Source organism: Reyranella sp., from assembly GCF_004297265.1.
Lineage (GTDB): Bacteria > Pseudomonadota > Alphaproteobacteria > Reyranellales > Reyranellaceae > Reyranella.
The window spans coordinates 1-57671 of sequence record NZ_SCUT01000039.1 but is presented as its reverse complement, the minus strand read 5'-3'; the positions used below and the strand labels follow the sequence as shown (position 1 = coordinate 57671).

Genomic DNA, 57671 nt, shown 5'->3' with positions numbered 1-57671 from the left:
TGGCCATAGGCGTAGCAGGTATCCATCGGCGAGCCGACCGGGAAGCCCGCGATCAGCCGCCCGCCCGAGATGCAGTCGATCATTGCGAACTCTTCGGCGACCCTCGTCGGCGGATTGTAGAGGGCGAGCGAATTGCCCATGACGCAGAGCGCGGTGTCGGTCGTGCGGCGCGCCAGCGAGGAGGCGATCAGGTTGGGCGAGGGCATCAGCCCATAGCCGTTGGAATGATGCTCGTTGACGCAGATCGCGTCGTAGCCGAGCTCGGCCGCGTATTCGAGCTCGTCCATGAAGTCGTTGTACATGTGGTGCGCGCGCCGGGGATCGAACAACGATGAGTGGATGTCGACCCAGACCGAGGGGTGCTTCCGGTTGAAGTCCTCCGGAAGCTCCGTGTAGGGCATCAGGTGAAACCACATGAGTTTCATGGTGCGCTCTCCCTAAACTCGAGCTGCTTGGTAAACGACCGTTTACTTCACAAGCCTGCCGCGACTTGTGGTTGCCGGCAATGCGGAATTTCCGCAGGGCGTGGGTAATTTTGTTGTTTTTCCCCTGTGCCAACCGTTCCGAATCGTATTTGTGCGTTGCACTCTCGCGAATGCAGCAATAGTTTCGCCGCAACGCAGGAGGATTTGCCATGTCCGTCGTCGCTTTCGCGGCTCGCCCCCATCCCACGGCCAACCAGCCGAAGAAGGATCTTTACGAGGTCGGTGAAATTCCGCCGCTCGGACATGTGCCGAAGAACATGTACGCCTGGGTCATCCGGCGTGACCGCCACGGGCCGCCCGAACAGTCCATGCAGCTCGAGGTCGTGCCGACCCACACGATCGGCGAGGATGAGGTGCTGGTCCTCGTGATGGCCGCCGGCGTGAACTACAACGGCGTGTGGGCGGGGCTCGGCCTGCCGATCTCGCCGTTCGACGTGCACAAGCAGCCCTTCCATATTGCCGGTTCCGATGCCTCGGGCATCGTCTGGGCTGTCGGCGCCAAGGTGAAGCGCTGGAAGGTCGGTGACGAGGTCGTCATCCACTGCAACCAGGACGATGGCGACGACGAGGAGTGCAACGGCGGCGACCCGATGTTCTCCACCAGCCAGCGCATCTGGGGCTACGAGACGCCGGACGGCTCGTTCGCCCAGTTCTGCAAGGTGCAGGCGCGCCAGCTCATGAAGCGCCCGCAGCATCTTACCTGGGAAGAGAGCGCGTCCTATACGCTGACGCTCGCCACCGCCTATCGCATGCTGTTCGGCCACCGCCCGCACATCCTGCGCCCCGGCCACAACGTGCTGGTGTGGGGCGCGGCGGGCGGCCTCGGCTCGATGGCGATCCAGCTCATCGCCACGGCGGGCGCCAACGCGATCGGCGTGATCTCCGACCCGTCGAAGAAGGATTTCGTGATGTCGCTCGGCGCGCGCGGCGTCATCAACCGCAACGACTTCGACTGCTGGGGCCAGCTGCCCGACGTCGACGATCAGGCAGGATACGCGGAATACATGAAGAAGTGCCGCAAGTTCGGCGCTGCGATCTGGGAACATACCGGCAAGGGCAATGACGTCGACTTCGTGTTCGAGCATCCCGGCGAGCAGACCTTCCCGGTTTCCTGCTTCATCGTGAAGCGTGGTGGCATGGTGGTCTTCTGCGCCGGCACCACCGGCTACAATCTCACCATGGACGCGCGTTTCGTCTGGATGCGCCAGAAGCGCATCCAGGGCAGCCACTTCGCCAACCTGCTGCAGGCCAGCCAGGCCAACCAGCTGGTGATCGAGCGCCGCATCGACCCGTGCATGAGCGAAGTCTTCGAATGGGCCGACATTCCCAAGGCCCACACCAAGATGTGGAAGAACCAGCACAAGCCCGGAAACATGGCCGTGCTGGTCTCCGCCAAGCGCCCCGGCCTGCGCACCCTCGAGGACGCGCTGGACGACTGAGGACTCCCACCTCCCCCGTCACACGGGGGAGGTGGCCGAAGGCCGGAGGGGGTAAAGCCCCAATCCGGCATGTTGCTTTCCCCCTCCGCCCCTCCGGGGCACCTCTCCCGTCTGCGGTGGAGGAGATGACGAGTCTGCCATGTCCCTGATCCTTCCCGACCTTCTCACGCTTTGCGCCGAGGCCGAGGGCGCGGCCGAGCGCCACGAGACGGCCGCCCGCGAAGCCGTGCGCGCACTCGTCGCGCCGCAGGGCAAGGTCGATCCAAAGCTGCTGGAGCGTGAGCAGTTCGCCGCGCACGGCTATGCCTGGATCGCGACCTATGTCGCGGCGCTACGCCAGATGCGGCGCTGGGCCGAAGCGGGGGCCGGGGGCGAACTCGAAAGTCTGATCCTCCAGTCGGCCTACGGCGAGTATCTCGCGCAGCTCAGGGGCGGCATCGCCATCAGCCAAGTCGAGATCGTGCGCCCGGGCGACTTCGGCCTCGACGCCGCCGCGCTCGACACGTCTTCCGTCGTGAAGCTGATCGCCGGCAACACGCCGGCCGTGCGCGGCCGCATTGCCGAACTGATTTCAGATGGTCTCGACACCGGTGGCTTCGGCGCACTCGGCCTGGACGACGAGGCGCTCGAAGAGGTGCGCCGCCAGTTCCGCCGCTTCGTCGATACCGAAGTGGCGCCGCATGCCCATGGCTGGCACCTGCGCGATGAACTCATTCCGCTGCAGGTGGTGCAGCAGATGGCCGACCTCGGCGTGTTCGGCCTGACCGTCCCCGAAGAGTGGGGCGGGCTCGGCATGGGCAAGCTCGCCATGTGTGTCGTCACCGAGGAGCTGTCGCGCGGCTATATCGGCGTCGGCTCACTGGGCACGCGCTCCGAGATCGCGGCCGAGCTGATCCGTTCCGGTGGTACCGAGGCACAGAAGAAGAAATACCTCTCGCGCATCGCTTCGGGCGAACTCCTGCCGACGGCGGTCTTTACCGAGCCAAACACGGGTTCCGATCTCGCGAGCCTGCGCACGCGCGCCGTGCTGGAGGGCGACACCTACAGGATCAACGGCAACAAGACCTGGATCACCCACGCCGCGCGCGCCGACATCATGACGCTGCTGGCACGCAGCGATACCTCGAAGCCCGGCTACCAGGGCCTGTCGATGTTCCTCGCCGAGAAGCCGCGCGGCACCGACGCCGATCCGTTTCCCGCTAAGGGCATGAGCGGCGGCGAGATCAGGGTGCTGGGCTATCGCGGCATGAAGGAATTCGAGATCGGTTTCGACGGCTTCGAGGTGCCGGCCGCGAACCTGCTGGGTGAGAAGGAGGGGCAGGGCTTCAAGCAGCTCATGGCGACCTTCGAGAGCGCCCGCATCCAGACCGCGGCGCGCGCCGTCGGCGTGGCACAGAACGCGCTCGAACTCGGCCTGCGCTATGCGAAGGAACGCATCCAGTTCGCCAAGCCGCTTTATGCGTTCCCGCGCGTTGCCGGTAAGATCGCCTGGATGGCCGTCGAGACGATGATCGCCCGCCAGCTCACCTACTTCGCCGCGCGCGAGAAGGACTCCGATCGCCGTTGCGACATCGAGGCCGGCATGGCCAAGCTGTTGGCTGCGCGCGTCGCCTGGAGCAACGCCGACAATGCGCTCCAGATCCACGGCGGCAATGGCTATGCGATGGAGTATCCCGCCAGTCGCGTGCTATGCGATGCGCGCATCCTCAACATCTTCGAGGGTGCGGCCGAGATCCAGGCCCAAGTCGTCTGTCGCGGCCTGATCGAGGGACGCAACTAGTTCTCAAAAGCGGACAGGAAGGCGGCGAGACTCTTCGCCACGACGCCAGGAGAGCCTCTTACATTGAATAGATTTTAGTTTTCTCACTGAGTCTGTTGATACATTGTGGCGCGGGGAACTGTGCAGGAAGGCTCCTCTCGAGCCATCCTGAGCGCGGGGCACGCATGCCGGATGTAAAGATCGTTCTTACGAGCGCCATGCAGGCGCAACTCTCGTCAGGAGGCGTTACCGGCTGGGCCGTTTATTTCGATGCGGGCGGTGCCAACCCGACATGGGCAAAGCTCACCGGCTCCAGCGTCACCGTAAGCCCCACGGGGGCGGGTCAGAAGATCTATTTCATCCTGCAGAGCACGGATTCGGACCCCGGCACCGGGAACTCCGTCGATACGAAGATCAGCAACGAGGCCGATATCGTTCCGACGGGGCCGTCGACCAGTGCCGAGGCGCTGAACTATCGCTACGACAGCTTCGAGGTGAGCTTTACGCCGGCCGCCGCCGATGCGGGCAATCTCACGAGCATCGAGGGCTTCGGCATCCCGATGGGCATCGAGGTCGTCTATTCGGGCGTCTCGCCGGCAACCAGCGCCTCGCGCGGCTACCACATAAGCGGAGGCACCGTCAGCGATAGTGGTGGCATCTGGTACGCGCTCGCCAGCGCCGGTGGCTCCGGCAGTATCCAGTATTTCTCCGCCATCAATAACGGAGGATATGCGACCCCGCAGCCTCGGATGGCGATCTCGCCGGCCACGGCGATCGCCAACAATGTCGCCGGCACCACCTATTCAACCGGGCAATGGGACAGCTACGTTTCCTCGCTCCACAGCGGGACCACTTCGTCGGCCACGACGTCAGGCGACCCTGGCCAGATCCAGATCGCCGGCTATTTCAATGGTGCAAAAGACGCCAGTAGCGTCTGGCACAACGCCGGTTTCTACGCCTACGATGTCACCTTCGACGGCGTCAATTTCAAGCTGACTCCCGACGATACCAGCCAGATCCGGGGCACCATCACGATCAGCCCGGACGACCTGGCCAACAGCATCTACATGACGCTGGGCAATGCGACTGTCAGCGGCCTCTCCGCCGGCAACGGTACCGGCAGTACGACGACGCTGAGCATGAACACCGGAGCCAACAACCAGTGGGGCGCGGTGCTGCGCGACTTCATTGCAGGCTTCACGGCCGGATACTGGAATGCCACCGCCACGTCGCAGAACTCACACGTCTCAGGGTCCATCATCCTGAACAAGGAATGGAACCAGGATCCAACCTACGCCTTCGGAGGAGCGATCTCTTCCGGGGACGGGGCGGTGACATCGGCCAGCGGCAGCTTCCACGATCCCTATGCCAAGGTCTTCTTCGAGCACACCAATTCCTACGGCAACGGGTATTCGGACTTCCTGACGCGAGCCTTCGACGTCGGCCCTCTCATCAATGTGTCCGATGGTTCCGGGCACGCCATAGACTCCAACGATATCACCGTCACGCTGTTCGCCGACAACGAACAGCCGGCAGGCTACACCTCGCAAACCATCAACAATTTCATAAGTGCCGGCACCTATCAGGCCCCTAACCAGATCGTCACTGGCGGGCCCATGCACCAGTTCGATTTTGGCATCGGCGCGATGTCTCTCGATCCCGGTACGCCCGTTACGATCGTGCTCAAGAGCGTAGTGTCCAACATCGTCCAGGAAGACGTGCGTGTGCCACTGGTGCACAGCGGAGGCTCCTTCGCCAGCGCCGAGCACTACGGAGCCAACTATACGATCACAGGCAGCGGCAGTAGTTTCTCTGCTGCGTGGACGGGCGACAACAACCCCGGCATCATCCAGATCACTGGCTTGCCAGTGGGTTCGGCCGGCGTGTCGTGGTACCAGCTCGAGGTCGGTTCGTCCGGCACCGCCGCGCACAAGGTCTTCAACCTCTATGAAACGGTCAACTCCGGCGGTCTGATCCTCAATCCAGCCTATACCGGACAGGCCGGCGCCTTGGCGATCGACGGTCTTGCCACCGTCAGCGGTGTGTTCTCGGCAGGCACTGACGTCAGCGGCCAGCAGTACATTTCCGGCAACGGCGCACTGGTACAGGTCAACTTCCAGAACGGTGGAAACAACAGCCTCGATCCGTCCCTGATGACGGTTGTCCCCCTGTCTGCAGCTGCGCCGGATGTCTATTTGCAGCCTTTCGCTCCTCTCGTCGGAATGCGTCCCGGCTACACCGAGGGGACTGGAGCCCCCTTTCTGGAAGCATATCAGGTCTGGAACGTTCAGACGTCCCAAACGGTCGTGAGCAGCAACACCACGCGCACCATTCCCGTTACAAATCCCGTGACGGTCTATAATGGCGGGCTCGTCTTCGGCTGGAACGGTGCCGACAGCGCCGCCGTGCAGCAACGGGCTGCCCTAAGCAGCAGTTTCGTCAGCGCCTATACGAACAAGACCAACGGCGACAACATCGCCCGACTGGTCTTTACCGCGACCACAGGCTCGTTGCCGACCGAGGGGCTGTCGAGCAGCGGCACGGGCGAGAGTACGATCTACTATACGACGGCGACGGCTGACAGCGACGGCGTCTGGGCGACGGATGCGCCGATCCAGTTCGCCAACGGCACCTACACTGTACAGATGCAGGAGTTCCTGCCGACCGACAGTGGATTCGCCAACCCGCTGAACAGCGCCAGCGTCGTGCAGAGCTTTACCGTCCAGCAGGGTGCGGTCGTCAGCAACACCACACTCTACGTCAATGCGCCTCAAACGAGCACCGGCCTCATCATCTCAAACGGTGGTCATGTGGCCGTCAACTCGGGCGGTACGGCGAGCGCCACGATGATCAGCGCGGGTGGCGTCATGTACCTGGCCGGAGGAACCGGCGACATCGGATCGATCGTCATCGGAGAACATCAGGTATGGTCTGGCACGACGGCTAGCGATACGACGATTGCCAATGGTGGACACGACTACGTCTACGGCACCATCTCCGGCGGCTCGGTCAACGGCGGCGGCACACAGGTCGTGGGCGGCGGTGGTTACGCCACCAGCGCTACGGCGCTCGGCATGACGCTCAACGCGGGCGCCTATCAGCACATAAAGAGCGCCGGCTGGGCTTTGAGCACGACCGTGCTGAGCGGCGGCAACCAAGTCGTGGAAAGCGGCGGATACGCGTTGAATACCACAATATACGCCGGTGGCACCGTCCATGTGTCGTCCGGCGGCTCCGTGGGTTCTGGTTTGACCCTCGACAGCCCTGGCACCGGTGGGCCGACCGTATCTGGCGGCAATATCCTCGTTCACTCAGGCGGGGTGGTCGGCGGTGGGACGTTTCAACCCGGCAGCGGCATCGCAACAATCTACTCTGGCGGCAGCGCAGGCTATTTGACGCTATTGGTCGGGACCGAATTGCAAGTCGATGCAGGGGGCTATTCGTTCCACAATACGATGAATGCTGGCTCCGAGGAGAAGGTCTGGGGAGCCGGCGCTTCCGCTTTCTTGACGACGCTGAATGGTGGCGCTCAGCATGTGTATTCAGGGGCAAGTACCAATCTTGTTCAAGTGCATGCCGGTGGCCAGCAAAATGTCTGGGGCACGGGGACGACGGCGACCTCGACGTCGATCCAGGCGTCTGACGCACTTCAATACGTTTACTCTGGTGCCAGCGCCACCGGCACCCAGGTCTCATCTGGCGGCGCGCTCTGGGCCTGGGATGCGGGCACGATCGTGAACGATGCCACCATCAGCGCGGGCGGCGAGATGTTCATCCATACGAGCGCCGTGGCAAGCGGCGTCCAACTGGACGGTGGCCTTGTGAGATTTGATAGTGGCGGTCAGGGTAACGTCAATATCAATGCCACGAGCAGCATTGTCGAAGTGGGCAACTCCTCCGCCGGCGACGTTGTCGTTTCCGGCTTCGCGGTGTCGACTGGAATTATCGACTTCTTCAGCATCGCCTACGATGCCTCCGTGACCAAGAACTGGAATTCGTCGACGAATCAGCTGACGCTGACCAGCGGCGGTCTCAATGCGGTGGTCACGCTGTTCGGGATCCACCTGTCAGACGCCAGCGACCTGACTTACACGTACCACTCAGGCGGGACCCGCGTCACGGATACGATGGCCGGGGCCGACGTCCAGAACCTGCTCACCCAGCCAAACGGCTGAGCGTTCGCACACAGTCTTGGTCTTGCGCCGAGCGAGGGAGGAGACGGCCACGATCGAGCCTCTGGAGTGGTCTCACCCTTTCCGGCTGCTCGAGGTGATCGACCGTCTGCCGCTCGGCAGCAACGGCGGCTTCTTCGATCACCGCGGCGATCCGGTGCCGTGGTGAGGTGCCAACATCATCTGTGTGCAGCAATTGATAGTAATTCGCAATTGATGTAGCTTGCGCCCCGACGCCGGGGGCAGGGGCGTAGGCAGATGCAGAAATCGGCGCTGTTGCAGGCATATCGCGAGCATGAGTGGGAGTTGCAGCGCTTTCTCGCGAAAAGGCTCGGCTCGGTGCAGCTTGCCTCCGACATTGCCCACGATCTCTACTTGAAGCTGATGGGCGTCACCGATCATTCGGAGATTCGTGACCGCAAGGCCTATGTATTCGGCGTGGCCTCCAACCTCGCGACCGACCATCTGCGCGTCGAGGGCCGACGGGGCGTCATCCTGGCCGAATCCGGCGGCACGGTCTGGCAACAGAGAGACGAACTCACGCCCGAGCGCCACGCTCTGGCGCGAGACGAGCTGCGACATCTCGAGGCCGCGATTGCCGATCTTCCCGAGCGCTGCCGCCAAGTCTTCCATCTGCATCGGTATGAGGCCAGGTCCCAGGCCGAGATCGCGGCCATTCTCGGGCTCGGGGCTACGACGGTTTACCGGGATCTGAAGCTCGCCATGGACACGCTAATGCGGGCGCGCCGTCGCTTCCGCGCCGCCGAACCGAACTCCGGCAGCGGGACGCACAGGAAGTAGCGGGCTCACTCGTCTATAGGATGGGGGACCAGGCGAAAGAGCGTGCAGCCAGAAGTGACCGAGCAAGGCAACCGACACAGAAACGCCGACGAAATCGACGCCGCGGCGCAGGACTGGTTTCTGCGTCATGGGGCCGGGAATCTGTCGTCGGAAGAGGATGCCCGCTTCAAGGCGTGGCGCGATGCCGATCCGCGTCATCGTGCTGCCTACGAAGAACTCGGCAGCCTTTGGTCCGATATCGGCCCGCTCGAACCCGCTTTCGCGCCGAGGGGCCGCGAGCGACGGCTCGAGACGTCGCCTCAGCCCCGGCCTCGGCGGCCCTGGCGGCAGACCGGTTCGATCGTCTCCGGGCTGGCGGCGGCCTGCCTTTTGCTCTTCGTCTTCGGTCCCGAGACCTCGCGCCTGCCTGCGAGATTGCTGGCCGACCACAGCACGGCGACCGGCGAACAGCGGATGGTGTCTCTGCCCGACGGATCGATCGCCTGGCTCAACACCGATACGGCCATCGACATCGCCTACACCGGAGAGCGCCGCCGCGTGAAGCTGCTGCAGGGCGAGGCCTTGTTCGAAGTCCAGAAGGATGCAGCACGCCCCTTCGACGTCGTGGCGGCGGATGGCCGGACAACCGCCATTGGCACCGCGTTCGCGGTCAGGGAGGTGGACGGTGGGGCAACGGTGACGGTTACCGAAGGCATCGTGCGGGTTAAGTCTCCCGACGGGGCCTCCGCTTCGATGCCATCGGAACGCGACGCGATGGTCGAGGCGGGACAGCAGGTGAGCTACCGCCGCGGTGAGGCTCCGGGCCCCGTCCGTACGCTCGATGCTGGTGCGGCGACGGCCTGGCGTCATGGCTCCATCGTCATCCGCGGTCGTCCGCTGGCGGAGGCCCTGGCGGAAATCGGTCGCTACCACAGGGGCAGGATCGTCCTGATGGGAGCCAGATCCAGCGACAGCGCGGTGACGGCGCGGGTTGCACTGGCCGACCTCGACGGCGGCATCGATGCGATCGCCGCCACTCATGGCCTCTCGGTCACGCGCGTCACCAACTACTTGACGATCGTGCGCTGACGCTGGCGCAGGCGTCAAAAAAAATACCAAACCCGCACCGGTTGCGCCGGCCTCGCTCGATCTAGAGATGGGGAGCGCGCGCATTCGATTTGTTCGCGTCGAGGCCCCGGCGTGAAGCGTTGAGGGCACGAATAATGCGTGAGAGCGAAATCGGGTCTGCGAAGAAGATGCACCGGGGCGTGGCTGGCGCGGTGGCGGCGGCCGCCGTGCTTCTTCTGCAGGCACCCGCACGGGCGGACAACCACGTGGTACCTCCTGTGGCGGGCGAGCAGCTCGCGCAGTCGAGCCAGCCGCGCAGTTTCGCCATTCCCGCCCAGCCTCTCGCTTCGGCGCTCGACCGGTTCGCGGATCAGACCGGCATTTCCTTCGCCTACAGGACAGGCGATATCTCGACGATCCGTTCGCCCGGCGTCAGCGGCATGCTCGCGCCGCGCGAGGCGTTGCAGCAGCTGCTGGCCGGCACCGGCGTGTCATTTGCCTTCACCGGCGCGAACACGGTGACGATCACCAAAGCACCGGATGCCGGCTCCGGCGCCATGCAGCTCGATGCGGTCCAGGTGCAGGGGCTGAACCAACAGTCGACGATCGACAACCTGCCGCCGCCTTACGCCGGCGGTCAGGTCGCGACCGGGGGACGCGAGGGCTTCCTGGGCAATCGCGACACCATGGACACGCCGTTCACCAGCACCAGCTACACGTCGACGCTCGTTCAGAACCAGCAGGCCCGGACGATCGCCGACGTGGTCGCCAACGACGCAGCGGCCACCAAGTACGGCCTGTCGATGTTCGACCAGTTCCGCATTCGCGGGTTCCTGCTTGGGGCCGGGGGCGTTTCGTTCGACGGCCTCTACGGCCTCGTGCAGGAAGACCGCGTACCCGTCGAGGCGTTCGAGCGCGTGGAGGTCTTTCGCGGCCCGAGTGCCTTCCTGAACGGTTATGTCGGTGCCGTCGGCGGCACGATCAACCTGTCGCCGAAGAAGGCCGGTGCCCAACCGCTCACTTCCGCCGGCGCGAGTTACAACACCAGCGGTCAGGTCGGTGCGGTGGCCGATGTCGGCCGGCGGTTCGGCAAGGATGGCGCGTTCGGCATTCGCTTCAACGGGCTGTATCGAGACGGCTATACGCCGCTCCAGAACAACAAGGAGCGGGTCGGCAACGCGGCTCTCGCGCTCGACTATGCCGGGTCCAACGTGCGACTTGCCACGTACTTCGGCTACACGAAGCAGGATACGATGGCGGGCAACCAGCTCTTCATCATGTCGGCCAACCAGCAGGTGCCTGCCGCACCAAATGCCATGTCCGCCGTACAGCAGCCTTGGGAGACCATCGACACCGAATTCGTCTACGGGATGGCGCGGGGCGAGGTCGATCTCGCCAACGACTGGATCGCGTTCGCCGCCTATGGCCAGTCCTACTTCCGCGAAAACTGGCTGCGCACTATTGGCCGGAACATGACCGCGCAGGGCAGATTCCTCGCTTCCGGGCAGCAATATTCCCGCACTTTCTGGAAGCAGACCGGCGAGGTGGGCGTCCGTGGCAAGATGAAGACCGGGCCGATCAGCCATTCGATGGCCATGGTGGCCACGGGCTACTGGGAAGTCGTCGGCAGCACGTTCCTGCCCTTCGCCTTCTCCCAGTCGACCAACCTCTACAATCCCGTCATGACCAGTGCGCCGGCCAGCGGTGCTTTCAACTACAACCCGCCGAAAGCCTCGGCGACCTCGCTCGGCTCGTTCGCCCTGACGGACACGCTGTCGGCCTTCGACGAGCGCGTGCAGGTCATGCTCGGCGCGCGCAACCAGTCGATCCAGAACGATAACTTCACGACGACCGGCGCCCTCTCGAGCAGCTACTTTGCGAGCGCGCTCTCGCCCGCCGTCGGCGCGATCGTCAAGCCCTGGCAGAATGTCTCGCTCTATGGAAACTACATCCAGGCGCTGCAGCAGGGCCCGACGGCACCCACCACGGCCGTCAATGCGGGGCAGATCTTCGCGCCGACGCAGTCGTGGCAGCTGGAGGTCGGCGCCAAGGTCGATTTTGGAAAATGGACTGCCACCCTGGGCCTGTTCGAGATCACTCAGCCGGCCGGGATCACCAATCCGGCGACGAGCGTCTTCTCGGTGGACGGCCAGCAGGTCAACCAGGGCATCGAACTGAACGTCTTCGGAGAACCGATCGAGGGGGTCCGTCTCCTGGGAGGCCTGATGCTGCTGAATGCCCGATTGACGCAGACGGCGGGCGGAACCTTCAACGGAATGAAAGCGCCCGCATCACCTGACGTCACGCTCAAGCTGGGCGCGGAATGGGACACACCCTTCATGAAGGCTCTGACACTTACCGGCAGGGTCAACTTCTTCAGCGGCCAGTACATCAACGAAGCCAATACCCAGGCCATCCCCGCCTACACCTTGGTCGGTGTCGGCGCACGCTATCGCTTCGAAGTCGACCACAAGCCGATCGCCTTGCGGGCCAATGTCGAGAACCTCTTCAACGAGAGTTCGTGGCAGTCGGGCTATACCGGCGGCATCGTCTATCGCGGCACCCCGAGGACCATTTACGTCTCCCTGACGGCCGACTTCTGATCGGGACGCGACCATGCGCCATGCCTTTACGCTCGTTCACCGATGGATCGGACTTGCGATCGCGGCCTTTTTGTTCCTGTCGGGGCTGACCGGCGCGGTGATCTCGTGGGATCACGAACTCGACGACCTGTTGAACGCGCATCTTCACGAGGCGGTCGCCAATGGTCCGGCGATGGCATCTCTCGATCTGGCACGGCAGGTTGAGGCGCGCGATGCGCGCGTGCGGGTCACCTATGTGCCGCTGGCCGCCGAGCCGGGCGAATCGCTGTCGTTCAGCGTACAGCCGCGCGTCGATCCCGCGACGGGCCGCCTCTACGAACCGGGCTACAATCAGGTCTTCCTCGATCCGTCGAGCGGCACCGTATTGGGCCGGCGTCAATGGGGACAGGCCTGGCCGATTACGTCGGAAACCTTCGTCTCGTTCCTCTACAAGCTGCATTACAGCCTGCACATCCCGGAGATGTGGGGCATCGACCGATGGGGCCTATGGCTGCTGGGCGTCGTGGCCGCCATCTGGGCCGTCGACTGCTTCATCGGCTTCTACCTGACGTTGCCGGTTCGCCATCCGTCGCACCCGGACCGACCCGCCGGTGTCGTGCGCGCCCTGAAGCGCGGCTGGTGGGCGCGCTGGAAGCCGGCCTGGAGGATCAAGACGTCCGGCAGCGCCTACCGCATCAACTTCGACGTCCATCGGGCGTTCGGGCTGTGGACCTGGCTCCTGCTGTTCATCCTGGCCTTCACGGGCTTCTCGCTGAACCTCTACCGGGAAGCCTTCTATCCGATGATGTCGCTGATCTCGAAAGTGACGCCGGGGCCCTTCGAACTGCGAACCATGGCCGACAAGCATCGGCCGATCGATCCGGGTGTCGGCTTCGCCGAAGTTATCGAACTCGCGCGGGCCGAAGGTGTGCGCCGCGGCTGGGCGCCGCCCGTCGGGGGCGTCTTCTACGCCCAGCATTACGGAATCTATGGCGCGATGTTCTTTCGTCCCGGCGACGATCACGGCAGCGCGGGCGTCGGGCCGGCGCGGCTCTATTTCGATGGTAGGGACGGCCGCCTGCTGGGCGATCGTGAACCCTGGAAGGGCACGGCGGCCGACATCTTCGTCCAGGCGCAGTTCCCGCTGCATTCGGGCCGGATCCTCGGCGTACCGGGTCGTATCCTGATCTCGGTCATGGGGGTCGTGGTCGCGGTCCTGTCTGTGACCGGCGTCGTGATCTGGTATCGCAAGCGTCGCGCACGTCTCGCCGTGCGTGGGCATACGCACGGTCCTGTCGGCCTGACGACGTCCGCGGACTAGCGGGATCGCTGCGCGATCCCCGCGCCGCCTGATCCTACTCGCGTTTGTCTTCGACCTTTATACCCATGATCTTCTTGGCGGGGTACTTCTTGAACGTGCCCAGGTGGTTGCGCATGCCGAGCTGGAAGGCCTCGATGTAGGCCAGCTTGCGCGTCAGGTAGTTGTGTTGCTCTTTTGGGTCGAGATAGAGGTTGAACAGCTTCGGATAGGTGTAGCGCTCCAGCACGCCGGTGAAGCCGCCGGTGCCGAAGGCGTCCGTCGCGTTGTCGCTCGTGGCCGACAGCACCATCTTGTATTCGCCGCAGCGCATGCCCGAGAAGGTCTGGCTCAGCCAGTAGTAGTGATATTTTCGGTTCGAGAGGCCGTCGGGCGCCAGCAGGAACGAGGTCTGGTCGACGCCATCGATGTAGCGATCCGACGGAAGCAGGTCGGAGGCTCCGGCAAGGCCGAGCGCGGTCGGCACGATGTCGTTGAAGTCAAACAGCCCGTCGCTCTGGCGGCCGGCCTCGATCGTGCCGGGCCAGTACATCAGGCCGGGGACGCGCACGCCGCCCTCCCAGGTCGAGCCCTTGGCGCAGCGGAATGGCGTGAACGCGGCGTCGGGCCAAGTCTCCATGTGCGGGCCGTTGTCGGACGAGATGAAGATCAGCGTGTCCTCGAGCTGGCCAGACTTGCGCAGCGCCTCGACGAGGCGGCCCATGATCTCGTCCAGTTCGAGCAGCGTGTCCTTGTAGGGATGTTTGGCCGGCGATTTGCCGAGGAACTTCTCGCCCGGATAGTTGTCGAAGTGGGCGCCGCGCGTGCAGTGATAGAGCAGCCACGGCTTGTCCGACCTGGCCTGCTTCTCGATGAACGCCTCGGAATACTTGCACCACTTCTCGTCGAGTTCGGAGAGGACGGGGATCGTCACTTCCTCGACATTGGTCAGTTCCTTGCCCTTGGTCGCGTGCACGAAGCAGCGGTTGAAGGGCATGTTCTTGATCCACTCGGTGCGCGCGTCCGAATAGACGATCTCAGGGAAGAAGTGCGGGTCGCGCCACTCCGTGTACATGTCGGAGACGGAGAGGAAGCCGTAGAAATCGTCGTAGCCGACATGCTGAGGCTGACTCTCCACGTTCTCGCCGAGATGCCACTTGCCGACCGCCTGCGTCGTGTAGCCGGCCTGGCCGAGCAGCATCGGGAGCGTGATCTCGCCCTGCAGGCCGCCGGGTTCGCCGTACATCGGCGGACGATGCAGCCCGTGGCGGTTCGGGACGCGGCCGGTATGGAGCGTGGCGCGCGAAGGCGAGCAGGACGGCTCGGAATAGCAGGAGGTGAGCTGCAGGCCACCGCGCGCGATCTTGTCGAAGTTGGGCGTCGGTGCGCCCACGGCCACGCCGCCGCCGTAGCAGCCGAAGTCGCCCCAGCCGACGTCGTCCATCAGGTAGATGAGGATGTTGGGCTTCTTCTTTCGAGCGGCGAGTTTTCGCGCTGCGGCTTCGACGTCTTCCTTGTGCACGAAAGCGGGTTCGAGATGGTTTGCCTTGCGCACGGTCTGCGTTGCGATGGCGTCGAATGCCGACATGCTTCCTCCGTTGATTTGCGCGCAAGCTACTCGCTTGCCACGTCGATGGCGATGGTGCGTGCGAGCGCAGTCAGCGGCGCGCCGTAACGTGCGCCGGCCGTGGCTTCGCTCATGGCGGAGCGGGTGAAGCGCATCGAGATGCATCCCAGGACGCGTTCGTTCCGGTGAATGGCGACGGCGATGCCCTGCAGCCGGGCGGTGCGCGTCACGACCGAGAAGGCATGGCCGTCCCGGCGTATCCGGGCAAAGTCCGTGGCCAGTTTCGCATCGTAGCGGACGCCGAGGTCGCGCAGGATCGCGCGCCGTTCCTCCTCCGTCGAGAAAGCGAGCCAGGCACGCCCGAGCGCGCCCGAGAGGATCGGGCTGCGGCGCTGCAGGGCGGTCCGCTCGAAGGACAGCGGACTCTCGGCCGCGGTCGAATAGCGGATCGTGATGGCGCGGTGGCTGATCGAGCCGAGATAGAGCGGCCAGCCATGGTCCTGCGTGAAGCGCTGCATGTGCGGCGCGGCGATGTCGACCAGATGATCGATGAAGCGGATGCCCTGTGCGAGGGCGAGGACGCGGTCGGTGAGGCGATAACCCTGCGATCGCGAGACCTGGGTCGCGTATCCCAGTTCGACCAGCGTGCCGAGCAGACGCACGACCGTTGGGCGGGGCAAACTCGTCTCGCCTGCGAGTACAGCGAGCGTTGCATGCGGGCGCCGGCTCAGCGCCTCTAGGATCGCGAAACTGCGGCGAACGGGCTCGATGGCCATGGTGGGAGGCTATTCCGTAATACGGACTCTGTCGACTTGGACGAGGCGGAACCGCTCGCGGGGCGTTAACCTTGGCGCAACAAAGAAACGACGAGGAAAAATGATCGGCAGACGGCAGTTCGGGATGGGGCTGGGCGCGGCGGCCTTTGCGGCGCCGGCGATCGCGCGGGCACAGAAATTTCCCCCGGGGCGGGTGACGATGGTCGTGCCGTTTCCGGCCGGTGCGGCAACCGACATCAGCGCCCGCGTCTATGCCGAGCGCCTCTCGGCGTTGTGGGGCCAGCCCGTGGTGATCGACAACAAGGGCGGCGGCAATGGCATCCCTGCGGCGGAGTCCGTCGCGCGCGCCAAGCCCGACGGGCTGACGCTGTTCGCGACGTCGGCGATGACCCAGGTCGTCAATCCCGCGATCTACGACAAGCTGCCTTATGATCCCATCGCCGACTTCGCGCCGATCTCGCGCATGGGCACCTCGCCCTTCGTGCTGCTGGTCGACAGGAACAGCCCGATCAACACGGCCGCAGAGCTGACGGCGAAGCTGAAGGCCGAGCCCGGCAAGCACAATTACGGGGCTGGCGCCTTGCCGGCCCGCGTCGCCTCCGAACTCTACAAGATGGCGGCGGGGGTGGAGGCGGTCTATGTCGGCTACAAGAGCAACCCGCAGGCGATCCCCGACGTCCAGAGCGGCCTGCTCACCTTCATGATGATCGATACCGTCAACGCCAAGATCGCGATGGACCGCGGCGCGCTGAAGGGATTGTTCGTGACCGACAGCGAACGCTACGCGGCCGTGCCCGCGATGCCGACGGCGGCGGAAGCGGGCCTTCCCGAGGTTCTGCTGACGACCTGGACGGGCTTCTACGCACCGAAGGGAACGCCGGTGGAGATCGTGAATCGGATCAACGCAGACCTCTATACCGTGTCGGCGATGCCCGAAGTCATCGAGCGACTGGCGGCGATGGGCGGCACGCCGAAGCTCATGCGTCCGGCCGAGTTCGCCGCCTTCGCCAGCGCCGAGAAGGAGCGCTGGGGCCAGATCATCCGTCGAGCCAACATCAAGGTGGAGTAGGAGAGACCCATGACAGGATCGCTAAACGCCAATGCGGGTCCGCGCTACCGGCACAATGCCGACGAGAGCGCCCCGTACGAGACCATCACCCTCGACAAGCTGACGCCGATCCTCGGCGCGGAAATCAGCGGAATCGACCTCAGCCAGCCGCTCTCCAACCGGCAGCAGGACGAGATCCATCGAGCGCTGGCGGAGAACCTGGTCATCTTCTTCCGCGACCAGCACATCAGCCAGGATCAGCACCTGGCCTTCGGCCGGCTGTTCGGCGACCTGCATACCCATCCCGCGGCGCCGAGCGAACCCGGCAAGCCCGAGCTCATGATCATCCACGCCGACAAGGATTCGCCGCGTGCCAATGGCGAGGGCTGGCACACAGACGTGAGCTGCGACCTCGAGCCGCCCATGGGCAGCATCCTCTACATCAAGAAGTGCCCGCCCAAGGGCGGCGACACGCTGTTCGCCAGCATGTACGCCGCCTACGAGGCGCTGTCGGATCGCATGAAGGCCTATCTCGACGGGCTGACCGCGGTCCATGACGGCGAGTCGGTCTATCGCGGCCTCTACAAGAACTACAACGTCGTCGACAAGCCGGAGTATCCGCGCGCCATCCACCCGGTGGTGCGCACCCATCCGGTGACCGGCAAGAAGGCACTCTACGTCAATCGCGGCTTCACCCGCTCGCTGGTCGGCCTGCCGCGCGACGAGAGCGACGCCATCCTGCGGTATCTGTACGAGCATATGGAAAACCCGCTCTTCCAGTGCCGCTTCCGCTGGCAGGAGAATTCCATCGCCTTCTGGGACAATCGCTGCGTCCAGCATCGCGCGATGTGGGACTACTGGCCGCACACCCGCAGCGGCAACCGGGTCACGGTGGCAGGCGACAAGCCTTACTGATATTTCTGGCGGGTGCTGGTCATATTCGATTGCGACGGGGTGCTGGTCGACAGCGAACCCCTCGCCAACACCTGCTTTGCCCGTGCGCTCCGGCGCGAAGGCCTCGACTGGAGCGTCGAGGAAACGATGCGCCGGCTGATGGGCCGCTCGATGAAATCCTGCGTGGAGATTGTCGAGGGCGAACTCGGCCGGGCCCTGCCAGCCGACTTCGTCGCTTGCCTCCAGGCCGACACCCTGCAGGCCTTTCGCGATGCGCCGCTGGGCGTCGTTCCCGGCGTCGTCGAGGCGATCGACGCGATCGAGGCGGCTGGCATCGCCACCTGCGTCGCCAGCTCGGGCAGTCTCGACAAGATGCGGGTCACGCTCGGCATCACCGGCCTGTGGTCGCGCTTCGAGGGCCGCATCTTCAGCTCGACCCAGGTGCCGCGAGGCAAGCCGTTCCCGGATCTCTTTCTTCACTCTGCCATTCAGATGGACCAGCAGCCGTTCGACTGCATGGTGGTCGAGGATTCGTTGCCCGGCATCCAGGCAGCACGGGCCGCGGGCATGCGGGCGCTGGCCTATGTCGGCGCGACCTATGCCGATGCCGAGGCGCTGCGCGCCGCGGGCGGCCGGACCTTCGATGCGATGTCGTCGCTGCCGATGCTCGCCTGGGCGCCTCGCGTATGAGCATGACCGGCTCCTGGTCGATGGGATCGGGCACCGGCGAGCGCATCGTCGTGATCGGCGCCGGCATGGCGGGTCTCGTCGCCGCGAGGCTGCTGCACGATTCGGGGTTCACCGTGCGCGTGCTCGAGGCGCGCGGACGCATAGGCGGGCGGACCTGGACGGACGACCGGGTCGGCGCGCCGGTCGATCTCGGCGGCTCCTGGGTGCACGGCGTCGAGGGCAACCCGCTTGCCATATGGTGCCAGAAACTCGGCATCGACCTGGTCGAGTCGCAGGGCGAGCGGCTGCTGATCGACAAGCGCGCGACCTCACCGACCCGCGAGGGACAGCGCCGCCGCGCGGTGATGGGCCGGATGGCCTTCAAGGCGGCCATCGAATGGGCGAGCTGGAAGAGCAAGGCACTGACCCGCGTTCGCGGTCCGCGCTCGATTTCCGTGCGTGAAGCCGTCGAGCCATTGCTGACCGCGTCGTGGTTGCCCGAGATCGACCGCCTGGTGGTCGCGACCTTCGTCGAGATGAGCGAGGGGGTGCAGAGCGCGCCCTGGGAGGCGGTGGCGGCGGAGGAGTGGTTTCCCACCGAAGGTCTCGAACGCAACGCCCAACCCAAGGGGGGCTACAGGCGCCTGATCGACGACGTGTCGCACGGACTCGACATCCGCGAGGGTGCGGCGGTGGAGCGGGTCGTCTGGAAGGGCGATGGCGTGACGGCGATCTTGCAAAGTGGCGAGCGCATCGAAGCCGATCGCGCGGTGATCGCCGTGCCGGTCGGGCTGCTGCGCGCCGGCCTGCCGGCGCTCGATCCCGCGCCGCCAGAGCTGCAGCGCACCGCCATCGGCCGCATCGGCTATGGGGCCGGCGTGCTCGGCAAGATCTACCTGCGCTTTCCGCGCCGCTTCTGGCCCGAGTCGCCGAAATGGTTTGGACGGCTCCCCGACTCGCCCGAGCGGCGCGGCGGCTTCAACACCTGGGTCAGTCACGAGCAGGAGACGGGCCTGCCGATCCTGCTCAGTTTCTGCAACGGCCACACCGCCATCCGCCTCGACCGTGAAGCGGACGACGCGGAGGTGACGGCCGTTGCCATGCGATCCCTGCGCGCGATGTTCGGCGACGACATTCCCGAGCCTGAGGCGATGGTCTTCCCGCGCTGGCTGAGCGATCCGTGGTCGCGCGGCGGCTATTCGTACCCCGGTGTCGGCAGCGATCCCCACGACTGCACCGACCATGCACGACCGCTGGGAGACCGCGTGTTCTTCGCAGGCGAGGCGACCGAGCCGGTCGAGTACGGCACGGTGCATGCCGCGCTGTGGTCGGCCGAGCAGACGGCCGAGACGATCTTCCGCCTCGCCACGGGCACGGCAGCATCGCGTGCCGCGCGGCCCTGGGCGGGGGCGCGTACTGGCGCAGGCCGACACAATGGGGGATAAGCCCCCATGACCCTCGCCAATATCCTGTTCGTCCTCGTGCTGGTGTCGGCCTTCGCCACGCTCGGGACGCTGTTCGCCGGCCTGATCAACATGAGTCGAAACCAGGACGGCAACATCGAGGGCAGTCGCCGCAGCAACCGCATGATGTGGTGGCGCGTGCGTCTGCAGCTCCTCACCGTCGTGCTGATCCTGCTCTGGTATTTTGCGAGCAGGAGCTAGCCGATGGCCGTCAATCTCAACCGCATTTATACGCGCGGTGGCGATACTGGACAGACATCGCTCGGCCGTGGCGAGCGCGTGGCCAAGCACGATATCCGCGTCGAAGCCTATGGCACGACCGACGAGGCGAACTCGGTGATCGGCCTGGCACGCAGCGCCATCGCGCGCGCGGGCTCGAGCGATCCGCGTCTCGCCGAAGCCGACGCGATGTTGATGCGCATCCAGAACGACCTGTTCGATCTCGGCGCCGATCTCTGCACGCCTGAGGGCAAGACGAAGCGCGACGAGCCGGCGTTGCGCATCGTGGCGTCGCAGGTCGAGCGTCTTGAGCACGAGATCGATGCGATGAATGCCGAGCTGCAGCCGCTCAAGTCCTTCATCCTGCCGGGCGGCAGCGAGGCCGCCTCATGGTTGCATCTGGGGCGGACCGTGGCACGGCGCGCCGAGCGCTGCATGACGCACCTGGCGACAGAGCAGGAGATCAATCCGGAGGCGATCAAGTACATCAATCGCCTGTCGGATCACCTGTTCGTGCTGGCGCGGCGGCTCAACGATAACGGCGCAGCAGACGTGCTCTGGGTGCCGGGCGGCGCCCGCTAGCCGGCCAAGCTGTTGAAAGATAGAGGAAAAATCTTTCACCGTGCGATCTTGTGCAGTGCGCCATAGCCTTGACATGATCGGCTGAACACCCCTACACGAAAACCCCTTCGCCGGACGGGTCAGTCCGGCCTCAACTCACCGATAGGCGCAACGCGATGAAAGTGCTGGTCGCGGTCAAGCGGGTCATCGACTACAATGTCAAGATCCGCGTCAAGGCCGACAACACGGGTGTCGAGACGGCTAACGTCAAGATGTCCATGAATCCCTTCGATGAGATCGCCGTGGAAGAGGCGATCCGCATGAAAGAGAAGGGCGCCGCGACCGAAATCATCGCTTTCTCCGCCGGGCCGGCCCAGTGCCAGGAGACGATCCGCACCGCGCTCGCCATGGGCGCCGACCGCGGCGTCCTGGTGCAGACCGACGCCGAACTGCAGCCGCTGGCGGTCGCCAAGCTGCTGAAGGCCGTGGTCGACAAGGAGCAGCCCGGCCTGGTGATCGTCGGCAAGCAGGCGATCGACGACGACTCCAACCAGACCGGCCAGATGCTGGCCGCACTGCTCGGCTGGTCGGTCGGCACCTTCGCGAACAAGCTGAACGTGGCCGACGGCACGGTCGAGGTGAAGCGCGAAGTCGACGGCGGCCTCGAGAACATCAAGATCAAGATGCCGGCGGTGATCACCACCGACTTGCGCCTCAACGAGCCGCGCTACGCGTCGCTGCCGAACATCATGAAGGCGAAGAAGAAGCCGATCGAGACGCTGGCGCCGGACGCGCTGGGCGTCGACGTCGCGCCGCGCCTCAAGACGCTGAAGGTCGAGGAGCCGCCGAAGCGCAAGTCGGGCATCAAGGTGAAGACCGTCGCGGAGCTGGTCGAGAAGCTGCGCAACGAAGCGGGAGTGATCTGAGATGGCCGTCCTCGTTGTCGCCGCGCATGACGGCAAGACCGTCCGCGCCAATGTCGCCAACGCCGTAGCGGCCGCGGCCCAGATGGACCCCGAGGTCCATGTCCTGGTGGCCGGCAGCAACGCCGGCGAGGCTGCCCAGTCGGCGGCCGCGATCCAGGGTGTCGCCAAGGTGCTGCAGGCCGAGGACGCGGCCTACGCCAACTGGCTGGCCGAGGACATCGCGCCGCTCGTCGTGAAGCTCGCGCCGGGCTACAGCCACGTCGTGATGGCGGCCGACTCGGTCGGCAAGAACGTCGCGCCGCGCGCCGCGGCCCTGCTCGACGTCGCGCAGGTCTCCGAGGCGATCCAGGTCGTCTCGCCCGACACCTTCGTGCGCCCGATCTACGCCGGCAATGCGATGGCGACGGTGCAGAGCACCGACAAGATCAAGATCGTCACCGTGCGCCCGACCAACTTCAAGGCGGCGGCGGGTGGCGGTTCGGCAGCGATCGAGCAGATCGCCGGCACGGGCAGCGCGGGCCTCTCGTCCTTCGCCGGCGCCGAGCTCTCCAAGAGCGAGCGCCCCGAGCTCACCAGCGCCAAGATCGTCGTCAGCGGCGGTCGCGGCCTGCAGAGCGGCGAGAACTTCAAGATGCTCGAGACGCTGGCCGACAAGCTCGGCGCCGGTCTCGGCGCCAGCCGCGCCGCGGTCGATGCGGGCTACGTGCCGAACGACTACCAGGTCGGCCAGACCGGCAAGGTGGTTGCGCCCGACCTCTACATCGCCATCGGCATCTCGGGCGCGATCCAGCATCTCGCCGGCATGAAGGACAGCAAGACGATCGTGGCGATCAACAAGGACGAGGAGGCCCCGATCTTCCAGGTGGCCGACTACGGTCTCGTGGGCGATCTCTTCCAGATCGTTCCCGAGCTCACCGCCGCGATCGAGAAAAAGTAAAGTAACCCGAGGGTACCCATCATGATCAAGCGCATCGGAGTCATCGGTGCCGGCCAGATGGGCAGCGGCATCGCCCATGTCTGCGCGTTGAAGGGCTTCGACATCCGGCTCGCGGATGTCGACCAGGCCCATCTCGACAAGGGCATCGACGCGATCGGACGCAACATGGACCGGCAGATCGGCCGCGGCATGATCCGCCCGGAAGACAAGGACTCGGCGCTCAACCGCATCTCGACCGCCACCGACTACAAGGCGTTTGCCGACTGCGACCTGATCGTAGAGGCGGCGACCGAAAACGAGGCGGTGAAGCGGGAGATCTTCAAGAAGGTCTGCGAGGGCCTGCCGGCCAACGTGCTGCTCGCCACCAACACCTCGTCGATCTCCGTGACGAGGCTCGCCGCCGTCACCGACCGGCCCGGCAAGTTCATGGGCATGCACTTCATGAACCCGGTGCCTCTGATGGGGCTGGTCGAGTTGATCCGCGGCATCGCCACCGAGGAGGAGACCTTCCGCACCGTGCGCGAGGTCGTCGTCAAGCTCGACAAGAAGCCGGTCAATGCCGAGGACTTCCCGGCCTTCATCGTGAACCGTATCCTGCTGCCGATGATCAACGAGGCGGTCTATGCCCTCTATGAAGGCGTCGGCAACGTGGAGGCGATCGACACCGGCATGAAGCTGGGCGCCAACCATCCGATGGGCCCGCTCGAGCTGGCCGACTTCATCGGCCTCGATACCTGCCTCTCAGTGATGCAGGTGCTGCACGAGGGTCTGGCCGATTCGAAGTACCGGCCATGCCCGCTGCTCGTGAAGTATGTCGAAGCCGGCTGGATCGGCCGCAAGGTGAAGCGCGGCTTCTACGACTATTCCGGCGAACGCCCGGTTCCGACGCGCTAGCCAGTCGGACGGCGCCGATGCGTATCGCCGTCCTGCAGTTCGCCCATGAGACGGTGACGTTCCTTCCGAACGACACCACGCTCGCCGATTTCACCTATCCTGGCTCGCCGGCCAGTGGCGAGAAGCTGCTGGCGCACGACCCGAAGTCCTACATGGGCGGGTTCGTGAAGGTGGCGCGCGAGTATGACGGCGTCGAGCTGGTCGGCATCGAATCGCCGCTCTGGCCGAAGACCGGCACGGGCTCGGGCTGGATCACCGAACAAGCCTACGAGACGTTCCTCGGCCGCATGGTCGCGGGCCTGAAGGAGCAGGGGCCGTTCGACGGCGTCTATCTCAGCCTGCACGGAGCGATGGGCGTGCGCGGCGTCGCCCGACCGGAGGCCGATATCGCGCGGCGGGTTCGCGAAGTGGTCGGGCGCAAGGCCTTCATCGTCGGTACCTTCGACCCGCACGGCAACGAGGATGCCGAGTTCCTGGCCCAGGCCGACATGGCCTTCACGGTCAAATACTTCCCGCATTACGACAGCCACCTGCAGGGCGAGCGCGCGGCGCGCATGCTGGTGCGTGCGATCCGCGGCGACTACGCCCCCGCCACGGTGACGGTGAAAGTGCCGATCATCACGCCGACCGTCCTGCAATGGACAGGGGCCTCGCCGTGGATGGACCTGGTGCAGCGCGCCCTCGTCTGGGAAGCGCGCGAGCCCGACGTCTATGTGAACGTCTTCTTCGGCTTTCCCTTCGCCGACGTACCCGATGTCGGCCTTTGCTTCCAGGTGATGACCAACGGCAATGCGGCGCTGGCCCGGAAGGTCGCCGACGACATGTCGTCCTGGGCGTGGCGCCGGCGCGAAGCGCTTCTCAACACCGCGAAGGTCTATCCGATCCCCGAGGGCGTCAGGCTGGCCAAGGAGGCGATGGCCCGCGGCGAGACGCCGGTCGTGCTGGCCGACCACAGCGATCGTTCGGGCTACGCGACCTGGATCCTTAAGGAAGTGATCGAGCAGGACCTCTCGGACGTGCTGATCGCGACCATCGCCGATGCCAAGGTCATCGATGCGCTGAAGGAAGAGGGCGTGAAGGTGGGCGATGCGTTCGACCGCGAGATCGGCGGCCTCGCCGACGAATCCGCCGGCCAGCCGGTGCGTGTCACAGGCACGGTCGTGGGCGCGCACGAAGCCTATGGCACGTTGTGGGTAAGCGTCGCCTTCGGTCGCGGCAACGTCGTGCTGATCAGCCGATACCTCACGCAGATTATCGAGCCGTCGCAACTCGCGGGCCCCGCCTTCGACCTGGCGCAGTTCAAGGCGATCGCCATCAAGTCGCGCGTGCACTTCCGTCGCGGTTTCGACGATAGCGGCTTTGCCAGGACCATCCTGCTGGTCGAGCCGGTCGAGCCCTTCCTCGGCACCGTTCGGCTCGACGGGCTGCCCTACCGCAACGTCGACCTGAAGAACTTCTATCCCTACGGCGACATAGACTTCCCTCAAGCGAGACCTTCATGACCAGCCCGCTTTTCCGTCCATTCACCGCCAAGTCGCTGTCGCTGCCCAACCGTCTGGTGATGGCGCCGATGACGCGCTCCAAGAGCCCCGGCAGCATCCCGGGCGCGGACGTCGCGGCCTATTATCGCCGCCGCGCCGAAGGCGGAGTCGGGCTGATCATTACCGAAGGCACCACGGTGGACCGGCCGGCCGCTTCCAACGACACGAATGTGCCCGACTTCCATTCGCCGGCCAGTCTCGCCGGCTGGCGGCACGTGGTCGAGGAAGTGCATGGCGCCGGCGGCAGGATCGCGCCGCAGCTCTGGCACCAGGGCATGATGCGCAAGACCGGCACCGGTCGCCATCCCGAAGCGCCGTCGGACGGTCCGTCCGGCTTGTCCGCGTCCGGCAAGCAGGTCGGGCCGGCGATGAGCGAAGCCGACATCGCCGACACGATCGACGCGTTCGCGCGCGCCGCCGGTGCGGCGCAGGAGATCGGTTTCGATGCGGTCGAGATCCATGGCGCGCATGGCTACCTGATCGACCAGTTCTTCTGGGAGGGCGCGAACAAGCGCGACGACGCCTGGGGCGGCGACTTCGTGCAGCGCACGCGCTTCGCGGCCGAGATCGTGAAGGCGATCCGGGCGCGCGTCGGCGCCGACTATCCGATCATCTTCCGCTTCTCGCAGTGGAAGCAGCAGGACTTCACGGCGCGGCTGGCGCCGACGCCCGACGAGCTGGCGCGCTTCCTCGAGCCGCTGACCGCAGCCGGCACCGACATCTATCACTGCTCGACGCGCCGCTTCTGGGAGCCCGAGTTCGAGGGCTCCCCGCTCAACCTCGCGGGCTGGACCAAGAAGCTCACCGGCAAGCCCACGATCACCGTGGGCTCGGTCGGCCTCAAGGGGGCGGATTTCGTGCAGACCTTCCGGACGCGCGAGGATTCCGAAATCGGCGATCTCGGCGAACTGGAGGCGCGGCTGGAGCGCGAGGAGTTCGATCTCGTTGCGGTCGGGCGCGCGCTGCTGGCCGATCCGCAATGGGCGGTCAAAGTGCGCGATGGGCGCTTCGGCGAGCTCGCGCCATTCTCGGCTTCATCGCTGGCGACACTGGCGTAAGAAGCGCGCCTCCGGAAGAACAACGCGGCAAAGGGAGCCGACGCATGCATAGGATCTTCAAGCCACTCGTCGCCGCGGTCATGCTCGCCGGCCTGGCGCTGCCTTTCGCGCCGGCAGAGGCGCAATGGGTGTTCGTGGCGCGCAAGGCGCTGGGCCGCATCCACCAGATGACCGAAGGCGGCCAGCAGGACGGCCGCGCCGGCTACGATTTCGCGACGGTCCTGCTCGACGCCCATGCCGACAAGATCTTCTCGACGGCGCTGGAGCTTGCGCGCAAGAACCCGTCGGTGCGCATCCTGATGCAGGATCCCGGCGCGCGCCGCATCCAGATCGCCGAGGGCGACCGCACCGCCACGCTGAACGTCGTGCCCTTCAACGACGACGTCTCGCAGCTGCTGATCGCGGGCCATGCCGGCCCGGGCGAAGGCTCGACCTCGTCGATGGTGGTCCAGGCAGTGCTGCGAGTGTGCAAGGAAATGGGCAAGCACTGCGAAGTCAGCAACTGAGACCCGAGCTTCGTGCCCTAACAGGCTGTTGTAATTGGCTTTTTTGGACGCTGCCGGGGAGCGGGACGGCCTGGTAGCGGTATCAGGATACCTGTCTCCGGAATCGGCATTTTTCGATTCGTTTGTTTCGATTATATTTGCCCGGACGCCGACTATTTTCGCGCCTTTAGGCCTCCCAGTCGAGGCCGATGTCGAGGACGGTGGCGCTGTGGGTCAGCCAGCCGGCCGAGATCAGGTCGACGCCGCTGGCGGCGATGGCCGGCGCCGTCTGCGGCGTGATGCGGCCGGAGGCTTCGGCGATCGCCTGTCCGTCGATCAGGCGGACCGCAGCGGCGAGCTGCTCGGGCGTCATGTTGTCGAGCAGGACCGCATCGACGCCGGTCGCCAGCGCTTCCTCGAGCTGATCCAGCGTATCGACCTCGACTTCGATCTTCACCAGATGGCCGACGCCGCGGCGCGCCGCGAGGATCGCGGGCCGGATGCCGCCGGCCACGGCGACATGATTGTCCTTGATGAGGACGCCGTCGTCCAGGCCGAAGCGGTGGTTCATGCCGCCGCCCACGCGGACGGCATATTTCTGCAGGGCCCGCAGCCCGGGCATCGTCTTGCGGGTGCAGCAGATGCGCGCCCTGTGGCCGCGCACGGCCTCCACGAGCGTGGCCGCAGCACTGGCGACGCCGCTCAGATGCCCGAGGAAGTTCAGCGCCACCCGCTCGGCGGTCAGCATGCCGCGCGCCGGGCCGGCAATGGTCGCGATGCGGTCGCCGGGCGCGAGCGGCGTGCCGTCCGGCCGTTCGACCGCGACCTCGATCTCCGGGTCGACAAGCCGGAAGGCCGTTGCCGCCGCGCCAAGCCCGGCCACGACGCCCGGCTGGCGCGCGACCAGGGCGGTTCTCGCCCGGGCCGTCGGCGGCACGATCGCGTCGGTCGTGAGATCGCCGGCACGGCCGAGATCCTCGAGCAGGGCGGCGCGGACCACCGGTTCGATCATGAGGAGGGGGAGCGAGGGGATCGTCATCGCGGCCTCAGACTTCCAGCATGCGCTCGACGGCGCGGCGGGCCGGCGCGGCCACCGCGGGATCGATCGTCACTTCATGTTGCATCGTTTCGAGGGCGTGGCGGATCTTCGGCAGGGTGATCTGCTTCATGTGCGGGCAGAGATTGCACGGCCGGATGAACTCGACCTCGGGATGCTGCACGGCGACGTTGTCGCTCATCGAGCATTCGGTCACGAGGACGACCCGCGCCGGACGATTGGCATCGACATAGTCGATCATCGCCGCGGTCGAGCCGGTGAAGTCCGATTCGCCGACGACTTCGGGCGGGCATTCAGGGTGGGCCAGCACCACGAGGCCCGGATGGCCGGCGCGCAGCTGGCGGATGTCCCGAGCCGTGAAACGCTCGTGCACCTCGCAGTGGCCGGCCCAGGTGACGATCTCGACGCCGGTTTCCGCGGCGATGTTCTGCGCCAGGTACTCGTCGGGCAGCATGATGACCTTCGGCACGCCGAGGCTCTCGACGATCTTCTTCGCGTTGCCGGAAGTGCAGCAGACGTCGCTCTCGGCCTTCACGGCGGCGGAGGTGTTCACGTAGGTGACGACCGGCACGCCGGGATAGCGCTGGCGCAGCAGCCGGACGTCGGCGGCGGTGATCGAGGCGGCGAGCGAGCAGCCGGCGCCGGGGTCGGGGATCAGGACGCGTTTGGCGGGGTTCAGGAGTTTGGCCGTCTCGGCCATGAAATGGACGCCGGCCAGGACGATCACCCCGGCATCGACCTTCATGGCCTCGCGCGCGAGCGCCAGGCTGTCGCCCACGATGTCGGCCACGCAGTGGAAGATCTCGGGCGTCTGGTAGTTGTGCGCCAGGATGACGGCATCCCGCTCGCGCTTCAGCGCCAGGATGGCGTCGATGTCTCCGGCGAAGGCTGGCCATTCGATCGAGGGGATCACCGATTTCACGCGGTCATAGAGGGGCGCGGTGCGGGCCATCAGGTCCGGCGAAGCGGATAACGACATCTTACACCTCATTATGCTCAGTTAGAGTATTAATTATATATACTAGGAATGAGCATAAAGAGGGTCAAGTTCTCAGATCGGGCGGGAGAGGGGGAGCTTGCTCCCCGCGGCGGCGCGTTCGAGCACGACCTCGCGGCGGAAGCGGAACAGCTTGGCCGGCCGGCCGCGGGCTTCCGTGGTAGAAGCGCCCGTCGGTTCCACCAGCCCCTGCTGATCGATGAGGCGGCGGAAATTCTGCTTGTGCATCGGGCGTCCGGCCAGCGCCTCGACCGCGCGCTGGAGCTGCAGCAAGGTGAATTCGGGCGGCATCAGCTCGAAGAAGACCGGCCGGTATTTGATCTTGGCCCGCAGCCGCGCGATGCCGGTCGCGAGGATCCGGCGGTGATCGTGGCGCATCGGCATGCCCGGCACAGGATCGGCTGCCGGATGCTTCGCCTCGGGCACCAGACCGGCCTCGTAGAGCAGCTCGTAGCGTTGCAGCACCAGGTCCTCGTTCCAGGTCTCGCGGCCATCGCCGAAGCTCACCTCGACCCGCTGCTGCCGCTCGCGCCGGTTCCCTGCATCGCCGCCGGCGTCCACCCACGGCCCGAGCCTTGGCAGGATGGTCTCGGCGATCAGCGGCGCCGGGCCTGTCCGCCAGTCCTCCCACGGGAAATAGCGGTACCAGCTTCGCCATTCGGGATCGCGTGCGCCGGCCGACAGGCGTTCGCGGGTGAGGCCGAGATAGCTGATCGACACGATCCTCTGCCGCCCGTCCGAGCCGGGGCGGTTGCGGTCGGCGAAGGTGTAGAGCTGCTCGACATAGCCCAGCGGATGATGGGTCTGCCGTTCGACCCAGGCGCGCAGGCCGCTCTGGAGCGTCGGATGCTCGGTCGCGAAGGGGCCCGATGGCAGGAGCGTGCCGTCTTCCAGGGTGAGCACCAGCGGCTGGTTCGCCGTCAGGGCGACAAGCACCGCGTTCAATTCGATGGCAACGGCGTCGGAAGGCGCGGGAGGCGGCGTCATGTCTGCCGCATTATGCACGAACCCGGCGCGACCGGGCGTCCCGTCAGCCCTTGTCCTTGTCCTTGTCCTTGGCCTTGCCTATCGCTGCCTTCATCAGGGAGATCGATTCGGGCATGTCCCAGTCGGCGTCGCCCTCGATGCGGCCGAGCTCGCGGCCCTCGGCATCGACCAGGATCGAGGTCGGCAGCAGCGTGACGTCGAGACCCTGCATGGTCTTGCGCCCCTTGTCGAAATAGATGCCGAGGTTGGCGAGTTTCTGGTCCTTGTAGAAGGGCGCGACCTTGGGCTTGGTCGGCCCGTCGATCGACAGCGGCACGATGAGGAACTGGTCCTTGGGCAGCGCGGCCTGCAGCCTGTCGAGGCTCGGCATCTCCTTCACACAGGGCGCGCACCAGGTCGCCCAGAAGTTCAGCAGGACCACCTTGCCCTTGAAGTCGCCGAGCTTCATCGGCTTGTCGTCGGCGTTCTGGATCTCGAGGTCGGGCAGGGGCTTCGGCGTCCTGGCGAGCTTGAAGCGCTCCATGGCGCCCTTGGCCATGTCCGGCTTCACGCCGGCCAGGCTCGGCGTTGCCAGGGCGGGGAGCGCGACGGCCGCCAGGGCGCCGCAAAGAATGTAGCGCCGGCCAAGGAGGAAATTGGGGACAGGATGTGCCATAAGCCGCGTTCCTAAAGAGATATATGGCTGAATTCATGGCACGGAAGAACACGACTGCGCGAGCAGCCAATCGTCGCTCCAACACGATGTGGGGCGGCCGCTACAAGCTCGGGCCGGCGGAAATCATGGAGAAGATCAACGCCTCCATCGGTTTCGACCGGCGGCTCTACGCGCAGGACATCGCGGGCTCCGTCGCGCACTGTGACATGCTGGTGGCCCAGGGAATCCTGACGGCCAAGGACGGCCGTGCCATCAAGCGCGGGCTCGCGCAGGTCAAGGCCGAGATCGAGAGTGGGAAGTTCAAGTTCTCGACCAAGCTCGAGGACATCCATTTCAACGTCGAGCAGCGGCTGACCGACATCATCGGTCCGGCCGGCGGCCGGCTGCATACCGCACGCTCGCGCAACGACCAGATCGCGCTCGACGTGCGGCTCTGGGTGCGCGACACGATCGACAAGTTCGAGTTGATGCTGCGCGAGCTTCAGGAAGTGCTGATCGACCGCGCCGACGAATATTCGGCCACCATCATGCCGGGCTTCACCCATCTGCAGACAGCCCAGCCCATCACCTTCGGGCACCATCTGATGGCCTATGTCGAGATGTTCGGACGCGACCGCAGCCGCTTCGCCGACTGCCGCGCGCGCCTCAACGAATCGCCGCTGGGCGCCGCGGCGCTCGCGGGTTCGCCGCATCCGATCGACCCGCGCAAGACCGCGAAGGCGCTGGGCTTCGACCGGCCGATGGCCAACTCGCTCGACGCCGTTTCCGATCGCGACTACGTCATCGAGTTCATCGCCGCCGCCTCGACGACGGCCGTGCACCTGTCGCGCCTCTCCGAGGAGATCGTGATCTGGTGCTCCGCGCCGTTCCGATTCATCGCCCTGTCGGATGCCTTCACGACCGGCAGCTCGATCATGCCGCAGAAGCGCAATCCCGACGCCGCCGAACTGACGCGCGCCAAGGTCGGTCGCATCGTCGGCGCCTTCGTGGCGCTCACCACCATCCTGAAGGGCCTGCCGCTGACCTACGGCAAGGACATGCAGGAGGACAAGGAACCGCTGTTCGACGCCGCCGATTCGCTGGAGCTGGGCATCGCGGCGATGACCGGCATGATCCGCGACCTCAAGGCCAATCCGGAGCGCATGCGCGCCGTGGCCTCGGCCGACTATTCGGTGGCGACCGATCTCGCCGACTGGCTGGTGCGCAAGGTCGGCCTGCCCTTCCGCCAGGCCCATCATGTCACCGGGCGCCTGGTCGGCATCGCGGCCGACAAGGGGATCGACCTCGACAAGCTCTCGCTCGAGGAGATGCAGGCGGTGGAGCCCAAGATCGACCGCAGCGTCTATCGCGTGCTGACCGTCGAGGCGTCGGTCAATGCCCGCAAGAGCCTGGGCGGCACCGCGCCCGCCAATGTCGAGCGCGCCGTCACCGAGGCGCGTCGCCGCTTCCTCGGCAAGGCTGGAGGCCGCTGACGATGAGTTTCTTCGCTTACAGGAACGGCGAGATGCACGCCGAGGACGTTGCGCTCGCCACCATCGCGGCCCAGGTCGGCACGCCGTTCTACTGTTATTCCGCAGGGGCCCTGCGCGCTGCGTGGAAGGAGTTCGCCGACGGCATCAAGGGCATGAACGCCAGCGTCGCCTACGCGATGAAGGCCAACAGCAACCTGGCCGTCATCCGCCTGTTCGGCGAGATGGGCGCCGGCGCCGACATCGTCTCGGTTGGCGAGATGAAGCGGGCGCTGGCGGCGGGCATTCCGGCCAAGCGCATCATCTATTCCGGCGTCGGCAAGAAGCCGTCGGAGCTGATGGCCGCGCTCGAAGCCGGCATCGGCCAGATCAACGTCGAGAGCTCAGCCGAACTCGAGACGCTGAACGCCGTCGCGGGCCAGCTTGGGCTCAAGGCCGACATCACGATCCGCGTGAATCCGGATGTCGACGCCAAGACGCACGCCAAGATCACGACGGGCCGCAAGGAGAACAAGTTCGGCATCGACATCGACCTGGCGCGCGACGCCTTCGCGCTGGCCGGCCGGCTGCCGAACCTCAAGGTCGTGGGCGTGGCCATGCATATCGGCTCGCAGCTCACCTCGCTTATGCCCTACCGCGACGCCATCGTGCGGGTGCGCGAACTGATCGGGCAGCTGCGCGAGGACGGCCACACGATCGGCCGGTTCGACATCGGCGGTGGCCTGGGGATCGTCTATGCCGACGAGAAGCCGCCCTCGATCGCCGAGTTCACGGCGGTCGTGGCGCGCGAAACGGAAGGTCTTGGCTGCGAGCTGACCTTCGAGCCGGGGCGCCGGCTGGTGGGCGAGGCGGGCGTGCTCGTGAGCGAGGTCATCCTCGTGAAGCCCGGCTCCGCCAAGACTTTCGTCATCGTGGATGCGGCGATGAACGACCTCATCCGTCCGACCCTGTACGAGGCGTGGCACGAAATCCAGCCGGTCCGCGAGCCGCGCCGCGATGCCGCCACGATCCGTTGCGACATTGTCGGTCCCATCTGTGAATCCGGCGATTTCCTGGCACAGAACCGTGATCTGCCGCCGCTGGCGGCGGGCGACCTCGTGATGGTACGGTCGGCGGGCGCATATGGGGCGGTGATGGCTTCCAGCTACAACAGCCGTCCACTGGCGCCGGAAGTGATGGTGGATGGCACGAGGTTTGCGGTTACGCGACCGAGGCCCACCGTCGAAGAGATGATCTCCACCGAGCGGTTTCCGCCCTGGATGGAGCCGAAAACGGCCTGACAAGCCGAGAAGCCAACGAAAGGACGTCGATGGACGCCAGCCAGACCACCCCGACGATCCAGGCCCCAGGGCTCGGGCGCAAGATCGGTTTGGCGTGGGCTGCTCTGGCGTGGGAAGGCCTGTGGCCGCGCTTCGTGCCGCTGCTCTCCTTTATTGCCCTGTTCGTCGCCGCGGCCCATCTCGACCTGTTCGCCGGCCTCGATCCCTGGGTACATACCGGCATTCTGGCCGCCATCGCGATCGCCTTCGCGGGCCTGGCCTGGTGGCGCCTGCGTGATTTTTCCTGGCCCACGCGGGAAGCGTCGATCCGCCGCCTCGAGCGCGACAGCGACATTCCGCACCGTCCGCTGGTCGCCGTGCAAGACCATCTGGCCGCCGGGACTGCCGACCCGATGGCCGTCGCCCTCTGGGAAGCCCATCGCCGGCGCGAGGCGGAGCGTCTCGCCACGCTGAGCAACCGGCCGGCTCATCCCGGGCTCGCCAGCCTCGACAGGTGGGCGCTGCGGTTCGTGCCGTTGCTGGCCCTCGTCGTCGCCATCGCCGTCGCAGGCGGCTGGCGCAGCGACCGCATGGCCGCTGCCGTCACGCCGGCCTTCCCGCCGCCGCCGCCGGTCGTCGCCAACCTGTGGATCGCGCCGCCGGCCTATACCGGCAAGCCGCCGGTCTATCTGGACATGGCCGAGCACGACAAGGTGCTGCGGGTTCCGGTCGGCAGCAAGATCGCGGGCTTCGTCGACGATGTTCGCGGCCGCAAGCCGCCCCAGCTCCTGATCGACGGCAAGTCGACCGAATTCTCGACCGTCAGCAAGGGCAAGTACCAGGTCGAGGAGGTCATCACCGAGGGTAAGCAGATCACGCTGCAGGCGCGCGGCGACGAGCAGGCGCGCTGGAAGCTCCACGTCATTCCCGATCTTGCCCCGACCATCGACTTCACCCGCCCGATCGGTGTCGACAAGTGGTCGACCAAGATCGAGTACCTCGCCGGTGACGATTTCGGCGTGACGGGCGTCCAGCTCCAGATGCGCCTGCACGGCAGCGTGCTGGGCGACGATGCGCTGAGCAGCGACGAGGAACCCGAGGTGCTGCGCGTCGACCTGCCGGTCGCCGGCAGCGCCAAGAAGATCGCCGACACGTTCGTGCGCGATCTCACCAGCCATCCATGGGCCGGCCTCAAGGTCACGGTGATGCTGTTCGCCACCGACGCGCTCGGCCAGAAGGGGCGCAGCTCGGTCGAGACCTTCCTGCTGCCCGAGCGGGTGTTCAACGATCCGACGGCGCGGGCCCTGATCGTGCTGCGCAAGGCGCTGACCCGAGATCCCAAGGGCTATCGCATCGATGTCGCCGACGGCATGCGCCTGATCCACGCGAACCCCAAGAGCTATCGCGAGGACCCGGTCGTCCAGCTCGGGCTGCGCATCGGCTCGGTACGGCTCGCGCAGAACGACAACAAGGAGACGATCACCGACACGCAGAAGCTCCTCTGGGATCTCGCGATGCGCCTGGAGAGCGGCGCCACGTCCGACGCCGAGCGCGCCGTCGAGCAGGCGCGGCAGGAACTGCAGGATGCCATGCAGCGGCAGGCCGGCGACGAGGAGATCGAGAAGCTGATCCAGCAGCTCTACGACGCCATGGCGCGCTGGCAGCGTGAGCTGGCCGAGAAGATGAAGGATCCGGACGAGCGCCGCCGCATGGAAGAGCAGGCGGAGAAGATGGATCCGAACAACACCATCACCGGCGACGACCTGCAGAAGATGCTCGACAAGATTCGCGAGATGGCAAAGAACGGCCAGCGCGAAGAGGCCAAGCGCATGCTCGAGGAGCTGCGCAAGATGATGGAGAACGCCACCCCGATGATGGCGAACCCCAACGGTCAGCAGCGCCAGCAGCAGGGACAGCGCGGCCAGCAGGGCCAGGGCAACCAGCAGGGCCGCGAGATGATGAACCAGCTCGACCAGCTGTCGCGGCGGCAGAACCAGCTGCTGGGCGAGTCCGAGCGGGAGGGCCGTCAGCAGCAGGGCCAGCGCGGCCAGCAGGGCCAGCAGGGTCAACGCGGCCAGCAGGGACAACAGGGCCAGCAGGGTCAGCAGGGCCAGGGCCAACCCGGCCAGGGTCAGGGCCAGTGGGGCGATCAGCAGCGCGGCCAGCAGGAAGGCCTGCGCGGCCGGCTGGGCGACTTCATGAAGAAGCTCGACGAGAATGGCATGCAGATGCCGGAATCGCTGGGACGGGCCGAGCGCTCGATGCGCGAGGCCGAGGAGGCGCTGCGTCGCGGCGATCCGCGCGAGGCGTCCCGCGCCCAGCGCCGCGCGCTCGACAACCTTCAGCAGGGCATGGGCGACATGGCCGAGCAGCTGCGCCAGCAGCGCGGCCCCGGCAACAACCAGGACATCGCCGAGATCGAGGAGCGCGAGCGCCGCAGCGAGGACCGCGATCCGCTGGGCCGCTCCGACGGAAACTATGGCGACGCGATCGACTCGGGCTCCGACAAGGTGCCGCTCGAACTGGAGCGCCAGCGCAGCCGCGAGATCCTCGACGAACTGCGCCGCCGCGCCGGCGACCAGCTACGGCCGAAGGAAGAGCTCGACTACATCGATCGGTTGCTGAAGACGTATTGAGGCGGGTCGAGCCGCCTCGACGGAGCGCGCCACTCCAGTGGCGCATCAGAAGAGCGCCACTGGAGTGGCGCGCTCCAATGAGCGGCTATCCGGACGTCTTCTCGACCACGCCGATGAAGGGCAGGCCGCGGAAGCGGTGGGCCCAGTCGAGCCCGTAGCCGACCAGGAACTCGTCGCCGGCCTCGAAGCCCACGAAGTCCGCCTCGAGGTCGGTGCGCCGCTTCGCGGGTTTGTCGATCAGCGTGCAGATCGAGACGCGCCGCGCGCCGCGTTCCTCCAGCAGCTTCTTGGCGAAGCTGAGCGTCAGGCCCGACTCCAGGATGTCGTCGACCAGCAGCACGTCGCGGTCCCGCACATCGTCGACGATGTCGCGCACGATGCGGACGTTGCCGCTCGTTTCGGTGCCGCTGCCGTAGCTGGAGAGGGTGAGGAAATCCATCGACCAGTCGGCACCGGCGCGGCTCAGCGCCCGGATCAGGTCGGCGGCGAAGACGAAACTGCCCTTCAGGACCGACACGACCAGCGTATCGGATTCGAGCTTGCCGGCGAGGTCGGTCGCCATCTCCTCGACGCGCGAGGCGATCTCGGCGGCGGAGAAACGGATCGAAACGACCGGACGGTCGGAGGTGGTGCGGTCGGGCAACGGGAACTCTCGTGTCGGAGGTGCTAGTCGACGGTCGGCACGATGTTGGTCGCACCCGAGGGAGGTTCGTCAAGCGGCAGGGTGAAGCTGCGGCGCGCGCCGGGCGCGATCGGCCCCTCGACCAGCGGCATCGCGCGCTCGGCCAGGACCTGCTCGCCGGCCCGGAAGACCAGCTTCAGGCGGCGGGTCGAACCGGGCGCGGTGCCGGTGTTGATCAACTCGCCGAGCACGACATAGCGCCCGTCGATGAGATCGATCTTGGTGGTCGCCATGTCGATGCCGACATGCGCGCGCGCCACCCGGGACGGGGCCGGCGTCGCGTGCGCGGCATCGAGATGCAGCATCGTCCGCCAAGAGGCGGGCAGTCGGGCCTTGATCTGGTCGCGATAGGCGTAGCCTGCGCCACCCAGCAGCACGACCAGGACGATCGCATAGGCGATCCAGGCGCCCCAGTTTCTCTTCCGGGACGGAGGGGGTGTGGTCAGGGCGGGCAGGCCGGCGCCAGGAGGCGATGGCCGGATGACGATGTCGGGTACGGCGGTGGCCGGCGTGGGCGTTGCGCCCGAAAGGGTAGCAGCGGCCAGTGGCGCATCGGGCTTCTGGAACCAGCGATGGCTGCAGCGCACACACTGGACGGTGCGACCCGTCGGGCCGATCGCCAGGGGGTCGACGGCGTATCGGGCGCCGCAGTTGGAACAGGTTAGCTGCATGATGAGCGGGGGATGCCCCACCAGATGTCCATTGCGCGGCGACACTAGGCCACTACAAGTTGGCATACAAGCAACACGTCGCTCGCGAATACTTTTGAGATGATTGGCCTCCGGCTGCGCTCGTTCTTCTTCAATGTCGGCTGGTACGTCGGCACCACGATCCTCGCCATCGCCGGCTCGCCGATCCTGCTGATGCCGCGACGCTTCGTGGTCGCCTGGTCGCTCGTCTGGATCGACTTCTGCCTGTGGTGGCTGCGGATCACCTGCCGGCTGACGCATCGCGTCGGCGGGCTGGAGAACATGCCGACGGGACCGGTCATCTTCGCCTGCAAGCACCAGTCGTCGTGGGAGACGCTGGCCTTCTCGCGCCTGTTTCCCGGCGCCGCCACCGTGATGAAGCGCGAGCTGGTCCTGATCCCGATCGTCGGCTGGGCGATGGCACGGGCCGGCAACATCGCCGTCGAGCGCGGCGACGGCGCCAGGGCGCTGCGCGGGCTGGTGAAGCAGGCCAAGGCGACGCTGCAAGAGGGACGGTCGATCCTGATCTTCCCCGAGGGCACGCGCGTCGCCGTCGGCGACGAGAAGCCCTACCAGGTCGGCACGGCGGCGCTCTACCGGCAGCTCGGCGTGCCCGTCATCCCGGTCGCGCTGAACTCTGGCGTCTTCTGGGGGCGCCGGAAGTTCATCAAGTGGCCGGGCGTGATCGACGTGGAAATCCTGCCGGCGATTCCCCCGGGCCTCGGCCGCGACGTGTTCATGGCCACCCTGCGCGACCGGATCGAGGGGGCGACCAATCGGCTCGTTGCCGCAGCCCACAGGCGCGAACAAAAATAGAACGATCTGTTGATATCCGGCGGCCTTGGGCCTACTTTTTCAGAATGGAATGGGCGCCCGTCTCCCAGCGGATCTGGGACATGAAATACCGCTTCAAGAGCGCACCGGGCGGCAGTGCAGGAGCGATCCCCGACGCCGATCTCGACGCGACCTGGTGGCGCGTGGCGCGCGCACTGGCGGCGCCGGAGCGCGATCCGGAACTGTGGGCCGGCCGTTTCCACCAAGCGCTGTCGGGATTCAAGTTCCTGCCGGCCGGGCGCGTGATCGCGGGCGCCGGCACCGGGCGGACGGTCACGCTCTTCAACTGCTTCGTGATGGGAACGATCTCCGACGACATGTCGGGCATCTTCGAGAACCTGCGCGAGGCGGCCCTCACCATGCAGCAGGGCGGCGGCATCGGGCACGATTTCTCGAGCCTTCGTCCGCAGGGCGCGCCCGTCGTGGGGGTCGGCGCCGACGCGTCGGGTCCGCTGTCGTTCATGGATGTGTGGGACGCGATGTGCCGCACCATCATGAGCGCAGGCTCGCGGCGCGGCGCGATGATGGCGACCCTGCGCTGCGACCATCCCGACATCGAAGCCTTCGTCGACGCCAAGCGCGACCCCAAGCGGCTGCGCATGTTCAACGTCTCGGTGCTGGTCACCGACGCCTTCATGAAGGCCGTCGAGGACGATGCCGACTGGCCGCTGGTGTTCGGTGGCAGGACTTTCAGGACCGTGAAGGCCAAGGGCCTGTGGGAGCGCATCATGCGCGCCACCTACGAGGTCGCCGAGCCGGGCGTGATCTTCATCGACCGGGTGAACCGCCGGAACAACCTGCGCTATTGCGAGTCGATACAGGCTACGAATCCCTGCGTGACGGCGGAGACCTGGGTTCATACCGCCGAAGGTCCGCGCCAGGTTGCCGACTTGGTCGGCCGGCCGTTCACGGCCTTGGTGGACGGCAAGGCTTTCGCCAGTGGCGACGCGGGCTTCTTCGCGACCGGCACGAAGGAGGTGCGGCGCCTGCGGACGCGGACCGGCCACGATCTGCGCCTGACCGCCGATCATCTCGTGAGGAAGGTGACGCGTCTCACGCGCTGGTCGCGCGATGTCGATTGGGTAGCGGCCGGCGACCTCGCGCCCGGCGACCAGATCGTCCTGCACGATCATCGAAGTGCGCCGCGCTGGGACGGCCGTCACAATGAGGCAGAGGGCTACCTGCTGGGCCTGCTGGTGGGCGACGGCACGTTGAAGCAGGACAAGGCGGTGCTCAGCGTCTGGAAGCCGGCGCAGGTCGCCCATGGCGATCCGCAGACAGTCGGATCGGACGGCGTCATGGAAGCGGCGCTGGCTGCAGCCCGGACCCTGCCGCATCGCGCCGACTTTACCGGTTGGATGGAGGTGAAGGGGCGCAACGAGTGGCGGCTGTCGCTCGCCGCGATCAAGGCGCTCGCGGAAACGATGGGCCTTTCGCCGGGGTACAAGACTGTCACGCCGGCGATGGAAAAGACCTCGTCGGACTTCCATCGCGGTCTGCTGCGTGGCCTGTTCGACAGCGACGGGGCGGTGCAGGGCACGCAGGCCAAGGGTGTCAGCGTCCGGCTCAGCCAGAGCGATCTTCCCCTGCTCGAAGCTGTACAGCGCATGCTGCTGCGTCTCGGTATCGCCGCCACGATCTATCGCGACCGGCGGCCGGCAGGACGGCGTCCGATGCCCGATGGAACGGGCGGGCTGCATCTCTACGACTGCGCGGCCCAGCACGAGCTGGTGATCGCCGGCGACAATGTCGGTGTGTTCGCCGAGCGGATCGGGTTTGCCGACCGGAGCAAGATGCTGCGGCTGCAGGCCACGCTGAGCGGCTATCGTCGCACCCTCAATCGTGAGCGCTTCGTCGTCGAGATCGAGAGCGTCGAGGCCGATGGCGTGGCCGAGGTCTACGATGCGCAGGTTCCCGGCATCAACGCCTTCGATGCCAACGGACTCTACGTCCACAATTGCGGCGAGCAGCCTTTGCCGCCCTACGGTGCCTGTCTCCTCGGATCGATTAATCTGGCGGCACTGGTGAAGGCCCCGTTTACGCCGGAGGCGACGCTCGATGCCGAGGCGCTGGAGCGGCTGGTGCCGCTCGCGGTGCGCATGCTCGACAATGTGATCGACGTCTCGCGCTTTCCGCTGCCGCAGCAGGAGAAGGAGGCCAAGGCCAAGCGGCGCATCGGGCTCGGCGTGACCGGGCTCGCCGATGCGCTGATCTTCTGCGGCGTGCGCTACGGCTCGCCCGAGGCGGTGCGGCTGACGCGCGAATGGCTGGGTGCGGTGCAGAGGCTGTCCTACGTCGCCTCGGCCGACATCGCCGCGGAGAAGGGCAGCTTCCCGCTCTACGACCGGGCCAAGTATTTGGCGGGCGAGACGATCAAGGCCTTGCCCGAGGAGGCGCGGACGGCGATCGGCCGCTACGGCATCCGCAATGCGCTGCTGAACTCGATCGCGCCCACCGGCACGATCTCCCTGCTGGCCGACAACGTGTCCTCCGGCATCGAGCCGGTCTTCGCCTTCAGCTACGTGCGCCACGTGCTGCAGCCCGACGGCTCCAAGCGCGAGGAGAGCGTCGACGACCATGCCTTCCGTGTCTGGCACGCGTTGAAGGGCAACGAGGCGCCGCCGCCCGACGTCTTCGTCGACGCCCAGACGCTCACGCCCGCCGATCACCTGGCGATGCAGGCCGCGGCGCAGGATCATGTCGACAGCTCGATCTCCAAGACCATCAACCTGCCGCGCGACATTTCCTTCGAGGCCTTCAAGGGCGTGTACGAGGAGGCCTATGCGCAGAACTGCAAGGGCTGCACGACCTACCGTCCCAACGACGTGACGGGCGCGGTGCTGGAAGTGAAGCCGGCCGAACCCGTGCAGGCCGAGGCGCCGCCCCGCGCGCTGCTGCCCGCGACCGACGAGAGCGGGGTCGTCTATATCGCCCAGCCCCTCGACCGCCCGCAGGAGCTGCCGGGCCGGACCTACAAGATCAAGTGGCCGGGCAGCGACCACGCCATCTACATCACCATCAACGACCTGATGCAGGATGGACGGCGGCGGCCGTTCGAGATCTTCATCAACTCCAAGAACATGGAACACTACGCCTGGACCGTGGCGCTGACGCGCATGATCTCGGCGGTGTTCCGGCGTGGCGGCGACGTCTCGTTCGTCGTGGAGGAGCTGAAGGCGGTGTTCGACCCGCGTGGCGGGCAGTGGATGGAAGGCCGCTACGTGCCGTCTCTGCTGGCCGCGATCGGCAGCGTGATCGAGCGCCATCTCGTCGAGATCGGCTTCCTGGCGCCGACGGAATCGCCCAGCCTGATCGACGCGATCGAAGAGCGCATGCGCCTCGCCGCCGGCACGAAGGAGCCGGCGACCGGCGGTGGTTCATCCAGGTCGATGGGGCAGTGCCCCAATTGCGGCGCGGCGGCGCTTACCCATCAGGAAGGCTGCGACGTCTGCCTGAACTGCGGCTACTCCCGCTGCGGGTGACGGGCTTGCCCGGCGCCGGCTCAGCCCAGCTCGAGCTCGATGCCGGCCGACTTGCTGACGCCGGCCCACAGGGCGGCGAAGTCGCCGACGAAGGCCGTGTACTCGGCCGGCGTCATCGGCTTGTCGCCGGGCAGCAGCACCACTTCCTTGAAGCGCTCGACCACCTCGGGAGCCTTGTAGGCCTTCTGCAGCTCGTCGTAGAGCCGCGCCACGACGTCGGGGGACATGCCCTTCGGGCCGGAGACGCCGACCCAGGTCGAGGTCGTGAGCTTGGGGAAGCCCTGCTCGGCGAAGGTCGGGGCGTTGGGATACATGTCGAGGCGCTTGTCGGAGCTGACCGCCAGCAGGCGGACCTTGCCCGAGTTGATGTGCGGCACGTTGGTCGTGATCGGGTCGAACATCGAGGGGATGGCGCCGGCCAGCATGTCCTGCAGCGACGGCGCGGAGCCGCGATAGGGGACGTGCTTCAGCTTGATGCCCGCCAGGCTGCCCAGCAGCTCGCCCATCAGGTGGGTGTTGGAGCCGATGCCCGAGCTGCCGAAGGCGATCTCGTCGGGCCTGGCCTTGGCGGCGGCGATGTAGTCCGCCAGGGTCTTGTAGGGCGAATCGCCCGGCACGATCAGGACGTTGGGCGTATGGCCGATCAGCGTCACATGGGTGAAGTCGGTGATCACGTTGTACGGCAGCTTGGGGTAGATCCCGGGCGCGATGCCGAGCGGCGAGGCGTGCGAGATGACGAGCGTGTAGCCGTCCGGCGGGGCCTTGGCGGCCAGGTCGGAGCCGATCGTGCCGCCGGCGCCCGGCCGGTTCTCTACGACCACCTGGGTGCCGAGCCCGGCCGAAAGCTTGGGCGCCAGGATGCGGGAAATCGTGTCGGCGGTGCCGCCGGGCGGGAAGGTGGCGATCAGCTTGATCGGCTGCCGGGTCGGCCAGCCCGGGCTCGCCTTGACGGCGGGCGCGGCCAGCGAAGAGCCGAGGGTGGCGGCCGATGCGGCCAGGACGGTACGGCGGGTCAGTTTCATGAGGTGCTCCCGGGTTTCCCTCACGCCAATGGCTGGCGCGTTCCCCGGAAATCCTGCAATCGATATGCCAGCGCCAATCAGCCCTTGATTTGCCATAAGGGAGTCCGCAAATCCGGGCCGACCAAGGAGATGTTCGTATGATTCGGCGGGTGATTCTGGCAGCGGTTCTCATGGGGTGCGGCGCGGCGACTTCCCTGGCGCCGGCCGCCCTGGCGCAGGGACTGCCCAACTCGCGCAGCGACCTTGCCTATTCCTATGCCCCGCTGGTCAAGCGCGTCTCTCCGGCCGTGGTCAACATCTACACGACCACAACCGCCCGCGTGCAGCGCCGCCTGCCGTTCCCGTTCCCCGGCCTGCCCCAGCAGGGCGGCGAGCGGGTGCAGAACTCGCTGGGGTCGGGCGTGCTGGTGGGCGCCGATGGGCTGATCATCACCAATGCCCATGTCGTGAAGGGCGCCGACGAGATCCGTGTCGTGCTGGCCGACCGCCGCGAGTTCGAGGCGAAGCTCATCACCCAGGACGAGCGCTATGACCTGGCGCTGCTGCGCATCGAGGGGGTCGACGAGAAGTTCCCGTTCCTCGAGCTGCGCGATTCCGATTCGATCGAGGTCGGCGACGTCGTGCTGGCGATCGGCAATCCGTTCGGCCTGAACCAGACCGTGACCAGCGGCATCGTGTCGGCCGTGGCGCGCAGCGCCGGCGGCATCAACGATTCGAACTTCTTCCTGCAGACCGACGCGGCCATCAATCCCGGCAACTCGGGCGGCGCGCTGGTGGCCCTCGACGGCAGGCTGATCGGCATCAACACCGCGATCTACTCGCAGAGCGGCGGATCGGTGGGCATCGGCTTCGCCACGCCCTCCAACATCGTCGAGCGCATGATCTCCACCGGCACGAAGGGCGGCCGCATCGTGCGGCCGTGGCTGGGCGTCAGCATGCAGAGGGTGACCCCCGACCTCGCGTCGGGCTTCGGCCTGTCGCGGCCGGCGGGCCTCGTGGTCAAGGACGTCTATGCCGGCGGGCCGGGCGCCCATGCCGGCCTGAAGCGCAACGACGTGATCGTCGGCATTCGCGAGCAGGCGATCGACGACGAGGCGGCGCTGCGGTTCCGGCTCTCGACGCTCAACGTCGACACGGTCGTGCCCGTGAAGGTCATGCGCGGCGGCAAGGAAGTGGTGGTGCAGCTGAAGCTCGCGGCGCCGCCCGAGGATCCGCCGCGCGACCTGTCCCTGCTCGAGGGACGGCAGCCGCTTTCCGGCGCCTCGGTCGTCAACATGTCGCCGGCCGTCGCCGAGGAGATGGGGCTGGCCGAGTGGCGTCCCGGCATCGTCATCGTCGAGGTGAAGAACGGCGCCTATGCCGGGCGCTTCGTGCGTCCCGGCGACATGATCCTGGCGGTCAACGGCCAGGACGTGAAGAACGTCGCCGAGCTCAAGAAGCGCGTCGCCAGCGGCATCAACAGCATCAGCGTCGGCCGCGACGGCGTGGTGTTCCCGGTCCAGTTCCGCTGAGCCGCCGGTAGCGTCGGGTCGTCGTGCCGGCTGAACTCTTCGCCTCGCTCGCCCCGACGCCGCTGGCCGAACGCCTGCGTCCCAAGGCGCTGGACGAGATCCTCGGCCAGGATCACCTGCTCGGGCCCGAGGGGCCGCTCGGCCGCATGCTGGAGGCGCGCAAGCTCGGCTCGCTGATCCTGTGGGGGCCGCCGGGCTGCGGCAAGACCACCATCGCCCGCCTGCTCGCCGAGGCCGTGGACCTGCATTTCGAGCCGCTGTCGGCGGTCTTCTCCGGTGTGGCCGACCTGCGCCGCGTGTTCGAGGGGGCCCGCCAGCGCCGCAAGGACGGCAAGGGCACGCTCCTGTTCGTCGACGAGATCCATCGCTTCAACCGCGCCCAGCAGGACGGCTTCCTGCCCTATGTCGAGGATGGGACGGTGACGCTGATCGGCGCCACCACCGAGAACCCGTCCTTCGAGCTGAACGCCGCGCTCCTGTCACGCTGCCAGGTGCTGGTCCTGCGCCGCCTCGACGACAATGCCCTGTCGGCGCTGCTCGCACGCGCCGAGGAGGCGCTCGGCCGGAAGCTGCCGATCGACGAGACGGGCCGGCAGGCCCTGTTCGCGATGGCCGACGGCGACGGCCGCTACCTGATCGGTCTCGCCGAGCAGCTGGCGCAGCTCAAGGACAAGGGGCCGGTGCCGCCGTCGCGGCTGGCGACCTTGCTGCAGAAGCGCGCGCCGCTCTACGACAAGGCCCAGGAGGCGCACTACAACCTGATCAGCGCGCTGCACAAGTCGCTGCGCGGCTCGGACGTCGATGCCGCGCTCTACTGGTTCGCACGCATGCTCGACGGCGGCGAGGACCCGAAATACATCGCCCGCCGACTGGTACGCTTTGCCGTCGAGGACATCGGCATGGCCGATCCGCAGGCGCTGACGCAGACCCTGGCGGCCTGGGACACCTACGACCGGCTGGGCTCACCCGAAGGCGAACTCGCGATCGCCCAGGCCGTGATCTATCTCGGCACCGCGCCGAAATCGAACGCCGGCTACGTGGCGTTCGGTGCCGCCAAGCGCGCCGCCAAGACGCACGGCTCGCTGACGCCGCCGATGCACATCCTGAATGCGCCGACCAAGCTCATGAAGGAGATCGGCTACGGCGCGGGCTACGAGTACGACCACAATGCCGCCGACGGCTTCTCGGGCCAGAACTATTTCCCCGACGGCATGGCGCGCGAAGAGTTCTACCGGCCCGTCGAGCGCGGCTTCGAGCGCGAGATCCTGAAGCGGCTCGAATACTGGAAAAAGCTCAGGGATAAGAAGCGGTGATCAAGGGAGCGCGCCACTCCAGTGGCGCTCAAGCTTTGTCAGTTAACAAGATATGAGCGCCACTGGAGTGGCGCGCTCCGATGAGCAGCTCCGTTTCAGGGCCTGGCCATCGCCCGCACGACCCTGCGGTCGCGGCCATAGACGTCGTCGCGGAAGGTCGGCACGCCGTCGGCATTGGCGCTGACCGTCCGGTACGTCACGTAGAGGGTGATCGGCTCGGGGAAGGTGTAGTGGGCCTGCTGGTTCTCCTTGATCGCCTGCTGGACCCGGTCCTTGTTGAAGCCGTTCTTGCCGTTGAAGACCTTCTCGACGAAGTCGAGCGGGTTCTGCAGGCGGATGCAGCCGTGGCTGAAGTTGCGGCTGCCCTCGGTGAACAGCCAGCGGCTCGCCGTGTCGTGCATATAGATCCCGTACTTGTTGTTGAACGGGAAGAAGATGTAGCCCAGCGCATTCGACGCGCCCGAATCCTGCCGGATGCGGTAGGGAAAGGCCTTGGGGTGGATCGAGCTCCAGTCGATCGTGTTGGGGTCGAGCTCGTCGTCGTTGCTCCAGCTCGCGAAGATCTTGAAGCCGCTGCCGGCCAGGGCGTTGGGATCGCGCCGCAGGATCGGCAGGTACTCCTCGCCGGCGATCGACGGCGGCACGGTCCAGTACGGATTGGTCTGGAAGCCGCGCATGGTCGACTGGATCTCGGGTGTCGGATCCTTGGGCGTGCCGACGATGACCTGGCTCTGGAAGGCCACCTTGCCCTCGTTCACGAAGATCATCGAGTAGTCGCCGGTGTTCACATAGACGAAACGGCTGCCGAGATCCTCCGGCAGCCAGCGGCGGCGCTCGAGATTGGCGACGATCTGCTCGATGCGCTCGTCGATCGTGGTGTTGAGCGAGCGGACGGTCTTGGCGCCGATGACGCCGTCGACGGTCAGGCCCTTCATCTCCTGGTACGATTTCACCACGCCGACCAGCGGCTCGTCGTAGAGGTCGGCGACGGCGCCGGCCGGCGGCACCGTGAAGTCGAGTTCGGCCAGACGCTTGCGCAGGACAGGCACGCGGGCGTCGATCATGCCGGGCTTGAGCGCGCTGCCGTCGGGCATCGGCGTATAGGTCGTTCGGGTCTTCTTTTCGCGCCAGGTCGCCAGCGCCTTCTGCAACGACGGGTAGTCGCCCTTCGGCGGCAGCGAGGCGAGGTAGGCCGCGAAGTCGGGCGCGTCGGCCGCCGCCTGGAGCAGTTCCGCCTTGTCGGCCTTGCGCTGGACGATGTCGATTTCCTTGTCGACCCTGTTGGCGCGGACGCGGCCGGTCGAGACATCGCTGGCATAGGCGACGAAGGTGGCTGACAGCAGGGCTTCGGCCGCGGTCGGATCGGCGCCCGGCGCCATCGCCTTTTCGACGTCGGAGAGGTTGTACCAGGCGGGATCCAGCCCGTGATCGCCGGCACTGCGCAGCGCCTTCAGCAGGGCCTCGGCACGGGCCGTTGCGGGGCCGGATCCAGTCCACAGGACGCCTGAAGCGAAGGAGGACGATGCTCCCGAAAAGGAGAGCGCGAACGCCAGGAAAGCGGCGACAAAATGCGATCGATTCACGGCCTGAGTATAAAAAGAACTGGCCGATTCGTCCATCAGCGCACGAATCCGTGAACGGCCAGGAAAGCGATCAGGTCGGCGCTGGCGCGCTGCTTCAGCTCGGCCGTCCCGCCGCCCGCGCGGGCGCCGCGCGTGACGCAATGCCGCCGTGCCCAGGCCTGGAACTCGGGTTCTTCCATCGCCCGCCCCAGTGCGGGCACGAAATGACGGCCGTCATCCTCGATGAGGTTGCGGCAGCACGACCAGTTCTCGGCGTCCTTGATGTCGAAGACGGGCCCCAGCGACTCCCATCCGTGATGGGCGCCGCCATAGACCTTCACCCGGATCCGGTCGTTGCCGGCCGCCCGCATGCGTTCGGCATATTCGATCGCCAGTTCGGCCGGCGTGTAGTCGTCCCTGGCGGCCAGCATGAGGAACATCGGCCTGCCATGCGTGGTGGCGTCGCGATGCTGCGCCGTCGCGCCGGGGCAGAGGGCGACGTGGATGTCGAACAGGTGCGGAAAGCCGCGTCGCCACCTCTGGCGCACGGCGAGGGCGGCGTTCAGCGTGGCCACGCCACCCTTCGACACGCCCATGATGCCGATGCGCTCCGGATCGAAACGGCGGTCGGCGCGCAGCAGGGCGAGGGCTGCGAAGGCGTCACCCTCCATCTGCGCCGCCGAGACCAGGCTCTGGTCGGCCACGGTGCGGCGGACGCCGCGGCTCCTGAAACTGTCGACGATCAGCGCCGCGGCGCCGGCGGCGTTCAGCAGGTCGGCGTAGTAGTGCTCGCGGTGGCGCTGGACGCCGGCGCTGCTGGTCAGGATGACCATGCACGGCACCGGTCCGGGGCTCTCGTGGGGAATGTGCAGGGTCGCGGAGATTCGCGCCGGACGGCAGGCCGTCGGATGGTCGAACGTCAGCGTGTCGAAGGACACCGATTCCATGGACCCTGTGTAGCTTGTCCCGTAGTTTGCGCGCCATGAGCCAAAGCCCCGCCACTGGTGGTAGCCGACAGACCCAGGTCCAGACTCGCGCCGTCACCGACGACGAAGCCGGGATGCGCCTCGATCGCTGGTTCCAGCGCCACTTCCCCGAGTTGAGCCACGGCGCGCTGCAGAAGCTGCTGCGCACCGGCCAGGTCCGGATCGACGGCAAGCGGGCCGAGGGCAAGGACCGGGTCGACCCCGGCCAGTCGGTCCGCCTGCCGCCGGGTGTCACGAACTCGCCGCCGCCCAAGCCCAGGACGGCGGCAACGCCCACCGTCTCCGACCGCGACGCGGCGGAGATCCAGCGCATGGTCATCTATCGCGACGACCATGTGATCGTGCTGAACAAGCCGCCGGGATTGGCGGTGCAGGGCGGCAGCGGCACCGAAAAGCACATCGACGGGATGCTGGATGCGCTGCGGTTCGGTTTCGAGCAGCGGCCGCGCCTGGTCCACCGGCTGGACAAGGATACGAGCGGCCTGCTGCTGATCGCGCGGACGGGCCAGGCGGCCAAGCGGCTGGCCGAATCCTTCCGCGACCGCGAGACCGAGAAGCTCTACTGGGCCATCGTGGTCGGCGTGCCGCCCAAGAAGGAGGGGGCGATCAACCTGCCGCTGGCCAAGCGGCCGGGCGCCTTCGACCGGGAACTGATGCAGGTCGACGAGGAAAACGGCCAGAAGGCGCTGACGCACTTCCGTGAGATCGACCGCGCCGGCCAACGCGCGGCCCTGCTGGCGCTGTGGCCGCGGACCGGCCGGACCCACCAGCTTCGTGTCCATTGCGCCGCGATCGGCTGCCCGATCCTCGGCGACCGCAAGTACGGCGGCGAGGAAGCACTGCTGGCGGCGGTCGCAGACTCGCGCCGTCTCCATCTCCACGCCCGTCGGCTGTCGCTGCCACATCCATCCGGCAAGGGCGAACTGAAGGCAGTCGCCGAGCCGCCACCTCACTTCCGCCGCACCGTCGAGGCATTTGGCTTTTCGACGGACGGGGTTTGAGCGAGAATCGGTCGGGATGCGGATTCCCTGGAAGCGCGTGGCGGTGATCACGGCGGTGGCGGTGCCGATCGCCGCTGTCGTCGGCGTCGTCTGGGCCGCCACCAGGGACCTGTCGCGCTACCAGGCGCGCATGACCGAACAGGTCCGCAAGGTCACCGGGCGCGAACTGGCGGCCCGGGTACCGCTTTCGGTCAAGCTCGGCAGCGAGCCGGCGATGGTGGCCGAAGGCGTCACGCTCTCCAATGCGGCCTGGGGATCCCGGCCCGAGCTGGCGCGCGTGCGCCGCATGACGCTGTTTCTCGACCCGTTCTCGCTGCTCCTGGGAGAAGTCAGGATCGGGCGGATCCTGCTCGAGGGTGCCGATATCCTGGTCGAGCGCAACGAGGTGGGCGACAGCAACCTGGAGATGCTGCCGCCGCCCGACGGATCGGGGCCGCATCCCGGCGAGAACCGCTCGCTCAAGCTTCGTACCGCCGCGGCCTTTCCGTGGATCAACAACGTCGAGGTCCGCGACTCGGTCCTGACCGTCTCGGAAGGCGCCGGCCGGCCTCCCGTGGTGCTCGAGATTCCCAACGCGACCTTCAAGTCGCCGGCGCCGAACCAGACCCTGCAGGTCGAGGGACGGTTCGGCGTGGCGCAGGGCGTGCCGATGGACCTCACCGGCACGGCCGGGTCGTTCAACGGCTGGATGGCCGGATTGCCCGGCAACATCGATCTGCAGGGTGGCTTTGGCGGCGGAAGGATTTCGATCAAGGGCAGCGTCAACGCGAAAGGCACGTCGCTGCAGATCAACGCCGAAGGTCCCGACGTTTCAGTGTTCGGGCCCTATGTTCGCCTGCCCGTCCCGTCGGGCGGTCCCTATGTGATGAACACCAAGGCCTCGACGCAGCGCAATGGCTTCAAGGTCGAGGTGACGTCGTTGAAGGTCGGCTCGAGCGAGGCCGCCGGCGAGGCGCTGTTCCGCGTCGACCGCAAGGGCAACCCGACCATCATCGTGAACGCCGACATAACGCGCCTCGATGTGTCGGAACTGAAGGCTCCGCCGGCGATTGCCGCGCCGGCCGCGCCCGCGACGGCCCCCATGCAGCCGCCACGCCTGATACCGGCCCTGCCGTTCGTCGCGAACTGGCTCGGCCGCTCCGCCCTGACGGTCACCGTCAGGCTGGGTGAGGTGGTGGGTCTCGGCGCCAAGATGCAGAACGCGTCGGTGACGCTGGCATCGGGCGAGACGCGCTTCACGTTCCGTGCGGCGGCGACCGTCGGCGGCGGTTCCGCCGGCGTCGATCTCGTCTACGATCCGGCGGGCCGCATCGGGCAGACCACGCTGACGGCCACGGCCAATCGCGTCTCGCTGGGGGAACTCTCGACCCTGCTGGGACTGGATCTCGGGCTGCGCGACGGCGTCGCCGATATCGACCTTCGCCTGCGCGGCGGCGGCCGCACGACGCGCGATGCGCTGAACTCGGCCAACGGCTCGATCGACGTCGCCATGGGCAAGGGGTTGTGGCCGCATGGCCAGCTCGCCAACTGGCCGCCTGAGACGCAGCGGCTGCTGGGCGGCACCGATGCCGGCGTACCGTTCAACTGCATCGCCGGACGTTTCGAGGTCAGCGGCGGCGTCGCCAACCTCCGGCGCCTGGTCGTCGATACGCCGCGCGGCGTGCTGGTCGGCGGTGGCTATTTCCATCTGCGTACCGACGGCTGGGAGTTCATCCTGGCACCTGAGGCGCGCGACAACCAGAACGCGGCGCTCGCCGTGCCGATGCGCATCAAGGGCGGGCCCGGCAAGGCCACGGCGAGCGCCGTCGATCCCAACCTCTCCAAGCTTCTGGTGGGTGGCGGTCCGATCCCGAGCCTGGTTGCGCAGGTGGCACAGGCCGGCCGGCAGGCAGGCGCCAACGCCTGCGCCGTGCTGGCGCCTCGCGTGGAAGCCCTGCGGCCCGGTCTGCGGGCCCAGATGCCGGCGCCCACCTCGGACGTCCGCCAGCGGGGCTCGCGGCCGCAAGTGAAGACGCCCGGTCCGCAGCGCAGTCAGGGCCGCTAACCGTGCTCTTGTCGGCGGCCCCGCACCGCGTGTAATCCCGACGCCACGATGCGACAGGAGAACGACGGGTTCCGCATCGTGGTTTGGCCGGGAGCTGAATGAAGCGCTTCTACAAGGAGACGGGCGTCGATGCGGGTGAGGACGGCTTTCGCGTCCTGCTCGATGGCAAGCCCATGCGGACGCCGGCCAAGGCGGTCCTGGTCGTGCCGACGCGGGCGCTCGCCGAGGCGATTGCCGCCGAATGGGCGGCGGTCCCCGACAAGGCCGAGATCAATGCCGCCCATCTGCCGCTGACGCGTCTCGCCGCGACCGGCATAGACCGGGTCGTGGCGCGGCGCGACGAGGTGATCGCCGACACCGCGAAATACGCGGCCTCGGACCTGCTCTGCTATCGCGCCGCCGGGCCGGACAGCCTGATCGGGCTGCAGCGCGAACGCTGGGACCCGCTGCTCGCCTGGGCCGCCGAGCGTCACGGCGCCCGGCTGGTCACGGCGGAAGGGATCGGCTTCGTCGAACAGGCGGCAGAGGCCAGGGCGCGGCTCCACGAGGCCGTGTCGGCGCATGGCGATCTGGCCCTTTCGGCGCTCTACAACCTCACGCATACGGCGGGCTCGGTCGTGATCGCGCTCGCGGTATCGGACGGCCGCCTGGACGCGGCGGGCGCCTTCGCGGCCGCGCAGACCGACGAGCTCTACCAGGTGGATCGCTGGGGCGACGATCCGATCGCGGAGAAGCAGCGCGAGGGCGTGCGCCGGGACATCGAGGCGTGCGCGCGCTTTCTTTCACTTCTGGAAAACGCGCGTCTGCGCGGCTGAGAGGGATCATGGGAGCGGGCACAAGGCTGCGGAAGGTCATGGCCGAGAAGGGCCTCGTCGAGGCGATGGCGGCGCACAGTCCGCTGTCGGCGATGCTCGCCGCCGAGGCGGGCTTCGACGCGATTTGGGCCTCGGGTTTCGAGCTGTCCGCCCTGTACGGAGTGCCCGACGTCAGCATCGTGTCGATGACCCAGCATCTCGACATGACGCGCGCCATGGCCGACCGCTCGGGCCTGCCGGTCGTCGCCGATATCGACACCGGCTTCGGCAACGCCATCAACGTCCTCTATGCGGTGGAACAGTATGAGCGCGCCGGCGTGGGCGCGATCGTGATGGAGGACAAGAGTTTCCCCAAGGTCACCAGCCTGATCGCCGGCGGCCGGCAGGATATGGTCCGCATCGAGGAGTTCCAGGGCAAGATCGAGGCGGCACGCGCAGCACGGCGCGATCCGGATCTCGTCGTCGTGGCCCGCACCGAGGCGCTGATCGCCGGTCTCGGCCAGGACGAGGCGCTGAAACGCGCGCGGGCCTATGAGGCCGCGGGCGCCGACCTGATCCTGGTCCATTCCAAGCAGAAGACGCCCGACGAGATCGAGGCCTTCATCAAGGCGTGGGACGGCAAGGTGCCGATCGCGCTGGTGCCGACCGCCTATCCGCAGATGACGGTGGCCCGGGTGAAGGAATTGAAGAAGGTCGGCCTGCTGATCTGGGGCAACCACGCGATTCGCGCGGCGGTCGGGGCGATGCGCGCGACCTTCGCCCAGATCCGCAAGGACGGCGGAATTCACGGTGTCGAGGCGAGTATTCCCTCGGTCGACGCGGTATTCGATTTGCAGGGAATGGGAACGGTGAAGGACAACGAGAAGCGATTCCTCCGCTAGAGCCTTTCCGGGTGGGATTGAATCGAGCGGAGCATTCCACCTGACCTCACCCTGAGGAGCGAACGCAGTGAGCGTCTCGAAGGGTGGGCACGCGCACCCCGTCTGTTGCCCATCCTTCGAGACGCCGTGCTGCGCACGGCTCCTCAGGATGAGGTGGATGGGGGAATGTGAGATGGAAGGGCTCTAGACGTGATCACGTTATTGGCCGAAAACTGACCGAGGGCCGGAGATATAGATGCAGAAAATGTTGGAAGAACTCGAGCGCAGGCGGGCAGCGGCGCGTCTCGGCGGCGGCGAGCGCCGCATCGAGGCGCAGCACGCCAAGGGCAAGCTGACGGCGCGCGAGCGCATCGATGCGCTCCTCGACCCGGGTTCGTTCGAGGAATACGACATGTTCGTCGAGCACCGCTCGATCGACTTCGGCATGGAAAACCAGAAGATCCCGGGCGATGGCGTGGTCACCGGTCACGGCACCATCAACGGCCGGCTCGTCTATGTCTTCAGCCAGGATTTCACGGTCTTCGGTGGGGCATTGTCCGGCATGCATGCCACCAAGATCTGCAAGGTCATGGACATGGCCATGAAGGTCGGCGCGCCGGTGCTGGGCCTGAACGACTCGGGCGGCGCGCGCATCCAGGAGGGCGTCGACTCGCTCGCGGGATATGCCGACGTCTTCCAGCGCAACGTGCTGGCGTCCGGCGTGATCCCGCAGATCTCGATGGTCATGGGCCCCTGCGCGGGCGGCGCGGTCTACTCGCCGGCCATGACCGACTTCATCTTCATGGTGAAGGACAGTTCCTACATGTTCGTCACCGGACCCGACGTGGTGAAGACCGTGACGCACGAGACGGTGACGCAGGAGGAGCTGGGCGGCGCGCTCACGCACACGCAGAAGTCGGGCGTGGCCGACCTCGCCTTCGAGAACGACATCGAGGCCCTGCTGCAGCTGCGCCGCTTCGTCGATTTCCTGCCGTCGAACAACCGCGAGAAGGCGCCGGTTCGCACGACGCTCGACCCGATCGATCGCGAGGATTTCTCGCTCGACACGCTGGTGCCCGAAAATCCCAACAAGCCCTACGACATCAAGGAGCTGATCCTGAAGGTCGTGGACGAGGGCGATTTCTTCGAACTGTCGCCGGAATGGGCCGCCAACATGGTGGTGGGCTTCGGTCGCATGGCCGGCCGCTCGGTGGGTTTCGTGGCCAACCAGCCGATGGTGCTGGCGGGCTGCCTCGACATCGACAGCTCGCGCAAGGCCGCGCGCTTCGTGCGCTTCTGCGACGCTTTCAACATCCCGATCGTGACTTTCGTCGACGTGCCGGGCTTCCTGCCGGGCACGACGCAGGAGTTCGGCGGCATCATCAAGCACGGCGCCAAGCTGCTCTACGCCTATGCCGAGGCGACCGTGCCGAAGGTCACGGTGATCACCCGCAAGGCCTATGGCGGCGCCTACGACGTCATGGCGTCCAAGCACCTGCGCGGCGACGTGAACTATGCCTGGCCGGGCGCGGAGATCGCGGTGATGGGCGCCAAGGGGGCGGTCGAGATCATCTTCCGGTCCGACGTCGGCGACGCCAACAAGATCGCGGCACGCACCGAGGAATATCGCGAGAAGTTCGCCAACCCGTTCGTGGCGGCCAATCGCGGCTTCATCGACGACGTGATCATGCCGCACGGCACGCGCCGCCGCATCTGCCGCGCGCTCGCCACGCTCGAGACCAAGAAGCTCGAGAACCCGTGGCGCAAGCACGGCAACGTTCCCCTGTGACGGAAGCCGCGTGCATCTCTCTCCCGAGGAGCGCATGAGGCGCGGCCGCATCGTGCGCAAGCACCTGATGGTGGGCCTTCTCGCGCTGCTCGTGATCATCCCGCTGAACTTCATCGTGAGCCGCCAGTATCCGTGGTGGCTCTGGGTCCTCATCGTCTGGTTGCCCCTGATCGGTGCTCACTCGATGTGGGCCAGGGGCTTCTTAGATCGCAGAAAAGAAGGAATGTGAGCATGGCCGCCAAGAAGAAGGTCGCCAAGGTCGCCGCCAAGAGCGCGCCCCAGAAAGCGTCCGAGAGTGTCGCGGTTGCGAAAAAGGCGCCGGCCTCGAAGCAAACGGCCGACGGACCGCTGTTCGACAAGATCCTGATCGCCAACCGCGGTGAGATCGCCTGCCGCGTCATCCGCACCTGCAAGCGGCTCGGCATCAAGACCGTCGCGGTCTACTCCGAGGCCGATGCCGACGCGCTGCATGTGCGCGAGGCTGACGAGGCGGTGCTGATCGGACCGCCGCCCTCGGCCCAGTCCTACCTGCTGATCGACAAGATCGTCGAGGCCTGCAAGGCGACCGGCGCCCAGGCGGTGCATCCGGGCTACGGCTTCCTCTCCGAGAAGGAAGCCTTCCAGAAGGCGCTGGCCGAGGCCGGCATTGCCTTCATCGGGCCGGATGCCCACGCCATCTACGCCATGGGCGACAAGATCGAATCCAAGAAGCTCGCGCAGGCGGCCGGCGTCAGCACCGTGCCCGGCTACCTGGCGGCGATTCCCAATGCCGATGAAGCGGTGAAGATCGCGCGCAAGATCGGCTATCCGGTGATGATCAAGGCCTCCGCCGGCGGCGGCGGCAAGGGCATGCGCATCGCCTGGAACGATGCCGAGGCGCATGAAGGTTTCGGCTCGGCGACCAACGAGGCCAAGGCCTCGTTCGCCGACGATCGCGTGTTCATCGAGAAGTATGTCGAGGAGCCGCGCCATATCGAGATCCAGCTCATCGCCGACGGCCACGGCAACTGCGTCTATCTCTGGGAGCGCGAGTGCTCGATCCAGCGCCGCCACCAGAAGGTGATCGAGGAGGCGCCGAGCCCGTTCCTCGACGCCAAGACGCGCAAGGCGATGGGCGAGCAGGCCGTGGCACTCGCCAAGGCGGTCAAATACAAGAGTGCCGGCACCGTCGAGTTCATCGTCGACAAGAACCGCAAGTTCTACTTCCTGGAGATGAACACGCGCCTGCAGGTCGAGCATCCGGTGACCGAGCTGATCACCGGCCTCGACCTCGTCGAGCTGATGATCCGCGTCGCGGCGGGCGAGAAGCTGCCGTTCCAGCAGAAGGACGTGAAGCTGCAGGGCTGGGCCGTCGAGGCGCGTCTCTACGCCGAGGATCCCTTCCGCAACTTCCTGCCCTCGACGGGCCGCCTGGTGAAGTATCGCGAGCCCGAAGCCGGCCCCGACGTGCGCGTCGATACCGGCGTCTTCGAGGGCGGCGAGATCTCGATGTTCTACGATCCGATGATCGCCAAGCTCTGCACGCACGGCAGCACGCGCGACGAGGCGATCGACCGCATGCGCCGGGCGCTGGACGAATTCTATGTCCGTGGCGTCTCGCACAACGTGCCGTTCCTCGCCGCCCTGATGGCGCATCCGCGCTTCCGCGCCGGCAAGCTCACGACCAACTTCATTGCCGAAGAGTTCAAGGGCGGGTTCACGGCCGAGCATCTGCCGCCGAAGGACCCGGCGGTCCTGGCGGCGGTCGCGGCGGTGGTCGATCGCATCCATGCCCACCGCTCCGGCGCGCCGCAGTCCGAGCGGGTCGTCATGCTCAATCGCACCGCGATGCCGGTATCCGTGAGCGGCGGCGGTCTCGAATTCGCCGTCGACATCGACGCGCGCCGGATCGAAATCGAGACCGACTGGTCGCCGGGTGAACCGCTGATGCGGGCCAAGGTCGACCAGCACCCGGTCGTGGTGCAGATCGATCCCCTGGGCTCCGGCTGGCGCCTGACGCATGAAGGCGGGCAGGCCGACGTGCTGGTGCTGACGCCGCGCCAGGCCGAGCTCTATGCGCTGATGCCCATCAAGGCCGCGCCGGATACTTCGAAGTTCCTGCTCTCACCGATGCCGGGTCTGCTGGCCTCGGTCGCGGTGAGCGAAGGGCAGGAGATCAAGGCCGGCGAGGCGCTGGCCGTGGTGGAGGCGATGAAGATGGAGAACGTGCTGCGCGCGACGCGCGACGGCACGGTGAAGACGCTGCACGCCAAGGCCGGCGACAGCCTGAGGGTCGACCAGAAGATCATCGAGTTCGCCTGAGCCCGATGGCGTTGCAGGCGCGCCTCAGCATCGCCGGCCGGGTCCAGGGCGTGGGTTATCGCGATTGGGCGATGGCCACGGCCCAGCGGCTCGGTCTCGACGGATGGGTGCGCAACCGCATCGACGGATCGGTCGAGGCGCTGGTCGTGGGCGAGGACGAAGCCGTGGGCAGGATGATCGAGGCCTGCCGTCGCGGTCCGGCCCTCGCGCGGGTGGACACGGTCGACGTCGAGCCGGTCGACCTCGACGTCCTGCCGACGGGCTTTACGCGGCTGCCGACGGCCTGATCTGGCCGAACACTTCCTCGAAGGTCTGGGCCAGGGCTGCGTCGAGGTCGGACAGGGTCACCGGCAGGCCGAGATCGACCAGCGATGTGACGCCGTGGTCGGCGATGCCGCAGGGAACGATTCCCGCATAGTGCGAGAGGTCCGGCTCGACATTGATCGAGATGCCGTGGAACGCCACCCAGTGGCGGATGCGCACGCCGATGGCCGCGATCTTGTCCTCGCGCGGGCTGCCGTCGGGCAGCGGCGGCTTGTCCGGTCGCACGACCCAGACGCCGACGCGGCCCTCGCGCCGTTCGGCCTTCACGTTGAAGCGGCCGAGTGTGCGGATCGTCCACTCCTCGAGGTCGGACACATAGCGGCGCACGTCCTGGCGGCGCGCCCGGAGATCGAGCATCACATAGGCCACCCGCTGGCCGGGGCCGTGATAGGTGTACTGCCCGCCGCGGCCGGCGACATGGACCGGAAGACGCATGGGCTGCAGCAGGTCCTGGGCCCGCGCGCTGGTGCCGGCGGTGTAGAGCGGCGGATGCTCCAGCAGCCAGACCATTTCGCCCGCCCGTCCGGCGCGGATGTCGGCGACGCGCTCTTCCATGGCGGCGAGCGCCTCGTCATAGGGGACGACGCCGTCCGAGATGCGCCATTCGAGCCTGTTCATTGTGGCAAAATCGGCACTTCCCGGCCTTCGTGCAAGCCCGCCTTGCCACTGGGGGGGCGATTTGGTATCCCCCGCGCCATCGAACCGGCGCGGCCATGGCGGAATTGGTAGACGCGCTAGCTTGAGGTGCTAGTGCCGCGAGGCGTGGAAGTTCGAGT

Annotated in this window: 48 protein-coding genes (1 of these 48 running past the window's edge); 35 read left to right on the top strand and 13 right to left on the bottom strand. The window is 66.7% G+C overall.

The annotated features are described in order from the left end of the window. On the bottom strand, positions 1-425 hold the beginning of the coding sequence (locus tag EPO41_RS16715; RefSeq protein WP_296327106.1) for an LLM class flavin-dependent oxidoreductase. 850 nt of this gene lie to the left of the window's left edge; 425 of the gene's 1275 nt are visible here — the first part of the coding sequence; the start codon lies at positions 423-425; the stop codon falls past the left edge of the window. A gap of 209 nt (positions 426-634) precedes the next feature. Between EPO41_RS16715 and ccrA the strand changes: the two genes are divergently transcribed. The 8 genes from ccrA to EPO41_RS16675 all read left to right on the top strand — a co-directional run bounded on the left by ccrA (position 635) and on the right by EPO41_RS16675 (position 13606). Then, positions 635-1924: a crotonyl-CoA carboxylase/reductase gene (gene ccrA, locus EPO41_RS16710; protein ID WP_296327104.1), complete on the top strand. Its 1290-nt coding sequence runs from the start codon at positions 635-637 to the stop codon at positions 1922-1924. Positions 1925-2063: 139 nt separating this feature from the next. Next, the gene (locus EPO41_RS16705) at positions 2064-3704 is read left to right on the top strand and encodes an acyl-CoA dehydrogenase family protein (protein ID WP_296327103.1); all 1641 of its coding nucleotides are present in this window, start codon (positions 2064-2066) and stop codon (positions 3702-3704) included. A gap of 164 nt (positions 3705-3868) precedes the next feature. Further along, entirely contained in the window at positions 3869-7858 is a 3990-nt protein-coding gene (locus tag EPO41_RS16700; RefSeq protein ID WP_296327102.1) for a hypothetical protein, read from the top strand. Between the two features lie 22 nt (positions 7859-7880). After that, a complete protein-coding gene (locus tag EPO41_RS16695; RefSeq protein WP_296327100.1) occupies positions 7881-8024 on the top strand; it encodes a hypothetical protein in 144 nt (47 codons plus the stop codon). Between the two features lie 89 nt (positions 8025-8113). Further along, complete coding sequence (locus EPO41_RS16690) at positions 8114-8656, top strand: RNA polymerase sigma factor (protein ID WP_296327098.1); 543 nt, start codon at positions 8114-8116, stop codon at positions 8654-8656. Positions 8657-8698: 42 nt separating this feature from the next. Continuing rightward, positions 8699-9724 (top strand): FecR domain-containing protein, encoded by a 1026-nt coding sequence (locus tag EPO41_RS16685; RefSeq protein ID WP_296327096.1) that lies wholly within the window; start codon positions 8699-8701, stop codon positions 9722-9724. Positions 9725-9858: 134 nt separating this feature from the next. Next, positions 9859-12306 carry a TonB-dependent receptor gene (locus tag EPO41_RS16680; RefSeq protein WP_296327094.1) on the top strand — a complete coding sequence of 816 codons (2448 nt, stop codon included), beginning with the start codon at positions 9859-9861 and terminating at the stop codon, positions 12304-12306. Positions 12307-12319: 13 nt separating this feature from the next. Then, entirely contained in the window at positions 12320-13606 is a 1287-nt protein-coding gene (locus EPO41_RS16675; RefSeq protein WP_296327092.1) for a PepSY-associated TM helix domain-containing protein, read from the top strand. Between the two features lie 34 nt (positions 13607-13640). On the opposite strand, the gene EPO41_RS16670 is transcribed toward EPO41_RS16675, so the two are convergent. After that, the gene (locus tag EPO41_RS16670; protein WP_296327090.1) at positions 13641-15170 is read right to left on the bottom strand and encodes an arylsulfatase; all 1530 of its coding nucleotides are present in this window, start codon (positions 15168-15170) and stop codon (positions 13641-13643) included. 26 nt (positions 15171-15196) lie between these two features. Further along, the gene (locus tag EPO41_RS16665) at positions 15197-15925 is read right to left on the bottom strand and encodes a helix-turn-helix domain-containing protein (protein WP_296327088.1); all 729 of its coding nucleotides are present in this window, start codon (positions 15923-15925) and stop codon (positions 15197-15199) included. Positions 15926-16025: 100 nt separating this feature from the next. On the opposite strand from EPO41_RS16665, the gene EPO41_RS16660 reads away from it, so the two are divergent. The 12 genes from EPO41_RS16660 (at position 16026) to EPO41_RS16605 (ending at position 26641) form a co-directional block, all read left to right on the top strand. After that, complete coding sequence (locus tag EPO41_RS16660; RefSeq protein ID WP_296327085.1) at positions 16026-16994, top strand: tripartite tricarboxylate transporter substrate binding protein; 969 nt, start codon at positions 16026-16028, stop codon at positions 16992-16994. A 9-nt stretch (positions 16995-17003) separates the two neighbouring features. Next, positions 17004-17888, top strand: a complete 885-nt coding sequence (locus EPO41_RS16655) for a TauD/TfdA family dioxygenase (protein ID WP_296327083.1) — start codon at positions 17004-17006, stop codon at positions 17886-17888. 12 nt (positions 17889-17900) lie between these two features. Continuing rightward, on the top strand, positions 17901-18557 hold the full coding sequence (locus EPO41_RS16650) for an HAD-IA family hydrolase (protein ID WP_296327081.1): 657 nt from the start codon (positions 17901-17903) through the stop codon (positions 18555-18557). A 2-nt stretch (positions 18558-18559) separates the two neighbouring features. After that, positions 18560-19981, top strand: a complete 1422-nt coding sequence (locus EPO41_RS16645; protein ID WP_296327079.1) for an NAD(P)/FAD-dependent oxidoreductase — start codon at positions 18560-18562, stop codon at positions 19979-19981. Positions 19982-19987: 6 nt separating this feature from the next. After that, positions 19988-20200: a twin transmembrane helix small protein gene (locus tag EPO41_RS16640; protein WP_296327077.1), complete on the top strand. Its 213-nt coding sequence runs from the start codon at positions 19988-19990 to the stop codon at positions 20198-20200. A gap of 3 nt (positions 20201-20203) precedes the next feature. Beyond that, positions 20204-20800 carry a cob(I)yrinic acid a,c-diamide adenosyltransferase gene (locus tag EPO41_RS16635; protein WP_296327076.1) on the top strand — a complete coding sequence of 199 codons (597 nt, stop codon included), beginning with the start codon at positions 20204-20206 and terminating at the stop codon, positions 20798-20800. A gap of 155 nt (positions 20801-20955) precedes the next feature. Then, positions 20956-21705, top strand: a complete 750-nt coding sequence (locus EPO41_RS16630; protein WP_296327074.1) for an electron transfer flavoprotein subunit beta/FixA family protein — start codon at positions 20956-20958, stop codon at positions 21703-21705. A gap of 1 nt (position 21706) precedes the next feature. Then, complete coding sequence (locus EPO41_RS16625; protein ID WP_296327072.1) at positions 21707-22642, top strand: FAD-binding protein; 936 nt, start codon at positions 21707-21709, stop codon at positions 22640-22642. A gap of 21 nt (positions 22643-22663) precedes the next feature. Next, positions 22664-23536, top strand: coding sequence for a 3-hydroxybutyryl-CoA dehydrogenase (locus tag EPO41_RS16620; protein ID WP_296327071.1), 873 nt, complete (start codon positions 22664-22666; stop codon positions 23534-23536). A gap of 17 nt (positions 23537-23553) precedes the next feature. Continuing rightward, positions 23554-25038 carry a M81 family metallopeptidase gene (locus EPO41_RS16615; protein ID WP_296327070.1) on the top strand — a complete coding sequence of 495 codons (1485 nt, stop codon included), beginning with the start codon at positions 23554-23556 and terminating at the stop codon, positions 25036-25038. Continuing rightward, positions 25035-26135, top strand: a complete 1101-nt coding sequence (locus tag EPO41_RS16610) for an NADH:flavin oxidoreductase (protein ID WP_296327068.1) — start codon at positions 25035-25037, stop codon at positions 26133-26135. Before EPO41_RS16615 ends, EPO41_RS16610 begins: the two co-directional genes overlap by 4 nt. Before the next feature lie 44 nt (positions 26136-26179). Continuing rightward, positions 26180-26641 (top strand): hypothetical protein, encoded by a 462-nt coding sequence (locus EPO41_RS16605; RefSeq protein WP_296327067.1) that lies wholly within the window; start codon positions 26180-26182, stop codon positions 26639-26641. Between the two features lie 166 nt (positions 26642-26807). Here the strand turns inward: EPO41_RS16605 and nadC are convergent, their stop codons facing one another. From nadC to EPO41_RS16585, 4 genes are all read right to left on the bottom strand, one after another. After that, on the bottom strand, positions 26808-27659 hold the full coding sequence (gene nadC, locus EPO41_RS16600; RefSeq protein ID WP_296327065.1) for a carboxylating nicotinate-nucleotide diphosphorylase: 852 nt from the start codon (positions 27657-27659) through the stop codon (positions 26808-26810). Between the two features lie 7 nt (positions 27660-27666). After that, on the bottom strand, positions 27667-28656 hold the full coding sequence (nadA, locus tag EPO41_RS16595; RefSeq protein WP_296327064.1) for a quinolinate synthase NadA: 990 nt from the start codon (positions 28654-28656) through the stop codon (positions 27667-27669). Positions 28657-28728: 72 nt separating this feature from the next. Next, positions 28729-29661: a hypothetical protein gene (locus EPO41_RS16590; protein WP_296327061.1), complete on the bottom strand. Its 933-nt coding sequence runs from the start codon at positions 29659-29661 to the stop codon at positions 28729-28731. 43 nt (positions 29662-29704) lie between these two features. Further along, the gene (locus EPO41_RS16585) at positions 29705-30316 is read right to left on the bottom strand and encodes a TlpA disulfide reductase family protein (RefSeq protein WP_296327059.1); all 612 of its coding nucleotides are present in this window, start codon (positions 30314-30316) and stop codon (positions 29705-29707) included. Between the two features lie 35 nt (positions 30317-30351). On the opposite strand from EPO41_RS16585, the gene argH reads away from it, so the two are divergent. The 3 genes from argH to EPO41_RS16570 are packed head-to-tail and all read left to right on the top strand — an operon-like array spanning position 30352 to position 35680. Next, the gene (argH, locus tag EPO41_RS16580; RefSeq protein WP_296327056.1) at positions 30352-31788 is read left to right on the top strand and encodes an argininosuccinate lyase; all 1437 of its coding nucleotides are present in this window, start codon (positions 30352-30354) and stop codon (positions 31786-31788) included. 2 nt (positions 31789-31790) lie between these two features. Further along, positions 31791-33065: a diaminopimelate decarboxylase gene (lysA, locus tag EPO41_RS16575; RefSeq protein WP_296327054.1), complete on the top strand. Its 1275-nt coding sequence runs from the start codon at positions 31791-31793 to the stop codon at positions 33063-33065. 29 nt (positions 33066-33094) lie between these two features. Continuing rightward, entirely contained in the window at positions 33095-35680 is a 2586-nt protein-coding gene (locus EPO41_RS16570) for a TIGR02302 family protein (RefSeq protein WP_296327053.1), read from the top strand. Between the two features lie 85 nt (positions 35681-35765). On the opposite strand, the gene hpt is transcribed toward EPO41_RS16570, so the two are convergent. Beyond that, positions 35766-36323 carry a hypoxanthine phosphoribosyltransferase gene (hpt, locus tag EPO41_RS16565; protein ID WP_296327052.1) on the bottom strand — a complete coding sequence of 186 codons (558 nt, stop codon included), beginning with the start codon at positions 36321-36323 and terminating at the stop codon, positions 35766-35768. A gap of 23 nt (positions 36324-36346) precedes the next feature. Continuing rightward, entirely contained in the window at positions 36347-37033 is a 687-nt protein-coding gene (locus EPO41_RS16560) for a zinc-ribbon domain-containing protein (protein ID WP_296327049.1), read from the bottom strand. Between the two features lie 99 nt (positions 37034-37132). Between EPO41_RS16560 and EPO41_RS16555 the strand changes: the two genes are divergently transcribed. Together EPO41_RS16555 and EPO41_RS16550 are read left to right on the top strand one after the other, a co-directional pair. Beyond that, positions 37133-37867, top strand: a complete 735-nt coding sequence (locus tag EPO41_RS16555) for a lysophospholipid acyltransferase family protein (RefSeq protein WP_296327047.1) — start codon at positions 37133-37135, stop codon at positions 37865-37867. 44 nt (positions 37868-37911) lie between these two features. Next, entirely contained in the window at positions 37912-41367 is a 3456-nt protein-coding gene (locus EPO41_RS16550; protein WP_296327044.1) for an LAGLIDADG family homing endonuclease, read from the top strand. A gap of 20 nt (positions 41368-41387) precedes the next feature. Here the strand turns inward: EPO41_RS16550 and EPO41_RS16545 are convergent, their stop codons facing one another. After that, positions 41388-42389, bottom strand: a complete 1002-nt coding sequence (locus EPO41_RS16545) for a tripartite tricarboxylate transporter substrate binding protein (protein WP_296327042.1) — start codon at positions 42387-42389, stop codon at positions 41388-41390. A 137-nt stretch (positions 42390-42526) separates the two neighbouring features. Between EPO41_RS16545 and EPO41_RS16540 the strand changes: the two genes are divergently transcribed. Then, entirely contained in the window at positions 42527-43900 is a 1374-nt protein-coding gene (locus EPO41_RS16540; protein WP_296327041.1) for a Do family serine endopeptidase, read from the top strand. 23 nt (positions 43901-43923) lie between these two features. Next, a complete protein-coding gene (locus EPO41_RS16535; protein WP_296327039.1) occupies positions 43924-45213 on the top strand; it encodes a replication-associated recombination protein A in 1290 nt (429 codons plus the stop codon). 95 nt (positions 45214-45308) lie between these two features. Here EPO41_RS16535 and EPO41_RS16530 read toward each other — a convergent pair whose 3' ends face one another. Further along, positions 45309-46796 carry a L,D-transpeptidase family protein gene (locus tag EPO41_RS16530; protein WP_296327038.1) on the bottom strand — a complete coding sequence of 496 codons (1488 nt, stop codon included), beginning with the start codon at positions 46794-46796 and terminating at the stop codon, positions 45309-45311. Positions 46797-46831: 35 nt separating this feature from the next. Continuing rightward, entirely contained in the window at positions 46832-47722 is an 891-nt protein-coding gene (locus EPO41_RS16525) for a dienelactone hydrolase family protein (protein WP_296327036.1), read from the bottom strand. 35 nt (positions 47723-47757) lie between these two features. Here EPO41_RS16525 and EPO41_RS16520 point away from each other — a divergent pair, with 35 nt between their 5' ends. The 8 genes from EPO41_RS16520 (at position 47758) to EPO41_RS16485 (ending at position 56858) form a co-directional block, all read left to right on the top strand. Continuing rightward, complete coding sequence (locus tag EPO41_RS16520) at positions 47758-48762, top strand: RluA family pseudouridine synthase (RefSeq protein ID WP_296327035.1); 1005 nt, start codon at positions 47758-47760, stop codon at positions 48760-48762. A gap of 16 nt (positions 48763-48778) precedes the next feature. Beyond that, entirely contained in the window at positions 48779-50806 is a 2028-nt protein-coding gene (locus EPO41_RS16515) for an AsmA family protein (RefSeq protein WP_296327033.1), read from the top strand. A 98-nt stretch (positions 50807-50904) separates the two neighbouring features. Continuing rightward, positions 50905-51621 carry an ATP12 family protein gene (locus tag EPO41_RS16510; RefSeq protein WP_296327032.1) on the top strand — a complete coding sequence of 239 codons (717 nt, stop codon included), beginning with the start codon at positions 50905-50907 and terminating at the stop codon, positions 51619-51621. 8 nt (positions 51622-51629) lie between these two features. Then, positions 51630-52502, top strand: a complete 873-nt coding sequence (locus EPO41_RS16505; protein ID WP_296327030.1) for a phosphonopyruvate hydrolase — start codon at positions 51630-51632, stop codon at positions 52500-52502. Positions 52503-52737: 235 nt separating this feature from the next. After that, the gene (locus EPO41_RS16500; RefSeq protein ID WP_296327028.1) at positions 52738-54270 is read left to right on the top strand and encodes an acyl-CoA carboxylase subunit beta; all 1533 of its coding nucleotides are present in this window, start codon (positions 52738-52740) and stop codon (positions 54268-54270) included. A 10-nt stretch (positions 54271-54280) separates the two neighbouring features. Beyond that, positions 54281-54499, top strand: coding sequence for a hypothetical protein (locus EPO41_RS16495; RefSeq protein WP_296327027.1), 219 nt, complete (start codon positions 54281-54283; stop codon positions 54497-54499). A 119-nt stretch (positions 54500-54618) separates the two neighbouring features. Then, on the top strand, positions 54619-56571 hold the full coding sequence (locus tag EPO41_RS16490) for an acetyl/propionyl/methylcrotonyl-CoA carboxylase subunit alpha (RefSeq protein ID WP_296327169.1): 1953 nt from the start codon (positions 54619-54621) through the stop codon (positions 56569-56571). A 5-nt stretch (positions 56572-56576) separates the two neighbouring features. Then, complete coding sequence (locus tag EPO41_RS16485) at positions 56577-56858, top strand: acylphosphatase (RefSeq protein WP_296327025.1); 282 nt, start codon at positions 56577-56579, stop codon at positions 56856-56858. Here the strand turns inward: EPO41_RS16485 and lipB are convergent. Continuing rightward, positions 56836-57513 (bottom strand): lipoyl(octanoyl) transferase LipB, encoded by a 678-nt coding sequence (lipB, locus tag EPO41_RS16480; protein WP_296327024.1) that lies wholly within the window; start codon positions 57511-57513, stop codon positions 56836-56838. The genes EPO41_RS16485 and lipB overlap by 23 nt on opposite strands. Between the last annotated feature and the right edge of the window lie 158 nt (positions 57514-57671).

What these genes read in the sequence shown, in the direction of transcription:
- EPO41_RS16690 (WP_296327098.1), top strand. Translation starts at nt 8,114, where the DNA reads ATGCAGAAATCGGCGCTGTTGCAGGCATATCGCGAGCATGAGTGGGAG.
- ccrA (WP_296327104.1), top strand. Translation starts at nt 635, where the DNA reads ATGTCCGTCGTCGCTTTCGCGGCTCGCCCCCATCCCACGGCCAACCAG.
- nadC (WP_296327065.1), bottom strand. Translation starts at nt 27,659, where the DNA reads ATGACGATCCCCTCGCTCCCCCTCCTCATGATCGAACCGGTGGTCCGC.
- EPO41_RS16525 (WP_296327036.1), bottom strand. Translation starts at nt 47,722, where the DNA reads ATGGAATCGGTGTCCTTCGACACGCTGACGTTCGACCATCCGACGGCC.
- EPO41_RS16570 (WP_296327053.1), top strand. Translation starts at nt 33,095, where the DNA reads ATGGACGCCAGCCAGACCACCCCGACGATCCAGGCCCCAGGGCTCGGG.
- EPO41_RS16680 (WP_296327094.1), top strand. Translation starts at nt 9,859, where the DNA reads ATGCGTGAGAGCGAAATCGGGTCTGCGAAGAAGATGCACCGGGGCGTG.
- EPO41_RS16705 (WP_296327103.1), top strand. Translation starts at nt 2,064, where the DNA reads ATGTCCCTGATCCTTCCCGACCTTCTCACGCTTTGCGCCGAGGCCGAG.
- EPO41_RS16585 (WP_296327059.1), bottom strand. Translation starts at nt 30,316, where the DNA reads ATGGCACATCCTGTCCCCAATTTCCTCCTTGGCCGGCGCTACATTCTT.
- EPO41_RS16665 (WP_296327088.1), bottom strand. Translation starts at nt 15,925, where the DNA reads ATGGCCATCGAGCCCGTTCGCCGCAGTTTCGCGATCCTAGAGGCGCTG.
- EPO41_RS16540 (WP_296327041.1), top strand. Translation starts at nt 42,527, where the DNA reads ATGATTCGGCGGGTGATTCTGGCAGCGGTTCTCATGGGGTGCGGCGCG.
- EPO41_RS16635 (WP_296327076.1), top strand. Translation starts at nt 20,204, where the DNA reads ATGGCCGTCAATCTCAACCGCATTTATACGCGCGGTGGCGATACTGGA.
- EPO41_RS16510 (WP_296327032.1), top strand. Translation starts at nt 50,905, where the DNA reads ATGAAGCGCTTCTACAAGGAGACGGGCGTCGATGCGGGTGAGGACGGC.
- EPO41_RS16645 (WP_296327079.1), top strand. Translation starts at nt 18,560, where the DNA reads ATGACCGGCTCCTGGTCGATGGGATCGGGCACCGGCGAGCGCATCGTC.
- EPO41_RS16675 (WP_296327092.1), top strand. Translation starts at nt 12,320, where the DNA reads ATGCGCCATGCCTTTACGCTCGTTCACCGATGGATCGGACTTGCGATC.
- EPO41_RS16610 (WP_296327068.1), top strand. Translation starts at nt 25,035, where the DNA reads ATGACCAGCCCGCTTTTCCGTCCATTCACCGCCAAGTCGCTGTCGCTG.
- EPO41_RS16590 (WP_296327061.1), bottom strand. Translation starts at nt 29,661, where the DNA reads ATGACGCCGCCTCCCGCGCCTTCCGACGCCGTTGCCATCGAATTGAAC.
- EPO41_RS16505 (WP_296327030.1), top strand. Translation starts at nt 51,630, where the DNA reads ATGGGAGCGGGCACAAGGCTGCGGAAGGTCATGGCCGAGAAGGGCCTC.
- EPO41_RS16625 (WP_296327072.1), top strand. Translation starts at nt 21,707, where the DNA reads ATGGCCGTCCTCGTTGTCGCCGCGCATGACGGCAAGACCGTCCGCGCC.
- EPO41_RS16655 (WP_296327083.1), top strand. Translation starts at nt 17,004, where the DNA reads ATGACAGGATCGCTAAACGCCAATGCGGGTCCGCGCTACCGGCACAAT.
- EPO41_RS16605 (WP_296327067.1), top strand. Translation starts at nt 26,180, where the DNA reads ATGCATAGGATCTTCAAGCCACTCGTCGCCGCGGTCATGCTCGCCGGC.
- EPO41_RS16555 (WP_296327047.1), top strand. Translation starts at nt 37,133, where the DNA reads ATGATTGGCCTCCGGCTGCGCTCGTTCTTCTTCAATGTCGGCTGGTAC.
- EPO41_RS16560 (WP_296327049.1), bottom strand. Translation starts at nt 37,033, where the DNA reads ATGCAGCTAACCTGTTCCAACTGCGGCGCCCGATACGCCGTCGACCCC.
- EPO41_RS16500 (WP_296327028.1), top strand. Translation starts at nt 52,738, where the DNA reads ATGCAGAAAATGTTGGAAGAACTCGAGCGCAGGCGGGCAGCGGCGCGT.
- EPO41_RS16670 (WP_296327090.1), bottom strand. Translation starts at nt 15,170, where the DNA reads ATGTCGGCATTCGACGCCATCGCAACGCAGACCGTGCGCAAGGCAAAC.
- EPO41_RS16550 (WP_296327044.1), top strand. Translation starts at nt 37,912, where the DNA reads ATGGAATGGGCGCCCGTCTCCCAGCGGATCTGGGACATGAAATACCGC.
- EPO41_RS16520 (WP_296327035.1), top strand. Translation starts at nt 47,758, where the DNA reads ATGAGCCAAAGCCCCGCCACTGGTGGTAGCCGACAGACCCAGGTCCAG.
- argH (WP_296327056.1), top strand. Translation starts at nt 30,352, where the DNA reads ATGGCACGGAAGAACACGACTGCGCGAGCAGCCAATCGTCGCTCCAAC.
- EPO41_RS16700 (WP_296327102.1), top strand. Translation starts at nt 3,869, where the DNA reads ATGCCGGATGTAAAGATCGTTCTTACGAGCGCCATGCAGGCGCAACTC.
- EPO41_RS16630 (WP_296327074.1), top strand. Translation starts at nt 20,956, where the DNA reads ATGAAAGTGCTGGTCGCGGTCAAGCGGGTCATCGACTACAATGTCAAG.
- lipB (WP_296327024.1), bottom strand. Translation starts at nt 57,513, where the DNA reads ATGAACAGGCTCGAATGGCGCATCTCGGACGGCGTCGTCCCCTATGAC.
- lysA (WP_296327054.1), top strand. Translation starts at nt 31,791, where the DNA reads ATGAGTTTCTTCGCTTACAGGAACGGCGAGATGCACGCCGAGGACGTT.
- EPO41_RS16640 (WP_296327077.1), top strand. Translation starts at nt 19,988, where the DNA reads ATGACCCTCGCCAATATCCTGTTCGTCCTCGTGCTGGTGTCGGCCTTC.
- EPO41_RS16620 (WP_296327071.1), top strand. Translation starts at nt 22,664, where the DNA reads ATGATCAAGCGCATCGGAGTCATCGGTGCCGGCCAGATGGGCAGCGGC.
- EPO41_RS16545 (WP_296327042.1), bottom strand. Translation starts at nt 42,389, where the DNA reads ATGAAACTGACCCGCCGTACCGTCCTGGCCGCATCGGCCGCCACCCTC.
- EPO41_RS16485 (WP_296327025.1), top strand. Translation starts at nt 56,577, where the DNA reads ATGGCGTTGCAGGCGCGCCTCAGCATCGCCGGCCGGGTCCAGGGCGTG.
- EPO41_RS16615 (WP_296327070.1), top strand. Translation starts at nt 23,554, where the DNA reads ATGCGTATCGCCGTCCTGCAGTTCGCCCATGAGACGGTGACGTTCCTT.
- EPO41_RS16515 (WP_296327033.1), top strand. Translation starts at nt 48,779, where the DNA reads ATGCGGATTCCCTGGAAGCGCGTGGCGGTGATCACGGCGGTGGCGGTG.
- nadA (WP_296327064.1), bottom strand. Translation starts at nt 28,656, where the DNA reads ATGTCGTTATCCGCTTCGCCGGACCTGATGGCCCGCACCGCGCCCCTC.
- EPO41_RS16660 (WP_296327085.1), top strand. Translation starts at nt 16,026, where the DNA reads ATGATCGGCAGACGGCAGTTCGGGATGGGGCTGGGCGCGGCGGCCTTT.